Genomic DNA, 57,671 nt, shown 5'->3' on the forward strand with positions numbered 1-57,671 from the left:
AACCACTTGATATCACTCTGAGAGAAGATAGTGAACAATTAAATGAGGTTGTTGTGATTGGTTATCAGGCTATGAAACGGAGAGACCTGACAGGTTCGGTAGCATCTTTAAGTGCTAAAAATATTTCATCCGTGCCTGTCGCTAATGCGGCACAAGCTTTACAAGGAAAGCTACCCGGAGTAAATGTTGTATCCCAAGATGGACGACCTGACGCATCAGTTGCTATCCGTGTGCGTGGAGGAAGTTCCATTTCGCAAAACAATGACCCTTTAATCCTGATTGATGGTGTCAGCGGTACATTAAGCGATATTCCTATAGACCAGATAGAAAGCATAGATGTGCTATTTGTTGCAACCCTTACCTGACGCCTCAAATAATTCATGCAATAAGCGCTTATTGCAATAAGTATTTGCCGCAAAGGAATAATAAAAGCTAAACTATTGGAAATAAAATGGTTGTACTGTCTATCTACGTCATCATACGTCACCGCTTGTCATAGCCCGATGCCTTTTCCCGTGCATGAATGGGGGGTAATTTTGTCTGTCATTTCAAATAATCTTAATAAGCAATTCCTATGGACACAGCAAAAACTGATAAAACGTACAAACGATGGGGCACGGTAATCCGCAATGAGCGGATTCTGTTATCACGAGATAACAGCAAGTTGTATTTTGAGCTGCCCGGAATAAATCCGGCTGCCTAAAACAACTTGCCCCGTCCGCTGGCCGGGGGCGGCTCCCTCCAAAATCGGGAGCCCGTGATGATACCAGATAACAAACCGCCAAGTGTGCAATTATATCAGCTAGATTAAGAATCTCATTTTACTTCCGAATACGGATTATTATCACTTAAGCTTTAATAAAAAAACAGCCTGGAAAAATTATATCTGTACGAAAATAATTTACCTTTGCTTAGCCTTAATAGTCTGAAGATTATATGAAATAAAGTATATATGAACTTTAAAATAACACTGCATAGTACTGAGCCAAATCCATGTATACCGGTCAATTACCAGTATCCAATGTCTGCCGCATTGTACCGTGTCATTGCCAAAGGAGATGCCCGTTACGCCGCTTTTTTACATGGAACCGGTTATGGTAAAGGGTTTAAGTTTTTTACATTCAGTCAAATCGATTGTCCTTTTAATATAAATAGGGAAGAAAAGTACATAAAATTGCGAGGTAATGAACTTTCATTCAGTATATCATTCCACTTGCCGGAAGCCATGGAGAGTTTTATTAAAGGCTTATTTCAGTCTGAAAGAATAGATATAGCCGATAAGAAGTTTCGGGCAAGTTTTGTGGTTAAATCGGTTGAACGCCTCCCTGATCCATTACAAACCCGCAAAGAAAACGAAATCGTCAGTGTCATACTGAAACCGAATTCAATGATTGTGGCAGGAATACCGGCGGAAAATGGAAAATATGAGTACCTCTCGCCGGATGATCAGCGCTATAGGGAAAGCCTGGTTTATAACTGGCGCAGTAAAATCGCAACCTGCTATGATGAAAATACAGCGCAATCAGCAATTTTACTTCTGGAGATTTTACCCATAAAGCTAGCTTTTAAACCGCGTTTAATTACTATTAAGGCAGGCACTCCGAATGAGTCGCAAGTCAGAGGATGGCTAAATTTTGAATTAAAAGTCACTGCGGAAAAACGGTTTGTAGAGTTGCTGCTGAACGCAGGAGTGGGTTTGTATAATCCGATGGGATGCGGGAGTGGGGAGATAAAATTGCTTAAAAATAGCATTAACAATATATGAAACAGATCTATAATTCAATTAATTATGTGTGGTTAACAAAACCTACAGGAGATCCCTTTGTAGATATAGGCGGGTTTGTGATAGAATATTTACAAGAAAAAAGTCCTGATAAATCTATTATGGGTTTGATTGAAGAAGTAACCCATATTTACGTAAATAAATGGGATAATAATTTACATTCGTTTTTTCTCAATTCAACAATAACGCATAATAAAAGTAAAGGACAAGAAGGAATTAAAAAGACACTTGCTTTTTATAAGAGATTGATTGAAGAAGAAAATGCGACGGATGGTTTTTGCCGGATAACTGGACAAAAAGGGAAAGTATTTTCTGCCGGAAGAGATAATCATATTATGTCTGGTTCGGGAACTTTGATTAATTTCCACCACGGCTTTGAAGGCGGGATTATGCTGTCGAAAGAAGCCTTGATTAGAATGTTGTTTGTTCCACTGGGAGTTGAACAGTTAGGTGATAAAGTAGCCATTGTATTTAGTAACAATCAATATGTTAGCCATTATTTTGTACAAAAGAATCTGAAACAGAATTTAAGAGATATTTCTGCGGGAATTTCAAAATCAATCTTAAAATCCGATTTTTCTAATCCTGCGAATGCTTTGTTCGATTATGCGAATCAATGTATCGAAAATGTAAAATCTGCAACTATTAATGAGGAAACAGGGCGTAGTAATACGAAAGGAATAACCTTGAATTTATTTCACTTTACTAATTTCGGTGCAAAACCAACCATTGATTTATACACGTTGCCGGCTGTTTTATTTTCGTTTTATGCGGAATGTATGCTCAAATACAGAAATGAATGGCAAAATTTTGTATTTCGTTATTACAGCAGTTCCAAATTCAAAAATGTCGAATATGATGCCAATTCAAAAAGTTGGACAAATTCCAAAGAAACAGTCGATTATCAAACATATAAAATGTGGAATAACAGGGTTTATAATTCTTTGTTAAACGAAAAATCTTTACTTTCGCTATTTTTGCAACATAGTAAATCCCATATATTTAACTTTAAAATAATAGAATTGTATCAAATAAAAATTAAAAATATGAATACAAAAACATTAGACAAAATCAAAGAATTAGCCAATTTCATTGTTGATAATAGAAGCGATGATGAAATTAAGAAGTTTATGACTCGACTAAATGGTGCAAAAAATATTAATAATTTGCGCAACTTTTTTATCAGGCTATTAGACGAAAATTATAAAGAAGGAAAACAAGAACCTTTATTTTCTTTGGATGAATATGTTGAGTATTTATTTCCGGATGGAAGTTGTTGGAGTGAAATACGCGACCTTTTACTGATAGCCATATATCAAAAATTGCACGAAACAGATAAGCGTGTTGCATTGGAATTGGCAGAAGATGAACAAATTGGAGATAATAATTAACATTAAAAATTAAAGATATGAACTTAAAAACACAAGGATTTGTCCTGTTAGATGTCGATGTAGTGGCACTAAACAATGCAGGCAAAAGTAGCACGAGTAATTTTGACAATGCTGTGGCTACGAAAAAAATCGTAAAAAATGGTCGTGGATACACCTATGTGTCCGGACAAGCGTGGCGTTATTGGTGGCGCGAAACGCTGAAACTAAATCATAAATGGGAGTTGTCACCTGTAACTCGCGATAATAAAATTGCTTTTACCGAAGCCGACCCATTTACGTACGCCGATGATGATGTATTCGGCTATATGAAGGCTGCCAAAGAAGTTGTACTTGACGAGGAAGGAAAGCCTGTTTTAGATAAAAAGGGTAAAGAAACCAGAGAAAATGTTACCGTAACTCGAATTTCGCCTTTGAAAAATTCGGCTATCATTTCAGTCCCCGCTGTCAGACCGGAGGAAAATTGGTCAAGTATGGCGCGTCAAGATGGTGATAGTGTGCCATATAGCAAAGAAGAATATTCTGCAGTTATGAAGGGAATGTTTTCGATTGACCTTTTTCAAATAGGTACATTTGCCTCGTATAACAAAACAGGTTTCAAAAACCTGACAGAAAAAGCAAAAGAAGAAGCCTATAAAAAAGGCGTAACAAAAATTGACGACCCATTTGTAAAAGATAAAAACGGTACACAACAGTTGATTCAATTGCCTAAATCCAGTCGTGAACAAAGAATAGTTGATACAATTTCGGCATTGAAAACTATTTCCGGCGGTGCGATGCAAACTAATAATATGGCTGATGTTACACCTAAATTTATTGTTTTGGCAACAATGAGTTCCGGAAATCACCCCTTTTCTCATATTGTAAAAAGTGAAATTGTCAGTAGTAAAAATGAAAAGGCGGTACTCAACATAGAAGGTCTTAAAGAAGTTTTAAACGATTATAAAGATCAATTTAAAGGCATAATTTTTATTGGAAAACGCAGCGGATTTTTGGACGAATACAATAGCGAGCTAAAGCAATTGGAAACGGAGTTTTCCAATGTCAAAGTTCTAACGATTAATCAGGCGATAGATCAATATTGCGAGCAAGTAAAAACTCAAATACCATAAGGTATGGAAGTGTACAAAATAGATATAACAAGTTGGACAGCTAGTTTTCGTTATCCGAACCTGATAAGCGGTATGCAGCCAACATTGGAAGTACCACCTATCAGTACGATACTTGGATTGATAAATGCGGCCGCCGGTTTTTATATTGAACATAAAAATCTATGTGTTGCATATTATTTTGAATACGAAATGGAAGGGGAAGATTTGGAAACTATTTATCAAATCAGCGGAAAAGATGGAAAACCAACAAATGAAGCCAAATCGAATGTAATAACCCGTAAATTTCTATTTAATAATTTTTTGCGCATATATACGCCTGACAAAAAAATTGCCGGTTATTTTGCTAATCCATATTATCCTGTTTTATTGGGTCGTATGAATGATTTGGCAACAATCGTAAAGGTGTCCGAAAAAGATTGCTTGGCAAAAATGAATGTCGCAGAGAAGATATCCGGACAAATTATTCCGTTTGATTATTATTTGCCGGGACAAATACAAGCCTTACCTCAGTATTTCTCGAATGAATTTCCGCGAAAAAATTTAGGAACGAGACCCTTTTCTATCATTAACCACAAGATAAATGTTGGTGGAAATATAGAGGTTTATCGTGATAAACTTCCAAGCGGCAAGGAGGTCGATGTATATTTTCATAAAATAAATATGGATAATTAATGGCATTGTTAGCCAAATCAAGCGATATTGAACGGAATATTCCTGCAAGAACACTTCGGGAACATATTGACGATTGTATGTTGATTTGGAGTTTTCTGCAAAAAGCGTATCCCTGTGCAGCCGAAGTTTCTGCATTGGGAAATCGTTTTTGGGAACTATTGCGATTTTGTGTGATTTGCCACGATTTAGGAAAAGCACATAATGAATTTCAGAAACTGTTAAGCGGTGTTACTAATCAGTGGAATAATCAACGACACGAATTTTTTTCTGTTCCATTTGTTGATACTTTGCCTCAAATAGATAAAAATACGCTAAAATTACTTCGTTTGGCTGTCGTCGGACACCACAAAGATTTAGAGCAACTTCGCAATTATTTGAACATATATGACGATGGTAACGATTTTGGACAATTAGCGGGTAGCGAAAAAATAAGTTTTGAAGATGCTTTTCTGCAAAATATAGAAATTCAGGAAATTAAAGATTTGCTTAATGGTTATAATTATCCTGTTAATCAGGTAGTTCCAACTTCTATTTATGGATTGATACATAGTTATAATAACACGCCTAATCAACTGTCTCATTCCGATTATTTTGCCTTAATGATGCTGTTTGGCGGATTGAAATGGTGCGACCATTTAGGCTCTGCCCAAATTACAAATATAAATTTGATTGAAAATAAAGATTTTGATTTTTTGCAGAAGCAACGAATGGCTTTACAGGCAGAAGGGTATGATTTTTATGAACACCAGGAAATCTGCGCCAAAACCAAAGGGAATGTAATATTATCAGCGCCAACAGGTGCAGGCAAAACGGAGAGTGCTTTTCTGTGGCTAAAATCACAAATGGAAAATACCGAAAATCAGGGTAGAGTTTTTTATGTGCTTCCATTTACCGCTTCTATCAATGCTATGTATGAAAGATTGAACAAGGTAATTGGCATAGAATCAGAGAAAGTTGGAATGTTGCACGGAAAACTGAACGACTATTTGAACAATTATTTTGAAAATTTACAATATGATGTTGATGTGAAAAAACTCAAAATTCACGAATTACAGGAAAAATATAAAAGTATTATCACACCAATTAAAATTACTACGCCGTTTCAGTTGCTTAAACATTTGTTTGGCTTAAAAGGATATGAGCAGGGCATTTTTGAAATGAGTGGCTGTTATTTGATATTTGACGAAATACACGCTTATAGCCCTGATGTCTTTGCTCAAATTAAAGTATTACTTGAATTTGCGACACGACATTTGAAAGCCAAAGTGATGATTATGACAGCAACAATGCCAAAATTCTTACGCAAAGAATTGGAAGAAGGTTTGGGCATTTACGTGCCGGTTAAGGCGACACAGGAATTATACGACCAATTTCGCCGTCACTGTGTTGTCTTGCACGATGGACTTTTAAGTGAATCGTATGATGCAATAAAAGCCTCATTAAAAGATGGCAAAAAAGTTTTGGTGGTCTGTAATACTGTTAAATCTGCACAACAAGCATTTTTGCGATTAAAAGATTGTGTTGAAAACGAAAATGCAGTTTTATTGCATGGCTCTTTTACGGGCAAAGACCGAGCAATCAAAGAAAAAGAATTGATGCAAGATAATGTTTGTTTGCTAGTTGGTACACAAGCCATTGAAGTAAGTTTGGATATTGATTATGACATTATATACACCGAACCTGCACCGATTGATGCTCTGATTCAGCGTTTTGGCCGTGTAAATAGAAAGCGTAAGAAAGGAATTTGTAAATGTGTTGTTTTTCGCAAAAGTAATGAAAATGACAAATATATTTATCTCTCTCAAACAGTCGAAAAAACAATACAGGCATTTGAAAAAATTATAAAGGATCATAAAGGGGTAATAGATGAATCGTTATTGCAAAATGCGATTGATTATGTGTATGACGATTGGACAGAAAAAGAAAGAGAAGAATTTGAGCGAAAGTATAATTATTTGAGTGAAGCATTACAATTATTATCGCCTATGTTTGACAATAAATATACTGAAGAAGATTTTTATCGTCAATTTGATGGCATAAAGATATTACCGCAGTCAGAAAAATCGAAATTTGAGCAATATCTAGACAAAGGAGATTTTATTACTTCCGAAAGTTTGCAAGTACAAATTAATAAAGGCAGGTTTGTCAGGTGGTTAAAAAGCCAAAATCTCAGAAAAGAAATATATGCGTTTCAAAACAAACAAAAATTAATGCAAATCCCATATTTTATGACAAACAAGAAATATAGCTCTGAATTAGGATTGTTAGTTGATGATGAAGAACCTTGGAAAACATCCGAAATTTTGTGAAAGATGAATATTACAGCCACCTTAATCAATCTTTACCATGTATGCAAGCGTGAATGCTGGCTACATGCCAACGGCATCAATATGGAACATACCAGCGACATTGTGTATGACGGGAAATTGCTTCACGAAACCAGTTATACCGACCGGGCAAGAAAGTATAATGAAATTGACATTGCTGCAAAATTTAAGGACATTGATTTGTTTGGCAAGATCGATTTCTATGATGCCAGGGAAAAAGTTATCCATGAAACCAAACGTAGCGATAAGATGGAAACTGCACACGAATGGCAAGTGAAATTTTATATGTGGCTGTTACTCCTGAACGGAGCCGGAGGCGTGAGTGCAATTCTCGAATACCCACAACTGAGGCAGACAACCCAAATCGAATTAACAGAATCTGATATTAAAGCATTAGAAAATATGGTAACAGAAATCATATCCTTAAAAAACGACGGGAATTGCCCTCCGGTTATTCACAAACCCATCTGTAAAAGCTGTTCCTATTACGAACTCTGTTATATCGACGAAGAATGAAAAAGACTTATTATCTCTTCAATCCCGGCCGTCTGAGCCGCAAAGACAATACCCTGAAATTTACGCCTGTCGATGAGAATGGTGTGGAAGGTTCTCCAAAATATATTCCTATAGAGGGTGTTTCTGACTTTTTCTGCTTTGGTAGTCTGGATGCCAATAGCGCATTATACAATTTCCTGGGAAAAGCTGGAATCTCTGTTCATTTTTTTGATTATTACGAGCACTACACAGGTTCATTCGCACCGAAGGAATATCTGCTGGCGGGTAAAATGCAGATTGAACAGACCAAACGTTATATCGACCGGAAGAAACGTCTCGAAATAGCAAAAAAGTTTATATCCGGAGCCGCCTTTAATATGACCAAGAATCTGCGTTATTACATTAACCGGGACAAAGACCTTACTCCAGTTTTAGAGACTATAGAGCAATATGCCCAACATATAGACAATACTTCAGCTATCGATGAACTGATGGGAATCGAGGGAAATATCCGCCAAGCATATTATACAGCTTTTGACGGTATTATTTCAACAGGCTTTCAAATGGAAAACCGGAGTAAGCGACCGCCGCAAAACGAAATTAACGCAATGATCTCGTTCGGAAATATGCTTTGTTATACACTCTGTCTGAGCCAGATTTACCATACCCAACTGAATCCTACTATCAGTTTTTTGCATGAGCCGGGCTACCGAAGGTATTCATTGGCACTGGATATTGCTGAGATTTTCAAGCCAGTACTGGTAGACCGCCTTATTTTTCGTTTACTTAACAAGAAGGAGATTCAGGCCAGGGATTTCGATCATCAGGTAAACAGTTGCCTGCTGAAGGAACCGGGCCGGAAAATATTTGTTAAAGCATGGGAGGAACGCATCAATGAAACATTCAGGCATCCTGTACTAAAGCGCCATGTGAGCTATAAACACTTGGTAAAGCTGGAATGTTACAAGTTAACAAAGCACATATTAGGAATGGAAGAGTATAAACCGTTTAAAGCACGTTGGTAGTCAGGCTATGTATGTGATTCTGGTATATGATATTGGAGAAAAACGGGTAGGTAAAATGTTAAAGCTTTGCCGTAAATATCTTCATTGGATACAGAACTCGGTATTCGAAGGGGAAATTACGGAAGTGAAATTGAAAGAACTCCTGTCTAAAGCCCGGACAATTATGAAACTGGAGGAAGACAGCGTACTGGTATTTAAAAGTCGGGATGAAAAATGGCTCGAAAAGGAGATTGTAGGACAAGAAAGAAATACCCTGGATAACTTTATCTGAATGTACTATTTGTTGTCGGTCTGTGCGAAAAATGAGTTCTTTGACATTTTGGTGAACATATAAATAAGGAAATAAACTGATAATTAGCAGGATACCTTGTTAGTCGGTCTCCCGTATTTTTCGGGTTATTGGCGACCGACTAATTTAGTCAAAAAATTCGGCATAAAAATCCTCGTTTTAACTACTTAAAATGTATATTTGTATGCCGTTTTAGTACGGCTTTTAATTGAACTTTAGTAGTATTGAAATAAGATACAATGATAGTGCAACACTTCGCGAGCATTCCTTTTAATTGAACTTTAGTAGTATTGAAATTGTTTAACGACTTTGTAAGTGACACCTTTTATAGGTACTTTTAATTGAACTTTAGTAGTATTGAAATGGAAGTAATCATAGTTACCTTGATGAATGGCCAACTTTTAATTGAACTTTAGTAGTATTGAAATATCCAAGTATGCTTTGCGGATGTTTCCTTGCATCCCTCTTTTAATTGAACTTTAGTAGTATTGAAATGACCTGATGAAACGGCATTTAATGCTGAGAAAGGACTTTTAATTGAACTTTAGTAGTATTGAAATATCAAGGTGTTAGGAGTGTTGAAATATACACTCCCTCTTTTAATTGAACTTTAGTAGTATTGAAATAAGATGCAATGATAGTGCAGCACTTCGCGAGCATTCCTTTTAATTGAACTTTAGTAGTATTGAAATACAGAATGAGCACCAGTACTATAACCAGAATTATCATCTTTTAATTGAACTTTAGTAGTATTGAAATGTATTAAGCACAGGCGTAGAGATGGGATTAGTGCCCTTTTAATTGAACTTTAGTAGTATTGAAATCGGTAATATTCATTGTAGACCAGGTCTAATGCGAGCTTTTAATTGAACTTTAGTAGTATTGAAATCAGCCTTCGTCGGAGGGATCGTATTCGTCATAGAACTTTTAATTGAACTTTAGTAGTATTGAAATACGCCAGTACCCGATGTCTGGAGAACCTCCGAGATACTTTTAATTGAACTTTAGTAGTATTGAAATTAACATACTCTGGACGGTTGTATTCTGCAGGCAAAACTTTTAATTGAACTTTAGTAGTATTGAAATAATGTTGCGGGCCCATGGTAGCAGCAAGGGCCAAAGCTTTTAATTGAACTTTAGTAGTATTGAAATATAGAATGAGCACCAGTACTATAACCAGAATTATCACTTTTAATTGAACTTTAGTAGTATTGAAATGGCCTATGCTTGGTTTTGTCCTGTTTCGAAGAGCGTCTTTTAATTGAACTTTAGTAGTATTGAAATAATGGGTAGAGAAGTTATTTTAGATAATTCAATTTTCTTTTAATTGAACTTTAGTAGTATTGAAATTAGATAGTTATGTTTTTACTATTTATTCAAATGAAGCTTTTAATTGAACTTTAGTAGTATTGAAATCGGATGAATATAAGACAGACACTGCAAGGCTTCACACTTTTAATTGAACTTTAGTAGTATTGAAATTTTAAAGCCTCCGGCTAGTCCTCTGTTGCCTCTTTCCTTTTAATTGAACTTTAGTAGTATTGAAATGAAAACTTTTTTCCTCCATTATTTCACCTTTTCTTACTTTTAATTGAACTTTAGTAGTATTGAAATGGTTTGAACAAATCGGACGCAGGAATAGACTGCAAGCTTTTAATTGAACTTTAGTAGTATTGAAATGTAGAAGAACCATAAGGATCAAAAGACCAATAATCTTTTAATTGAACTTTAGTAGTATTGAAATGCGTAGAACCTGTTAATTACTTTCAGGGGCTCGCATCCTTTTAATTGAACTTTAGTAGTATTGAAATGCGGATCTCTCTCGCCTTTTATCTCTCAAATCTCGCCTTTTAATTGAACTTTAGTAGTATTGAAATAGGATCGAGGGGATGGTACATTTTTTTCGGTCTCTAACTTTTAATTGAACTTTAGTAGTATTGAAATTTGGCAACGCTTCGATAAGTTGGACTACGCATGGCCCTTTTAATTGAACTTTAGTAGTATTGAAATGCCCCTTGACGTAGTAGATTGTCAGTTTTTCGCCGCTTTTAATTGAACTTTAGTAGTATTGAAATAGTCTTGATGTCTAGCCATGAATTGAGAATCGGACTTTTAATTGAACTTTAGTAGTATTGAAATTGGGTCTTCCTTACCCTAATGTTAATTTTCTTAACTTTTAATTGAACTTTAGTAGTATTGAAATGTAAATTCCCAATCTACTTCTTTATCGGCACGTTGCTTTTAATTGAACTTTAGTAGTATTGAAATTCTGTTCCTTCTTTTGCTTATATCTTGGACTTAAACTTTTAATTGAACTTTAGTAGTATTGAAATAAATCTATTGCTGTAAAGTTTACGTTTTCCATAATTCTTTTAATTGAACTTTAGTAGTATTGAAATATATTAAGAAGCGTTATACCCGCTGAGCGGATTATCTTTTAATTGAACTTTGGTAGTATTGAAGTTCTGATTAAAAATTAGATGCGTTTGCCCTGGGGAGGGAACAGACGCGATATATCGAATAGAAAATTTAAGAAATCTGGTCTTATAATTCACTGCGTTAGCCCTAGCTAAATATAACAATTATTAAAAAAATAAAAACCATAACGCATTAGTGTTATTATTTATGAAAATAATATTAATATTGTAAAATAGTAGGTTTGCCTTAAACAAAATACTTTTGATACAATGAATTTAGCGGTTCAGATATATATAAAACGCACAGCACGGGAAGAATTGCTTCTGTCTGAACATTTGGAATTTAGCAATATTTTGTTAGAGAGAGCTATAAAATTAAACTTTCTATTATTTTCTGTAAATCATGCAAGATTTACAGAAAATTTATATTGTCCTTTTGTGAACAATATAAGTCTACAGATAAAATCCAATATTTTGATTGTCTAATATAAAATATAAATGCGTATGAAAAGATTAACCACCATCTTCTTTTTTTTCATCCTGGGCATAGGTATAATCCTGGCTCAGACACGGAATATCGAAGGTACTGTAGTTGATGAAACGAATGAACCCCTTCCGGGTGTCACTGTTTTTGTCAAAGGAACAACCGTTGCCACAATTACCGATACCGAAGGTAAATTTGTTATTAAAGTAGCACAAAATGTGAAAAACCTTAGTTTCAGCTATGTAGGTTACGATTCACAGGAAGTATCTGTGGCCGATAACATGAAAGTTACAATGAAGCCTTCAGCCGCAAGCCAATTGGAAGAGGTTGTGGTGACAGGTATGACCCGTACCGATAAACGTATGTTTAGTGGTGCAGCCGATCGTTTGGATGCAGAAAAGATGATGCTGAGTGGGGTTTCTGATATTAGCCGCTCGCTGGAAGGACGTTCGGCGGGTGTTTCAGTCCAAAATGTCTCGGGTACTTTTGGTACAGCTCCGAAAATCCGTATACGCGGAGCTACTTCTATCTACGGTAATTCCAAACCTCTTTGGGTGGTTGACGGCGTGATTATTGAAGATGTAACAGACATTTCTGCCGATCAACTTTCATCCGGCGATGCCGTAACATTATTGGGTAATGCTATTGCCGGATTGAATGCGGATGATATTGAATCGTTCGACATATTAAAAGACGGTTCGGCTACTTCTATATATGGAGCGCGGGCCATGTCGGGTGTTATTGTTATTACCACTAAACGGGGAAGGGCCGGAACATCCAGTATCAACTACACCGCTGAACTGACTTCCAGGATGAAACCCAGCTACCGGAATTTCAATATTATGAATTCGCAGGACCAGATGGGCATTTACAAAGAACTGGAAGCTAAAGGATGGCTTAATTTTTCTGATGTATTGCGCAGGTCAAAGAGCGGTGTTTATGGTCAGATGTACAGGTTGATCGATACCTATGACCGGACGAGTGGTGTTTTTGGACTGGAAAATACACCGGAAGCTCGAAACAGATTCCTCACAGATGCTGAAATGCGTAATACAGACTGGTTTGACGAATTATTTTCCAATAACATAATGATGAACCATTCGTTGAGTATTTCATCGGGTACGGAAAAATCCTCTTCATATGTTTCCATGAGTTTCATGGAAGACCCGGGATGGCATAAGCAAAGCAATGTAACCCGTTATACTCTGAATGCCAATACTCAGTATAACATTCTGAACAACCTTGCCATTTCTCTTTTAGGCTCAGGCTCATACCGTAAGCAACACGCGCCGGGTACACTATCTCAGAGGGATGATGCAGTAAGCGGAAGAGTTTCCAGGGATTTTGACCTCAACCCGTACAGCTATGCGTTAAACACGTCCCGCACAATGGGTACGGAGGATACCTTTATCAGAAACTATACCGGTTTTAATATCTTTCAGGAGTTAGACCAGAATTACCTTGAACTGGACATGATCGACGCAAAATTCCAGGCCGATATAAAATGGACTGTGATAAAAGGATTGGTTTTATCGGCATTGGGTGCCGTCAAGTATCAGACTTCATCGCAACAGCATCATATCAAGGACAATTCGAACTACGCCCGCGCATTTCGTGAAATGTCGGATGCTACTATCCGCGAAAGTAATCCATGGCTCTATGACGACCCCGACCTTACCAATTCATTGCCTATTACTATTCTCGATGTGGGCGGTTTCTACGAAAAACGCGAGTATAAGATGCTGAATTACGACTTCCGTACGTCTGCTAAATATAGTAAGATGTTCGCCGAAAAACATATGATTGATTTCTATGGCGGTATGGAAGTAAATGTGGTGAAGCGTACCAGTGACTGGTTCAGAGGCGTAGGTATGCAATATGAAAATGGAGAATTTCCATTTTTTAACTATCTGGCTTTTAAGAAATACAGGGAAGACAATACCAACTATTATATGCTTAATAATACAATAGGCAAAAACGCTGCTTTTTTCGGCAATTTGAACTACTCCTATCAGGGACGTTACAATGCTTCCGGAACTATCCGTTACGAAGGTTCTAACCGTCTTGGCAAATCGCGTAGTGCCCGCTGGCTGCCTACATGGAATATTTCGGGGGCATGGAATATGCACGAAGAGAGTTTCTTTAAATCCCTGGAACCGGCACTTTCACATTTGAAGGTAAGGACATCCTATAGTTTAACAGCAGAAGCCGGTCCGTTATCGGTGGCTAATTCAGAGGTCATTATTTCCAGTTTCACACCTTGGAGGCCGGGAGCATCGAGCAGTCAACCGGGGCTTACTATATCGGAACTTGAAAATAGTGAGTTGACATACGAAAAGAAACATGAATTCGATTTAGGTATCGATGTCGGTTTCCTGAATAACCGTGTCAATCTGGTATTCGATTATTACAAGCGTAATATGTTTGACCTGATTGGTTATGTTACCACACAAGGTGTGGGTGGTGTGATAAACAAACTGGCGAATACGGCCGAAATGAAATCACATGGCGTAGAGTTTACCCTTTCTACTAAAAATATTAAGACGCCTGATTTCTCATGGACTACAGACCTCACATTTTCTTATAACAAGACTACCATTACCTCGCTGAAAACCCAAGGTTTCCTTTTGGGTATGTTAATAGGTGAAGGGTATCCACGCGAAGGGTATGATCATCGCTCCTTGTATTCTATTCCTTTCACGGGGCTGGACGATGAAGGATTTCCTACCTTCACGTTTACCGATGGCAAGAAAATAACGAAAGCGAACTATGGCGACCTGAACTTTCAGGAACGCGACAATTTGGATTTTCTCAAATATGAGGGCCCTACCGAAGCTCCTTATACCGGTGGATTTGGTAATATATTCCAATATAAGCAATGGACGCTTAATATCTTTATGACTTATGCCTTTGGTAATAAAATCCGCCTCGACCCTGTATTCGCATCCAGTTATACCGACATGGATGCCATTCCTAAAGACTTTATTAACAGATGGATGTCGGCGGGTGACGAAAATATAACTACGATTCCGGTTATCGCATCTGCCCGGCAAAACCGGCAATACAGCCGCCTATATCTTGGTTACAATGCATACAATTATAGTACCGAAAGGATTGCTAAAGGCGACTTTATCCGAATGAAGGAAATTTCATTAACTTATGATTTTCCTACCAAGCTTATCCGTAACTGGAAAATCAGGAAATTATCGCTTAAACTACAGTCTACTAATCCTTTCCTGATCTACTCCGATTCTAAGCTGAATGGACAGGATCCTGAATTTTTCCGTTCGGGCGGGGTAGCCATACCTATGGCACAGCAATTCACATTTACCCTGAGAGCCGGTTTTTAATCACCTTTAAAAAGAAAGATATGAAAAGAAATAATATAGTAATCCTCCTATTGTCCGTATTCACACTGATATCGTGCGATGATTTCCTCGATACATTGCCGGATAAACGTGCCGAATTGAACAATCCGCAAAAGATCGCCCAGATACTGGTTTCGGCTTATCCTTCCGAAATGCCTACGCTGATGTATGAAATGATGTCGGACAATATCACCGATAACGGGCCCCTTTATGGTGTGTCTTATTCAGAACAGACAGTTATTCAATCTTACAAATACCAGGATGTTACCGATCCTGACTGGGATGTTCCGCAACGTGTATGGGGCGTAACCTATAAAGCCATTGCCTCGGCCAATCAGGCGTTGGCGGCAATAGAACAGTTAGGCAATCTCGAAGAGACCGACGGATCGAAAGCTGAAGCCTTGTTATGCCGCGCTTTCGGTCATTTTATACTGGCAAATACATTTTGTATCGCTTACAATCCGGTAAGCAGCAATACCGATCTTGGGATTCCATATATGGAGGCTCCCGAAACGACGGTTAATCCTAAATATGAACGCGGAACCGTGGCAAAAGTATATGAACTTATCAACAGGGATATCGAAGCTGCGCTTCCTATACTCGACGACAATTTTTCACAACCGGCTTATCATTTCAATTCGAAAGCAGCCTATGCCTTTGCTGCCCGGTTCAACCTTTTCTATGGCAAATGGGATAAAGCGGTAGAATATGCGACTAAAGCCATAGGTGAAAATCCTACATCACGATTCAGGAATGTGGTTTACATGAACTCTTTTTCACAACCCATTGATCGTACCTATGCATATATAAATAAGGATGAACCTGCCAATTTGATGATTGTGCCACAACGTAGCTTATGGGGACGGGTGTATAACCGTGCCGCTGCGGGAGCAAGATATGCGCATGCAAGAAGTCTGGCCAATTACACTTTCTGGCAATATTTCCCTTGGAATAATATAGCCAATGGTTATAGCAGCATGTTTGGTTCTACGCAAAATGTGTATTTTCCGAAGTGTAATGAAATTTTCGAGATCACCAATGCCACTGCCCAAACAGGACAGCCTCATACTGTGATAATTCCTTTCACTGTGGAAGAAACGTTGATGTGCCGCGCAGAGGCTAACATTATGCTGAATAAATATGAAGATGCCGTACGTGATTTGAATTACTGGTATGCCTACAATTCTCCGGCGCATACGACTTATTCGGCGCAACAAATCTCGGCATGGTATGAGATTGCTCGCGAAAGGACGCCTCGTTATCCGATGGATTCACGATTGTACGATACCGGCGATGAGATGAAAGACAATCTGGTGCGGGCAGTTCTGGCAATCCGCCGGATAGATGGCGTTCACGTGGGACTTCGCTGGCTGGATATCAGGCGGCACGGTATTACGGTTAATCATCCGGTATATAAAACAACAACCGAATACGATATGATTACACTGAAAGCTTATGACAAACGCACTGCCATACAGTTGCCACAAGATGTGACTGTTGCCGATATGCCTGCCAATCCAAGAGATAATGATGGTGGTGAAAGTAACGTAGTATATTCGGAATAACAACCGTAAGTATAAATATATAAACAAAAATACAATGAAAAGGAATATTTTATATATGACCATACTCTTTGCCGGGATTATTCTTTTTAGTTCCTGCGAAAGCGATGATCCCGACCAGTCTAACAGCATCTTTAATGAAAAAGTGGAACGAAATTCATTTGATAACTGGCTGGAAATCAACTATCGTCAGTCTTACAACATCCGTGTCGCGTATAATCTGGAAGATGTGGAAACAGATTTTAGTTATAATGTGGTTCCGGCCGATATAAAGAAATCGAAACAGATGGCCATCTTACTCAAGCATCTCTGGTTGGAGGCCTATACAGAGGTAGCAGCCGACGGTGTACATTTCATCCGGCAGACAGCGCCTAAACTTTTTCACTTCATTGGGTCTGCTGAGCACGATCCCGGGGCAAATACCATCAGACTGGGTGTAGCCGAAGGCGGAAAAAAGATTACTATTACGGAGGTTAACAAGCTACAACCTTATAATATTGTCAATCAGAATTATTTTAATACTGTTCACCATGAATTCGGGCATATCCTGCATCAGACCAAGAACTATCCGACTGAATTCTGGTCTATATCCTCCGCCGACTATGCACCTACGACATGGCAAAACCGAAACGATTCACAAGCTGCCCAGCTGGGATTTGTATCGCCATATGCAAGTAAATTACCCGATGAGGATTTTGTGGAAGTACTGGCACGCTATATTACCCGTGATGCGGCAGCCTGGGAGGCAACACTGACATTGGCCGGAGAGAACGGGAAAACAAAAATTCTTAATAAGCTGGAGATTGTAAGAACATATATGAGGACGGTATGGGGAGTTGATCTTGACCAACTCAAATCTGTAGTTCAACGCCGTGCAAATGAGATTCAGTATATGGATTTCGATAATCTTGACTTTTAAAACGAAGAGAATATGAAGAAATTTTATTATTCAATTATAGTGCTTGTGATAATGCTATTACAAGCATGTACAAACGAAACGGAGTTGATTTTTGATGAATCGGCTTCGGCAAGGATGGCCAATACTTTAAAAGAATATGAGCAGTTACTGGTCTCCAGCCCCAATGGTTGGTTGGTAGATTACTATCCGCAGGCCAGCCGCGATTATGGAGGGTATCAGCTATTCTTCCGGTTTGCAGAAGGGAAAGCAACTGTAAAGAGCGAAGTAAAGTCTTCTTTACTGACCGTTGACGAATCTACCAGCTCCTATTCGCTGGGAGAAGATATGGGACCTACTCTCAACTTCGACACCTACAACGAAACCCTTAACTTCTTCTCAGATCCGGCATTGAATGTAGGTGGAGGCGCCGGATTCGGCTATGAGGGTGATTATGAGTTTGTCTTTATATCCGGCGATGCCTCGGAGATCATTCTGCGCGGAAAAAAGACTAAAAACACAATTCGTCTCACGCCTTTCCCCGCTACTACTACCTGGCAAGAATACTGCGATGGTGTACAGGATATAAAAGATGCGTTTTCGGCGCCTTCTTACAGTATGACTGTGAACGGAAAAGCTGTGACGTCAATTACAAAACCGTCGGCTGCATATAACCGTTTTGTCATCTCTTACGAAGAAGACAAGGAAGCTGTTTCCTCGAAAATGGCTTATGTGGTCTCCCCTACCGGAATTCGTTTCTACGAGCCGCTGACTATCGATGGGGTAACCATGCAGGAATTTACATTCAATAAGACCTCTGAGCAGATGGTGTCGGCTGATGGAAAAGTTGTTATCAGTCTTGTATTCTCTGTAGAGGATATTTTTGTGAACAGCCTTTCTTCTTCCCGTTGGTATCTTTCTTCGACAAAAATGGGCAGTGGATTCTCTACCTCTTTTGCAACAGTGAAATCTCAGATTGCGTCGAATATTGGAGAACAACTGGCTTATTCGTGGATCGGGGCTTCTATTTCTACCAGTACGCCAAGTTTCTCTTTTGGAAGCTACGATGGCAGTCAAGTATGGTATGGTAGTATTTTGTTCGATGTTACCGAAGTAGAAGGACAGGAAAGCCAAATAGAGATCGTTGTCAAAGGTACATCAGAAGTAAATGGAAGTTGGTATATTTCCAACGGTGCGCCGGCATTGGGTACGTTCATTAATTCCTTGGGTGGGAAATATAATGTAACTACTACTGATTCTCCTCGTAATATTTCGAGCGTAACGCTTGCTGATCCTGCTAATTCGAACCGCTGGTTAACTTTGACGCTGGACGAGGTAGTGTTTCCTTAAATGTTTTAGATAAATAACGAAATTATAAAGCAAATGAAACGAATTATATATTTCTTGATGGTCCTGGTTATTATGACCGGATGCAGTCAGTATGAATATAATCTGTCGGACCCCGGCTTGAAGATTAAAGAATCGCAACTCGACTTCAGTGCAAAAGGAGGGAATGGTTATATTTTAGTAGAGAGCGATATGCCCATATCGGCAAAGAGTAATGCAGATTGGTGTCAAATTAAGGTAGTCGACAAAAAGATAGAGGTTACTGTCGCGTCTTATAGTGATATTGAGAATCGTACAGCGATTGTTACGGTGACAACAGACAACGGCATACCTGTCAATGTGCCGGTAACACAGTCTGCTTCACTGTTTATTATTGAAACCCTTGTCTTCGATACAGATTTTGTGGAAACGACTTTGAAAACTCATGTGATCTCGGACAAGGTGGTTACTGTTTCATCCGCCGATACATGGATTGATGCCAAATATGAGAATGACTCTGTCTATATCTCAGTATTATTCAATAATAATCCGACAATACGCAGTGGAACAGTCGAAGTAACATCCGGTGCTGTTACTCAGGTTATAAAAATTTCTCAGGCGGCAAAATCTTTATTGTTCAGTGACATGTTAGGTGAATGGGAGATGTCCTATAATCCGGGCAATACCTCTACTGTTGTGAATAAAAAGAATATTATTTTCAGTAAATCGGCTACAGCCAATCAGTATAATGTAACCGGATTAGACTTAAATGCAACAATGAAGGTGGTGTTCAATAGTGCGAATAAAACACTTGAGATATATCCATCGCAAGATATGGGACCGTATCCGGGCGATACCAGCAGAAGGCTTTCAATACTGGTATGGACTGCGGACAGTTACATATCATGGGCATCAACTTATTATTATAAAGGAGTCTGGAACAACAGTTTTGATAATATGAGTTTCACTTTTACCGATAGTGGAACCTATACGGGTAAGACTATCGTTGGTTTGTATGGTGTTCACACTTCTGTTATACCTGTTGTTAGTGGGAGTTACACAGCTATATCATCTATCAGGTACTGTAATATTTCCATGACAAAGAAATGATTTATGAAAAGTAACTATGTGATATAGTAATACTACTCTTTTACGAGAGATTACAAACACTACTTTAAGAAACTCCCTTGTATATGAATATGGGGGAGTTTCTTGTGTCTCTCTTATAAGTTGCATGATATATGTAAATTACGTAGAGGATAGAAAATAGGTTTATCAGCCTTTCGCTATTACCTTATCAGTATCAGGATAAACTGATTACATTTTTTTCAAAATAAAAGTAGCCGTTTTGTAGAAGACATGTCTGATTTTCCTACTAAACAAACGTATGTTGATGCTACAGATTCTACTCTAAGAGCAATAAAAGGATGCCGTTTTGATAAAGCTAAAGTGTTTATTTCCAAAGAAAAAAGTAATGAATTCTTTCAGGCGACAGATGATGTCGTAATTTTATCAACAGGGTTAAACATCGATTGCTAAAGCCTTGCAGGAGAATATCTATTTTATGTGGCTTTCGGGCAATAGTACACCTGATTCCGTACTAATCGCCGTACTGTAAAAATAAAAATCTCTGTAAATCAATCGGTTACAGAGATTTTCGTTGTCTCACTAGGATTCGAACCTAGACAGGCAGATCCAGAAACTGCAGTGCTACCATTACACCATGAGACAATATTACTTTTGCGAGTACAAAAGTAATAATTATTTTATTTAGCAATCAATAAGAAGTAATTTTTCTTCCCTTTTTGTGCTATAATATACTTTCCGGCAATCAGATTAGATGTATTGATTGTATCGTCAAAATTTTCCAATTTTTCCTTATTAACCATCACTCCACCGGCTTGAACAGTCTTTCTCATCTCTCCTTTTGAAGGAAAGACCTGAGCTTTGTCCGTAAGTAAATCCACAGCCTTTATCCCGCCGGCTAATTCGTCTTTGGAAATTTCAAAAGAAGGAACTCCCTCAAATACTTGCAGAAATGTTTCTTCGTCAAGCTTCTTCAACGCGTCGGCAGTAGCATTGCCAAACAAAATATTAGATGCTTCCACAGCCTGTTCATAGTCTTCTTCAGAGTGAACCATTACGGTAACTTCTTTAGCCAGACGTTTCTGCAACGCACGCAAATGCGGAGCCGCTTTTTGTTCTGTAACCAAAGTCTCTATTTCCTCTTTGCTCAGAGCGGTGAATATTTTGATATACTTTTCAGCATCATCATCACTCACATTCAGCCAGAACTGATAAAATTTGTAAGGAGATGTATATTTCCTTTCGAGCCAGACATTACCCGATTCTGTCTTTCCGAACTTAGTACCGTCTGCTTTAGTTATCAATGGACATACCAGAGCAAAAGCCTCGCCTGCTGCCTTGCGGCGGATTAGTTCAGTACCGGTAGTTATATTTCCCCACTGATCCGATCCTCCCATTTGTATCCTACAACCTAACGATTGATATAAGTGAAGATAGTCATAACCCTGCATCAATTGATAAGAGAACTCGGTAAACGACATCCCTTCCGAAGCCTCGCCACTAAGGCGTTTCTTTACCGAATCCTTAGCCATCATATAGTTCACTGTTATGTGTTTGCCTATATCACGGATAAAGTTAAGAAAAGAGAAATCCTTCATCCAGTCGTAGTTGTTTACCAATATTGCTGCATTTGGTTTGTCAGACTCGAAATCAAGAAATTTAGCAAGTTGCTTCTTTATCGATTCCTGATTGTGACGAAGTGTAGGTTCGTCTAACAGATTGCGCTCGGCCGATTTCATCGAAGGATCGCCAATCATACCTGTTGCTCCACCAATGAGGGCGATCGGACGATGTCCTGCCCGTTGAAAATGCTTCAATATCATCACACTTACAAGATGTCCGATATGCAACGAATCGGCAGTAGGATCGATACCTACATAGCCTGAAGTCAATTCTTTTTGCAGTTGCTCCTCTGTCCCCGGCATAATCTCCTGTATCATGCCTCTCCATCTTAGTTCTTCAACAAAATTCATCGAATTGGTTGTTTATTAATAATGTAACTTTTTTTAGTTAGGACTGCAAAAGTACGACCTTTTTTCGGAAAGAAAAAACAGAAACTTCTTTCCTTTTAACTAAAAAGTAACAAACTTCTACAGTTAGCAGTAGTCAGTAGTTAGTAGTTAGTAGTCAGCAGTCAGTCAACAGCCAACAACTCGTATCTCGTATCTCGTCTACTCGTAACTTTTTAACTAAAAAGTAACAAACTTCTACACTCAATTAGCCGTTAGCTCCTTGCTTGCGCGGCTACCCTCTTTGTCATCCTGACCGCAGGGAAGGATCCCGATCCCCGAGAGACAGGAGATGCTTCCTGTCGTCAGCATGACAAACCGGAATTTAACTAAAAAGTAACAAACTACTACAGTCATCAGTTATCAGTCATCAGTCAACAACTTGTACCTCGTATCTCGTCTACTCGTAACTTTTAACTAAAATGTAACAAACTCCCATAGTACATGACAAAAAATATTTTACATACATTTAAAAGACTTATTATGTTGCCCTTACAGGGCACGATTCCCTAGTCTGTCATCTCACCGGGGTGTTACCCCCGGGCTGGAATATATCAGGCTTTCAGCCTGTTTCTTTCCTTGATGCCCTGAAGGGGCTACATAATATAGCCCAATGGCAACGCCTTGGGTGGGAAAACGAAATCCCCTGAAACCGCGCCCTGTAAGGGCAATATAAGATTTTGTAATATTTTTTGTCATGTACTATGCAAACTCCACACTCATTTTCACATTTTAACTACACTTCGTTCCGTTGAACGTTGTTTCAAATTTGCTAATTTTCAAATTAAAAATTTATTCCCGATAAGCAGGTTGACTATAAAAAATCCGTAGGATTTTCATATCAATAGAAAATCGTATTCCTCTTTTCTACCCGAACGCCGTAGGTGTTCAACCCCTAAGGGGTTGCGATACCGGGCGGTTTACCTCTTCTATTGATATGAATGCCCTGACGGGCAAAAATTACACCCAATTCTACAGTTATCAGTCAACAGTCAACAACTCGTATCTCGTATCTCGTATCTCGTATCTCGTCTACTCGTATCTTTTTAACTAAAATGTAACAAACTTCTACAGTCAATTAGCCATTAGCCGATAGCTTTTAGCCGTTAGCCGTTAGCCCTTTGCTTGCGCGGCTACCCTCTTTGTCATCCTGACCGCAGGGAAGGATCCCGATCCCCGAGAGACAGGAGATGCTTCCTGTCGTCAGCATGACAAACCGGAATTTAACTAAAATGTAACAAACTTCTACAGTTATCAGCCAACAGCCAACAACTCGTACCTCGTATCTCGTCTACTCGTAACTGTTTAACTAAAATGTAACAAACTTCTACAGTCAATTAGCCATTAGCCGATAGCTTATAGCCTTTGCCGCTTCGCGCCATTTGCTAATTTGCTAATTTTCAAATTAAAAATTATCGCTGTATCTATAGATAAAACTAACGCCGGACAATGTTTCACTTCTCACATGGGTTGCTTCGGACTATCACCCTTGCAATGACGTGCAACAGTAAACAATTAGTTACAAGTTACCGTCGCTTCGCGCCATTTGCTAATCTGCTAATTTGCTAATTATCAAATTATCACTACATCTAATATTTAATTCAGTTTCGACTGTAATTTTTGATTGATCGCGTCAAGAAAATCTTCGGTGTTCAGATAATCTGTTCTCTGCAAATTATCCCCATGAACAAGCAAAGCTAAATCTTTAGTCATCTTTCCTGTCTCTACAACTTCGATACAGGTTTCTTCCAATCTAACGGCAAAGTCTACCAGAGGAGTATTTCCATCCAGTTTCCCGCGATGAGCCAATCCTCGTGTCCATGCAAAAATAGATGCTATCGGATTGGTAGAAGTCTCTTTACCTTGTTGATACTGACGGTAGTGGCGTGTCACCGTACCGTGGGCTGCTTCAGCCTCCATAACCTGCCCGTCGGGAGTAAGTAAAACGGAAGTCATCAAGCCCAATGATCCGAAACCCTGAGCGACCGTATCAGATTGTACATCGCCATCATAATTCTTGCAAGCCCATATAAAGCCACCATTCCATTTGAGGGCCGAAGCCACCATATCGTCTATCAAACGATGCTCGTAGGTGATACCCGCTTTCAGAAACTCCGTTTTATATTCATTGTCGTATACTTCCTGAAAAATATCTTTGAATCGTCCGTCGTAGGCTTTCAATATTGTATTCTTAGTTGACAAGTACAACGGATATTTCTTTTGTAAAGCTAACCGGAAGCAAGAATGGGCAAACCCATAAATAGACTCATCGGTATTATACATCCCCATCGCCACTCCATCTCCATCGAAATTATAAACAGTGTGCGACTGAGGTTCACCATTTTCAGGAGTAAAAGTAATAGTCAGTGTTCCTTTTCCCTTCGTTACAAAGTCTGTTGCTTTATACTGGTCGGCATTGGCATGACGCCCTATGATAATCGGCTGAGTCCATGTATTTACCAAGCGGGGAATATTGCTGATAATGATCGGCTCGCGGAAAACAGTTCCTCCGATTATGTTGCGGATTGTACCATTCGGGGATTTCCACATTTTTTTCAATCCGAATTCTTCAACACGAGCTTCATCCGGCGTAATGGTCGCGCACTTAACGGCCACTTTATACTTCCTGGCAGCCTCAGCACTGTCTATAGTTACCTGATCATTGGTGGCATCCCGGTTTTGGATACTCAGGTCATAATATTTCAGATCTACGTCTACATAAGGAAGAATAAGTTTATCTTTTATATATTGCCAGATTATACGGGTCATTTCGTCCCCGTCCATTTCAACAACAGGGTTTGCTACTTTTATCTTTTGCATACGCTTTCTTTTAAAATTCCTATTATTATTTGTTTCCCATGTCTTTCAGCCACATTTGTAATAATGTAAGCATTTGCGCATGATATTTGAAGTTTTCACGCATACCCCAGCCATGCCCTCCTTCGGGGAATATATACATCGTGGCAGGCACATTGTTATTCTTCAGCGCTTCATAATAACCGATGCTATTGGCAGGCTGCACACTTCCATCATCATCACTTAATAACAGTATTGCCGGAGGAGTGTTCACATTTACCTGTTTTTCGTTTGAAAAAGTATGGATATCTATAGCTGAAGGTTTGTCTCCTAACAGATTGCTCCTCGATCCGCCATGTGTCGGCACTCCCATCGTTACAACAGGATAAAAAAGGATGGAAAAATCGGGGCGTGTACTTGTTCCGGTTGAAGCAAAATGAGTAGAAGCCGTAGCTGCAAGATGCCCTCCTGCCGAGAATCCGGCAATTCCTATTTTATTCTCTTTTATCCCAAGCTCTTTCGCATGCTCACGCACATACCGCATAGCTTGTCGAGCATCATCCAAAGGGACTTCTTTATGTTTGTTTGGCATGCGATATTTAAGAATAATACCGGCAACACCCTGCTTATTGAGCCACTCTGCGAACTGTACACCTTCGTGCCCTATAGCCAATCCCGCATATCCCCCACCGGGACATATTATTACTGCCACACCTGTATTGACAGCCTCGTCCGGAAGATAAATACTGATTTCGGGGACTGTTACATTTGTTACCCATCCACCGTCTCTTTCATACCTTTCCGGCTCACTTATCTCATTATTCGTAGGAGGATTTCCTTCCCATAGTTTCACCACTTTCTGCGCATTCATATTTATAGTCATAAGCGAAAGCAAAAGGCACACTGATATTTTTCTTGCGTCTATCATTTTCATTCGATTAGATTAATTTAAAAAACTGATTCATCAAAGGTAGATATTTTAGGATTTAAATCAAAACCACAATAAGGTAGAAGTAAAGACTGTTTTGTGGAAATTTGACTATCTTTGTGACTTAAAAAAGAAAAAATACGTTAATATGGAAACAGTATTAAGCGGGATACGCTCTACAGGAAAATTGCACTTGGGTAACTATTTTGGCGCGTTAAGAAATTTCACAAGAATGCAAAATGAAAATAAATGCTTCTTTTTCATTGCAGATTACCACTCTTTGACAACGCATCCCGATCCGAAACTATTACATTCAAATGTAAAAAATGTACTGGTAGAATACCTCGCCGCGGGTATTGATCCGGAAATATCGACTGTGTATATACAAAGCGACGTACAGGAGGTGTGCGAACTGTATTTGTTACTAAACATGCACGCTTATCTGGGAGAATTGTCGAAGACGGTTTCTTTTAAAGAAAAAGCGAGAAAACATAAAGACAATGTCAATGCCGGCTTATTGACCTACCCTACCCTGATGGCTGCCGACATATTGATGCATAATGCAAACAAAGTACCTGTGGGCAAAGATCAGGAACAACACCTGGAAATGACACGCAAATTCGCCCGTCGTTTCAATAATATGTACGGTGTAGAATACTTTAAAGAACCTGTAGCATATAATTTTGGACAGGATTTAATAAAAATACCGGGGCTTGACGGAAGCGGGAAAATGGGAAAATCGGAAGGCAATTGCATATACCTGGATGAAGATCCTAAAAGCATAGAGAAAAAAGTAAAACGCGCATTAACTGATGAAGGCCCGAAGGCTCCAAACTCAGAAAAACCGGACTATATAGAAAATCTTTTTACCATATTGAAGGTTGTATCAACTGAAGAAGTAGTACAACACTTTGAAGATAAATGGAATACTTGCGAAATACGCTATGGGGATTTGAAAAAACAGCTCGCCGAAGATATTATCAAAATTACAACGCCTATGCGTGAACGTATTCTGGAAATACAGAATGATGATGCTTACCTACATAGAGTGGCAACCGAAGGGGCTGCCAAAGCACGTGAAAGCGCAAGCAAAGTATTAGCCGATGTTCGTGAGATAATGGGATTCAAAAGATTCTGATATTCAGAATTCTATTATTTAACACATAAGTAAAAGGAAATAAAACAGACATTTGCCCGTATTATATAGAGGAACTACTTATAATGCATATATTTGTAGACTAATATCAGAATAAAAGCGATATGTTTAAATTTCTAGGATTATTACTGCTTATTGTAATCTTTGCATTTCTCATTCTGGGTGTATTCCTGGGAAGGGTTATCAGGACGTTTGGGCCAACGAATAAAACAAAAAGCAGCAATCATAAAAATAATAATTACACGCCTGATCCTCCTCAAAAAAAATTCTCGAAAAAAGAAGGAGAATATGTCAGTTACGAGGAAATAAAAGACGACGAATAATTAAATTTTATGATACAAAGTCATTTAGAGCCCTTTCACAACTGGGAAAAAAACAGGACACCGTATTTTTTTAATAAAATTATTGTATAATACGCGTGTGCGCGTAAATATATAGGCGGGGTAGTCTCTCTAAGAAAATACAGCTAACTGCCAAATTTTCAGGGAGAAAAATAGTTAAAAAAGTGGTATTTTTTTCTCGTATTTTTTGTCTTATTTCAGACATATACCGTAACTTTTGTTATTGAATAATACGTAAATTTAAACCTTTTTTATAGAATAGCAAAGTTTGGTTGTAAAAGATTTTTAAAGTAGTAGTGAGTAGTCAGTAGTGAATGCTCAGAACTTACCACTCACTACTTATTACTCCCCCGCTCGCGCATTCGTTCCGCAGGCGGGGAACCTCACGGTAGGGCGCGGCAGTAATGATCTAAAGAATAAAAGATATTACTAAGAACCTGCATAGTACATGACAAAAAATATTACAAAATCTTATATTGCCCTTACAGGGTGCGGTTTCAGGAGATTTCGTTTTCCCACCCAAGGCGTTGCCATTGGGCTATATTATGTAGCCCCTTCAGGGCATCAAGGAAAGAAACAGGCTGAAAGCCTGATATATTCCAGCCCGGGGTAACACCCCGGTGAGATGACAGACTAGGGAACCGTGCCCTGTAAGGGCAACATAATAAGCCTTTTAAATATATATAAAATATTTTTTGTCATGTACTATGAAGAACCTGTCTAAATTTTATTCGTTCAAATTCTCAGGCTCTTATTATTTATTCAGATTCTATTTGTAAATCCGGATCTTCTTCCTCATCGTCGTCTTCCTTTGGCGGTGCAGGCCTGACCATAAACCGGCTCAGTTCGAATAGCATATAAAGAGGCAAAAATACTACCGATAAGGTGAATGGGTCTCCCGACGGAGTTATTATGGCTGAAAGAACTAATAATCCTACAATCGCATGTCTCCTGAATTTTTTAAAGAAAGAGCGGTTTAACAAACCCAGCTTCGATAGCAACCACGACAATAATGGAAGCTCGAAGACAATTCCCATAATAAATATCAGCATCAGGAAATTGTCCATATATGAATCGAGTGATATCTGATTCACAATAACCTCACTCAACTGATAAGTAGCCAAAAAGCGAAAAGTCATAGGAAAAACCAAACAATAACCGACCAAACATCCAAGAAAGAACATTACAGTTCCGAACATAAAGGCCCAACGAATACTTCTCTTTTCATTTTCATATAATGCCGGACTAACAAATCTCCAGATCTCAAATACCAAATATGGAAAGGTGAGTATAAGAGCCAGCCAAAAAGAGGTAGTCATATGTCTGAAAAACTGTGATGCCAGATTGATATTTATAATGTCAACGTGGAAAGTATCGTCACAAAAATCGGGAAAGAACGGCACCGCAGATGTAGCCGCACATAAATATCTATACAAAACAAAGTCGGCACGCGTAGGTCCCATTATGATGCTGTCATAAATATATGGCATCAAAACAAACCCTATAATAGCAAAAACGAAAAGCGCTACAATAGATCTTATAATAGTCCACCTGAGATCCTCTAAATGATCCCAAAAAGACATTTCATTGCTCTCTTCCATAAAAAGAATTATCTCAGTCTTTTTTAGGCGTATCGTTTCCTTCTATCTCGTCTTCTATTCCTTTTACCCCTTCTTTAAAGTTTTTAATCCCTTTTCCAAGGCCTTTCATCAGTTCAGGAATTTTTTTGCCTCCGAAAAGAAGTAATACGATAACTGCGATAATAATAATTTCGCCTGTCCCTATATTTCCTAAAAATAACAGTGTATTCATGATTGTAGAATTATTGTTGCACAAATTAACTTCAACGAACAAAATAACATAAATAATATCTAAACAGGGAACTTCTCATCATGTTTTTTCAATTTTCATATGTAAAAGAATATTAAACATCCTCATATCCCTATTTCTAATGAAAATATTCAGGCAAATTCATCATTTTTTGCGATTGTCAGATAAATCAATTAGTAGGACCTTTGCCACCGATAATTTTCATTTATTAACAGACAGACAAAATATATACTAACCATGAGAAAGATTTATTTCTTATTATTACTATTAATTTTAAACATCTCATTTATTGTTGCGCAAACAATAAAGGGGAGAATATTAGACGAAAAAGGTGACCCATTAGCTGCTGCAACAGTGGTTATAAAAGAACTGCAAAAAGGAGTCTCTACAGATAATGATGGTCGGTTCAGACTTACTCATTTGCCAAACAAGGTACTTACATTGGAAGTAAGTTTTATTGGATATGCCAATAATACCCAAAAAGTAGATTTGTCTAAATCAGACAATGTAATTGTCAACATAAAATTAGAACTTGCGAACGATCTAAACACAGTCGAAGTATTTGGAGAGAGATACAAACAACCTGAGAAACTGGATGCAATCACACGTATGCCCCTCCGCCCCAGTGAGCAGATACAAAGCATATCTGTGATTTCGGACAAGGTAATTGCCGAGCAAGGAGCTTTAACGATTACAGACGCTGTAAGAAATGTTCCCGGAGTTACGCTATTCGGTAGCTATGGCGGTGTTCGCGAAAGTATGTCGACTCGTGGTTATCGAGGAGTTCCTGTGTTAAAAAATGGCGTTCGAATCGATTCAGATTTCCGTACAGGAGCAATAACATCTGATATGCAGGGAGTTGAAAGCATACAAGTAATAAAAGGTTCGGCTGCTATTACTCAGGGTGTCGGGAACGATTTAGGAAGCCCCGGAGGTATTATCAATGTTGTAACCAAAACACCTAAATTCGTTAATGGTGGAGAAGTTAGCGCGCGTGCCGGTAGCTGGGGGCAATTCCGTCCTACATTTGATGTACAAAGCGTACTGAATAAAGACAAAACTATTGCTTTCCGTCTGAATGGGGCATACGAACGCGCGGACAGTTACAAAAAACATGTTTCTACCAATAGGGTTTACATAAATCCATCGTTAGAATGGAGACCTGATGAAAAAACAACGGTTACTCTGGAATTGGACTATTTGAACGAAAATAAAACTCCGGATCCGGGTACTGTAAATCTAAATGGCGACAGTATAGAAGCATTATACAAGATGCCTAACGATAAATTCTTAGGCTTCAGCACAGACAATGTCGAAAATAAAACGTTGACCTATGCAGCTCGTATAACTCGCCAAATAGCAGACAAGATAAGTGTTAGAGCAGCATACTTCAATGCTTCGTATAATGTTGATAATACAGGGGCAAATGTAAATACACGAACATATTCGAAAAAACCGAATATGGACAATATCAGAACTCGCAGTTTAGGCAGATCATTGCGAGATGACAAAAACTCGACATTCCAGTTGGATTTAATAGGACGAGATATCTATACTTCTTCTATTAAGCATACATTTCAGGTAGGATTCGATTATAAAAAAACAGATCTTTCCACAACTGCTTATAATTCCATTACAATTGATACAATAGACGTATTGGGAACTATTTCAAATAAATTACCAAAAAACTTAAAAATGACTGCCGTAGATCCTGTTACGTCTCAATCGTCAAGCTATGGTATAATGGCACAGGAAGTAATGACGATTAACGAATATGTAAAAGCCATACTTGGTCTTCGTTACAGTTACCAGACTAGTATCAGCGATACAGGTACAGGCAAAACCATAGGTGACGCATGGAATCCAATGTTCGGACTAATGGTTACACCAATCAAAAGTGTGAACTTGTTCGGTTCTTATACCACTACTACAGACCTTCGTTCTGCTGCCAATCTGAAAGAAGACGGAACAGCTATCGGTTCCTCAAATTCGAAACAATTGGAATTCGGAGTAAAATCCGACTGGTTAGATAACCGCCTACGTTTCAATCTGACATATTTCCATATATTGAATAGCAATACATCATATGCAGTATATGACACAAGTGGAAAAACTATTTTATATTATGACAATGCAGGAGACTTGATGCGTCAAGGTATAGAAACTGAATTATCGGGACGTATTCTACCAAATTTACAAGTAATGTTAGGTTATGCTTATTTAGACGCACAATACAGAGAAAGCCCCGCGTATGTTGAAGGATCGGCACCGATGAACGCACCTAAGCACACTGCAAACGGTTGGATATATTATACACTGGATAGTAGTCCGCTTAAAGGATTGTCTATCGGAGTAGGAACATATTATGTAGGTAAGCGTCCTGTAAACGAATTTACCAAAAAAGTTATTATTCATAATACCGATCCCGGAGTGAAACCTTTCGACATGCCTGCATACACAACAGTAAATGCTCAATTGGCTTATACTTATAAGAAAGTTACAACCCGTGTGTTTTTCAACAATATATTTGATGAATTAGGATACAATTCATATTATCGTGGGGGCTATATCAATCAGATCGATCCACGTAATTTTGCTGCGACTGTATCGTATAGATTCTAAAGCTATCACTATTTATTGTTACACACCGGCAAAAATATCATCATTTATTGGGATTGTGCAGATATAAAAGAATAACGATCTTTGCATTGATGATAGTTGATTGAATCTGACCTTTTACGGAAAGATGCAGATTAAAAAATTACTTAACTTTGATGATAGTTTAATTCCGGTATTTTAATATTAAAACACCGGAGTTTTTCTTTAAATATATCTTTTAAATATGCGAATCTTTTTAAAGAAGCTCCACAAATGGCTCTCAATTCCGGTCGGAATTATCATTACAATCGTATGTCTTACCGGTGCTATATTAGTATTTCAGGACGAAATACAGGAACTGGCAAATCCCGAACGTTATTTTGTTCCGGAAGTAAAAAACAATCCTATTCCCTTAGGGGAACTGATACCCATAGTAAATGCCCAACTGGATAGTAACACTGTCGCCGATGTAAAGATCTCTCATGACCCCGGACGAACCTATGCAATGACGCTTGCCAAGGGATTCAGAATATCGGCATTTGTAGATCAGTATACCGGAAAAGTTACGGGAATATATGAGTTTCAAAAGAGCCCGTTTTATACGATGATGACTCTTCACCGCTGGCTGATGGATGGTAGCCGTACTTGGGGAAAATATACAGTCGGCATTTCCACCTTAATATTCGTATTCATTCTGATTAGCGGTTTTATCGTATGGATGCCCCGACGGCTGAATAAAAGCCGGTTTAAGATCCAACTCAAAAAAGGAAAGAAACGCCTGTTTTACGACTTGCATAATGTACTTGGGGCATATGCCTGCCTGATATTGCTTATCTGTGCGCTCACAGGAATGATGTGGTCCTTTGAATGGTACCGGGATGGTGTATTTAAAATTTTTGGAGCAGAAGTTCAGCAGACCCAGCAAGGAGGACACAGCGGCGGTCGTGGAGACCGAAGTGATAGAGAAAAGAAAGGAAAGCCCGAGATAAATTTTGCAAATTGGCAAAAAGTTTCCAATATACTTCAGGATTCTAATCCTGATTATGAATATATCCGTGTACAGGATGGCTCTGCATCTGTACATTTAAAATCTTCAATAACCTCACGTAATACAGACAGATATGATTTTGATAAACAGAGTGGAGACATTACCAAAACTACTTTGTTCAAAGATCAGGAAGGGACAACCAAAGTCTGGGCATGGATATACACCTTACATGTAGGTAATTACTGGGGTATATGGTCAAAGATATTTACTTGTATCTTCGCTCTGACAGGAGCAAGCCTGCCTATTACAGGGTATTATATGTTCTTTGTAAAAAGGAAGAAAAAACCACGGCGAGCAGCCGAATAATAGAAAGAAGGCATGTCAGAAATTAGCAGATATGCCAATGTGAAAATGTGCCAATGACGCGAAACGGAAAAAGCTATAAGCTAATAGCTAACGGCTCAACTGCTTGTAACTTGTAACTGCCCGAAGGGCGAAGTAACTCGTAACTAATTGTTCACTGTTGACTGTTATTGTCGCTTTGCGCCATTGGCACATTTTCAAATTAGCTAATTGGCTAATTATTCTCCTCTACTATAATTTGGAGCTTCGCTGGTAATAGTTACATTATGCGGATGGCTTTCGGCAACCCCGGCATTTGTAATACGCGTAAATTTAGCATTATGCAGTTCACCAATATTGTTAGCGCCGCAGTAACCCATCCCTGCCCGAAGACCTCCTGTCATCTGGTAAACAACCTCGTATAGAGAGCCTTTATATGGGACACGGGCAGCAATACCTTCCGGAACAAGTTTCTTTATATCAGCTTCCATGTCTTGGAAATAACGGTCCTTAGAACCTTTCTCCATCGCTTCCAACGATCCCATACCTCTGTACGACTTAAATTTACGTCCGTTGAAGATAATAGTTTCGCCCGGTGATTCTTCTACTCCGGCAAGCAATGAGCCCATCATAACCGAGTTTCCTCCGGCTGCCAAAGCCTTTACAATGTCTCCCGAATAACGCAAACCTCCATCTGCGATCAGAGGGACGCCTGTGCCTTTCAATGCTTTAGCTACATCGTAGATAGCCGATAACTGAGGAACACCTATCCCTGCGACCACACGCGTAGTACAAATAGAACCCGGTCCTATACCAACTTTTACGGCATCAGCTCCTGCATCAACCAAATATTTGGCAGCATCGCCTGTCGCTATATTACCTACAACAATATCGATATTAGTATAAGCGGCTTTTACCTTTTTCAGCATTTCAACTACACCTTTCGAGTGTCCGTGCGCTGTATCTATAACGATTGCATCTGCTCCCGCTTCTACCAAAGCGGCAACACGCTCCATCGTATCATGGGTCACACCTACTCCGGCAGCAACACGTAGGCGTCCGTTTTCATCCTTACAGGCAAACGGCTTATCCTTCGCTTTAGTTATATCCTTATAGGTTATCAATCCTATCAGCTTATTATCAGCATCCACCACAGGTAGCTTTTCTATCTTATGTTGTTGAAGGATATCTGCTGCTGCTTCAAGGTCTGTAGACTGGCGAGTGGTGATAATATTTTTCTTTGTCATAACATCATCGATCAACTCACTCATATCTCTGCGAAAACGTAAATCACGATTCGTAACAATTCCAACCAAACGGTTGCTTGTATCTACAACCGGTATTCCGCCTATTTTATACTCAGCCATCATAGCCAGGGCCTGTCCCACTGTTTTATCACGCAAGATACTTACCGGATTTGAAATCATCCCGTTTTCAGCACGTTTCACAAATTTTACTTGCTGTGCCTGTGCTTCGATAGACATATTTTTGTGGATAACTCCAATACCGCCTTCGCGGGCAATAGCAATAGCCAACTTAGCCTCTGTGACCGTGTCCATAGCTGCCGAAACGAAAGGAATATTTAATTTGATATTGCGTGAGAAATTTGTCGATAGATCGACTTCGCGGGGGAGTACTTCTGAATAAGCGGGGATCAACAATACATCATCGAATGTCAATCCATCCATTAAAACTTTATCTGCAATAAAAGACATATATAAAAGAGCTTTTGAAATTTATTGCGTGCAAATATACGCATTTTTGACGAATCGTATATTATAACCGGATAAAAAAAACCAATTTATACTTATATTTTCTGAAATTGATTAGGGATCTTCATTAAATTTAAATAGACTCTATTATATTGAATTCACATTAATTCAACATATTATCTCTCTATGAATAAGAAAAACAACTACCTTTCGACAGTTGTTTTTCTTATACCTCTATACAAGTGTTCTCTTACTACCGTGTGTAGGTATAGTGAATTAATACTTTGGTCATGCCGGTGTAATCTTGCGTAATATCTTCTGTTAATATGAGTGTATTACCGGATAGGCTGAATATGTACGGCACGTTATCAAACAGGGTTATGTTACTTCCATTGATGCTATATGAGCTCTCCTCTTCAAAAGTATCGGTCATTTTTCCATTAACAAAGAATGTTAATTTATAAATATCATCTTCATTATCAGGATCGTGAACCCAATCATCTTTTATTTCCTGCTGCTGAGCTGCTGTACCTCCCGTAATATCAGCAGAAGTAGCAGTCCATACCCATGTACCAATAATACTGTCTTTATCTTCCCCGTCATCGTTATTTGAACAGGAACTAAATACCAATGGTAATGCCAAAAATAGCGCACATAAGAATGTTGTTGATTTCATTCTGGTTTTCATAATGTAGTTTTAGTTTGTAAAAAGTATTCATTAATAAAAAAATTGACGATCAAGGTATATAGTGTTATTTTTGTTTTGTGAAAATAGGAATTACACTCTACAGCCTTAATTATCTAAGTACAAAGATAAAAAGAAACGGCAATAAACCGTGGAAAAACAGAATCATTTTTCCGTATAATCTTTAACAGGCAATTACCTGTTAAAGAGATGTGTACAGTTTTTTATAAAACATTAAGCTGGATTGCTTCGGGACAAGCCCTCGCAATGACGTGCAAAAGACCTTTTGACACACCCTTTTTATTACTTTCTATTCATAAATCTTATAATCTCCCCTATCCAAAGAACGACAGATGTTCCTCCTATTATTATACCCCAATCCTGTAATGTAAGCGGTATAGTGCGGAATACATCACCGCCGAATGTCACTATCAGTATTTGACCTATCAGAATAATCAGAGCTACAATTTCAAATCCGGCGCTTTTACCCAATCCGGCAAAAGCAGACTTCCCTGTTTGATAGGCCTTCGCATTAAACATATTCCAAAACTGTAACAAAACAAATACAGTAAAGAAATAAGAGAGGAAATAACGCCCTCTATCCTCTTCCTGAATATAGCCGAAGAATGAATTTAAATGCTCAGTACCGGAAAAATAATACATCATACCCAAAAGCAGGACAACAAAAATAAAGCCTGTTATAAGTATGTGGCGGGTAATAGAAGGAGTTACAATAAAGTCGCTATTCTTCCTTGGTTTACTATTCATCACATTGGGGTCGGGTGGCAGAGATGCCAATGCTCCCGCGGCGAATGTATCCATAATCAGATTTACCCAAAGCATCTGGGTTACAGTCAAAGGCAATTCCTGTCCAAAGATAGAACCTAAGAATACAATCAGAAGGGCTGCCACATTAATCGTAAGCTGAAACAGCATAAACCGCTGAATGTTTTTATACAGCGAGCGTCCCCACATAACGGCCGTGGCAATACTGCTGAACGAGTCGTCGAGCAACGTAATGTCGCTGGCTTCTTTTGCCACCGATGTCCCCGAACCCATCGAAAGACCTACGTCGGCATAATTCAAGGCAGGAGCATCGTTTGTTCCGTCTCCGGTAACAGCAACAATTTCTTCTTTCTGCTTCAACAAATGTACAAGACGTTGCTTGTCGGTAGGACGGGCACGGCACATTATCTTTAAGCTTTGTACTCGTTCCAACGCTTCTTCGTCCGACAGATTTTCAAAATCTATGCCTCCTATAATATTTTCGTCAGTATCTACCTCATCATTCCAAATACCTATCTGGCGACCGATCTCCTTTGCCGTTCCGTAAGTGTCTCCGGTAACAATCTTCACCCCGACTCCGGCATTCAAACACCGTTTAACAGCATCGGGCACATCCGGACGTACAGGATCGGAAATTCCGGCCACACCTAAAAATATAAGATCATCGCCACTCGAAGCCAGTTCTTCAACAGACCTCCGGTCATCTTCACTCACATACTTATATGCAAATCCGAGCGTGCGCATAGCCTGATTCTGATATTGAAGCAATTGTTTATCAACAACCTCTTTATACTCATTAACTAATGCCAGCCCATCCGTAGTAGTTACTTCTTTACTCTTGCCCAGCACTACTTCGGGTGCTCCTTTTACATATAATACTCTCTTTCTCAGCTTTGGCGAATTAACAAGAGTCGCCATATATTTCCGTTCGGTAGAGAATGGCAGTTGATCCTGTATCTCTTCCTTATTTCGTATATTGCTATATAATATTTTACTTCTATTGAGCCAAAGAAGTAATGCTCCTTCGGTAGGATTACCTAGCGCAGAGGGTTTTGAAGGGTTAGAAAAATCAATAAACGCTGTTGAGTTTACAGATATATTCCCTATGATAAGCCGGCTTACCTCGCTGTCTGTCAATACCTGATTTTCTATGCCGTAAAAATTGGTATTGGATACCTGCATCTGGTTCTGCGTAAGAGTTCCTGTTTTATCGGTACAGATAACAGTAGTAGCGCCCATTGTTTCCACAGCATGCATCTTGCGCACGAGATTGTTCATTTTAAGCATGCGGCGCATACTCAAAGCTAAGCTAAGAGTTACGCTCATCGGTAGTCCCTCGGGAACAGCTACAACCACCAGCGTAACAGCCACCATAAACGCCTGCAATATTTCAGCGGCGGTATCTATGCTTACCCACGAATTACTATCTAAAGGATTGACACCGAAAAGATAGCCTAAACCGGCAATAGCAACCGTAACCACAGCCCCTGTTGCCAACCATCTGAGCCAACCGCCATCTTTTACAGATTTAGGAAGATGCATTTTCCTTCCCGTCAGTTCCAGCCCATCATATATTATTGGCATCCAAACCTTTATCATTGCTATAACAACACCCAATATGGCAGCGCCAAGCAAAGATAACTGCCCTAACGATACAGGAACAGCGGGATCGAGAAGTATATCTTTTACAACTAATACGGAGAACGTAAGCGCTGCAAGTAATAACCCTATAACACCTATAAATTTTGCCAGAGAATCCAATTGGCGGTTCAATGGAGTTTGTCCTTCTACTTTTTCTGTTGCTTTTACAGCAACTTTTCCAAACTCAGTAGCATCCCCTACCCTCTTCACTTCAAATACGCCATGCCCGTTGATAACTTTCGTACCACGAAGCGCCCAATTTGAAGGATAGGTTACTCCTTCCTCGAAATGTTCAGGATCGGTAGTCTTATCTATACTCAATTCTCCCGTCAAACAAGATTCGTCTATCTGCATAGATACAGCTTCGAATAGTTCTCCATCGGCAGGAACTTCGTTTCCTATCTCAAGCAATACAATGTCACCCACAACAATATCCTTCTTGGCCACCTGTCCTACATTACTATTACGCATTACCATCAGCATATCCTCATCGTTCACTTGATTGAGGACATCAAACTTTTTACTGGCATCCATTTCGAACCAAAAAGAAACTCCTGTGGCAAGAAGAATCGCACAGAAGATGCCGATCGTTTCTATGTATTCATTATGTATAATAGATATACCCAAAGATAAAAATGCGGCAATGAGCAAAATCCGGATTATCGGGTCTTCAAATTTTTTCAGAAATAATTTCCAAAGCGGTTCTTTCTTGGGAGGAGTAAGGATATTCGCTCCATACTTTGCTCTATTCTCTTTAACTTGTTTGTCTGTAAGGCCTGAATATTGTTGTTTTCCTTCCATTATTTCGTTTTTTATTTAAACGCTTGTTAATATGTTATTGTTGATATTAACCGATAAAGTTAGTTCTATCATATAAAATATAACATATCCGTTTGTTAATTTTTTTGATACAATAATTTATGGCTACATTTGTATCCATGCAAAACTTATCTTAAAAACATTACCTATGAAAAAACTAATTTGGGTTACTGGTATATTGCTGATTTTTATATCTCCCTGCGGATATAGCCAAATATTTGAAGAGCTTGCAGACCCTCCCGGAAATTGGGAAAAAGTACCTGAGGGGTTAAATGCATCAATAACAAGTATAGACAAAAGATATGCGAAAAATGATGTTCCTTTTGTAAAACAAAAATCATCATGTGAGGTTACAGGCTGGAAAGGAGAAAAACTATCCGCTCAATTATTATTATGGAGTGCTAATAATATAGAACAGGTGGAATGTATAATCTCTGATTTCACATCTTCAGATCATACTCTTCCTGCAAACATCGCACAAGCTCGTTTCGTCAGATATGTGATGACCGATGAGTTTGGGCCGGGATGCGGATACCGCAAACCTGAGGACTTTCCGGCGTCATTATCTGCCGATATGCTTGACAATATTAAAAGCTTCAATATTCCGGCAAAAACCGTACGTCCTGTATGGCTTACAATAGATATTCCTCAGGATGCAAAGGCAGGAACATACAAGAGTAAAGTAAAAGTCGCGGCTAAAGGGAAAAATCCACAGGAATTTGGCATCACATTGAATGTACAAAATAAGACTTTACCTCTCGCAAAAGAATGGACATATCATCTGGACTTGTGGCAGCATCCTTCGGCAGTTGCCCGCGCACAAAACCTGAAACTGTGGAGTGAAGAGCATTTTGAAGCATTGAAACCGCTTATGAAAATGCTGGCGGATGCCGGACAGAAAGTGATTACAACGAATGTGAATAAAGATCCGTGGAACGTTCAGACCTTCGATCCTTATGCCGATATGATACTATGGACAAAGGACAAAAATGGGAAATGGTCGTACGATTATACTATTTTCGACAAATGGGTAACGTTTATGATGAATTTGGGTATCGATAAAATGATTAATTGCTATTCTTTAGTTCCTTGGAATAACGAATTGCATTACAAAGATGCCAAAGGGAATATTGTAACCATAAAAGCCGATCCGGGAACAAAAGAGTTTGAAGAAATGTGGGGACCTTTCCTTACTGATTTCACAAAACATTTGAGAGAAAAGGGCTGGTTAGAGAAAACGAATATTGCGATGGACGAGCGGGGACCAAAAGAAATGGAAGCGACAATAGAGTTTCTTCAAAAAACAGCGCCGGAATTGGGAATCTCCCTTGCGGATAACCACAATAGCTATAAGAAATATCCGTTCATCAAAGAAATATCGGTATCTGCCGACGCCAAAGTTGATTCCGCCGATATTGCCCTGCGTAGAGAGAAAGGTCTGATAACAACTTACTACGTATGTTGCTCGGATAAGTTCCCGAATGTATTTACATTTTCCGATCCTGCCGAAGCTGTTTACAGTGCTTGGTACGCTCTTGCGGCAGACTATGACGGCTATCTTCGATGGGCATATAATTCGTGGGTAGAAAATCCTCTCACAGATTCACGTTTCAGAACCTGGCCGGCCGGTGACACTTACATTGTTTATCCTGATGCCAGAAGCTCTATCCGTTTCGAAAGACTGGTGGAAGGTATTCAGGATGTAGAGAAAATCCGTATTCTACGAAAAGAATTAAAAGAATTGAACACAAAAGAATCGCTGAAGAAACTGGCAAAACTAAATAGAGAAGTCGCACGTTTCAATACGATTAGTCCTCTCAAATCTCCGGATATAATGCTATACAGCGCAAAGGCAGTGATAAACGAAGTATCCAAATAAAGAAAGGGGCTGAAATTTGATTTTCAGCCCTCTGTTTTTATTCCTTATTTGCTCAGATTGGCAATACTTTCTTTTATTGTCTTTATCTTGCTTTCGGCGTCAGCCTGTTTCTTCCGCTCGTTGTCGACAATCTCAGGTTTGGCATTGGCAACAAACTTCTCATTACCTAGCTTAGCGGAAACTGATTTAAGAAAACCTTCAAGATATTTCAATTCTTCATTTAGTTTCTTCAATTCGGCTTCTACATCGATATTGCTTCCGAGAGGAACGGAAAACTCAGTCGTTCCCACTAAGAATGACGCAGCGGTAGGGTCTTTTTCTGTAACCGATGCGATAGAAGATAAGTTACACATTTTAGATATAACACTATCATATGCTGTATCATAACCACCTGCTACTTCGAGCGATAACTCTTCCTTATTCGGAATATTCTTTTGTAGACGAATAGTGCGTACTCCTGCGATAGTCTCCTTTATTTTTTCAAAGGTATCAATGAAAGCAGCATCGAAAGTAACTTCTTTTGGCATAGCCGACACCATAATGCTTTCACCTTCCTTACGTTCACTTAACGCCTGCCACAATTCTTCCGTGATAAACGGCATAAACGGGTGAAGAAGACGAAGTAGCGAATCGAAGAATCCTAAAGTAGCCTCATAAGTATTTTTGTCTATCGGCTGCTGATAAGCAGGTTTAACCATTTCGAGATACCACGAAGAGAACTCGTCCCAAAATAGTTTATAAACAGCCATCAATGCCTCTGACAAACGGTATTTACCAAAAGAGTCATCCAATTCGGCTACGGTTTTACTCAATATATTTTCGAACCATTGGATAGCAATCTTAGAAGATTCGGGTTGCTCTATACTATCGCTTACCTCCCACCCTTTCACCAGACGGAAAGCATTCCATATCTTATTATTGAAATTACGCCCTTGTTCGCACAAACTTTCATCGAATGGTAAATCGTTTCCGGCAGGGGAAGTCAGCAACATACCCATGCGCACACCATCAGCGCCGTATTTCTCCATCAGTTCGATAGGGTCAGGCGAGTTACCAAGCGATTTAGACATTTTACGTCCTTGTTTGTCCCGAACAATCCCTGTAAAGTAAACATTCCTAAAACATGGTTGATCTTTGTATTCATATCCCGCCATAATCATACGCGCCACCCAGAAGAATATAATCTCAGGAGCTGTAACAAGGTCATTGGTAGGATAATAGTATTTTATATCTTCGTTATCAGGATTATTAATACCATCAAAAACAGAAATAGGCCATAACCATGATGAGAACCAAGTATCAAGGCAATCCTCATCCTGACGCAAATCTTCCATTTTCAGGTTTGGATTTTGTTTTTGCGCTTCAGCCAATGCCTTTTCAGGAGTTTCACCTACTACAAAGCCTCCTTCGGGTAAGTAGTATGCCGGAATCTGATGACCCCACCACAGTTGGCGGCTGATATTCCAATCCTTTATGTTTTCCATCCAGTGCCGATACGTATTTTTAAACTTAGCGGGATGGAATTTGATTGTATCGTTTTCTACAGCTTCCAATGCAGGTTTAGCCAAATGCTCCATTTTAAGGAACCATTGCATAGAGAACTTAGGTTCTATTACAACATCTGTACGTTCCGAGTAACCTACCTTATTTGTATAGTCCTCAACTTTAAATAATAATCCTGCTTCCTCCAAGTCCTTTACTATCTTTTTACGGACGTCAAAACGATCCATACCAACATAGGATTTAACAATCTCTAGTTCTGGTATATTATATAGATCATCATCTATATAACTATTATTTACAGTACCATCATCATTAAATATGTCAATTATATTCAGATGATATTTTTGTCCTAATTTATAATCATTTTCATCATGGGCTGGGGTTACTTTCAGGCATCCTGTTCCAAAATCCATGTCTACATAATCATCCATTATCACATCAACAGGCCTGTCTATTAAAGGAACTATAACTTGTTTACCCTTTAAGTATGTATAACGAGGATCATTCGGGTTTACACAAACGGCTGTATCTCCTAGAATTGTTTCAGGACGTGTTGTAGCGATTACAATATATTTATCTTCACTATCAAATTGTATTTTATATTTGAGGTAATATAATTTGCTTTGCTCTTCTTTATATATTACCTCCTCATCTGATACTGTAGTTTTCGCCTTTGGATCCCAATGAACTATCCTTGTATCACGATAAATAATCCCTTTATTATAAAGATCGACAAATACTTTTATTACACTTTCGGAACGTTTTTCGTCCATAGTGAAACAAGTCCTGTCCCAATCACATGAAGCCCCCAGTTTTTTCAACTGTTCGAGGATGATTCCTCCATGCTTGTGAGTCCATTCCCAAGCATGTTCAAGGAACGCTTCACGGCTTAAGTCCGTTTTCTTGATACCTTCGGATGCAAGTTTTCCAACCACCTTTGCTTCCGTAGCAATAGACGCATGGTCGGTACCTGGTACCCAGCACGCATTCTTGCCCATCATGCGGGCACGGCGCACAAGTATATCCTGTATTGTATTGTTCAGCATATGCCCCATGTGAAGGACACCTGTAACGTTTGGCGGAGGAATAACAATCGTATAAGGTTCGCGACTATCCGGTTCGGAATGAAAGAACTTATTCTCTAACCAGTATTTATACCATTTATCCTCTACTTCGGCAGGATTATATTTACTTGCAATTTCCATATTATGTGGTTAATATATATTTTGAGGTACAAAAATACAAAATAAAGTTTCAGTTTTTTCATAATGTTTATGTTTAAGATATTCTGAAAAACTTTCTAATTTAGCTGCATCGTGTACCTATTTTGCTTCTGTATATGTAATATTCAATGTAACGGTATGGCCTTTTGCTCCGACAATTCTGCTGAGTACAGAAACAGGATAACCTTCATCATTATATGAATAGCTATAATCCACTCCATTTGAGGAAGAACTTGCCCTCCAGCTCTTAACACTACTATAATAACTGACTGATATATTAAATAAGTATGTTAATAACCAATCAGGGGCATTTATATGAGATAGGGCATTTATATGTTTCTCTTTCGGATAAACGCATTTTACGAAACCTGATATATCTGTTTCTGAATAAAAATCTGCTACCTTCACTAATCTTCCTTTCTCATCATATTCAAACTTCTGTCCTGCTACCATATTATCAAAAACTGCCTTGTTTTCAGATAACTGATTTTTATCATTGATAACAAAATATTCCGGCATCGATTCATCCATATTTGATATAACATTTATTGAATTGTTGGTGCAATACATGATTCTGGAATACTCTTTCTCCGATCCTTCCTTTCTTTTGTATTTTATAACAAAAGAATCTTTTTTATAAATGATTTCATTGGTAATAACCAACAGACCAGGGGATTTTTCTATTACCTTAAAGAAGGTAATCCTGTTCTTATCATCATATGAGATTTCCGTTTTGGCTGAATTACGATCATTTTCTATCAAAACAGGCAATAATCTTACAGTTGTGCCATTATCCTGTTTATCGCTTTTTGGGCGACAAGAACAGAATGTATAACTACACAAGAACAATAACAAAATAATTCTGACTTTCATACTTACTCCTCCTCTATTAAATTCCAACCTTGCGCCTTCAATTCTATCTCTGTACCATCACGGGTTTCAAGAACAGACCCGTTGCCTTCCTTCGTGATATGACCTATTACCCGGACACCTTTTATCTTGGAAACCTGGTCGTGCATATACAACGGAACAGTAAACAGCAGTTCGTAATCCTCTCCCCCATTCAGAGCCACAGTAGTAACGTTCATATTAAACTGCTCTGCCATCATCGCCGTCTGATAATCGATTGGAAGCCGCTCTTCGTAGATATGGCACCCTATCCTACTTTGCTTGCAGATATGCTTCAACTCGGAAGACAAGCCATCCGAAATATCGATCATAGAAGTGGGAACGATTCCCTCTTCAGCTAAAGCTTTGATAATATCTTTTCGTGCCTCCGGTTTTAATTGGCGTTCAAGCAAGTATTCTTTTCCTGTAAAATCAGGCAGAAAATCTGTTTTTCCGTCATAAACAGCTTTTTCGCGCTCAAGCAATTGAAGCCCCATAAAGGCAGCGCCCAAGTCGCCCGATACACAGATCAGATCGGTTTCCTTAGCTCCGTTACGATAAACGATCTTACCGTCTTCACCTTCACCGATACAGGTAATACTGATAGCCAAACCGGTAAGCGAAGCCGATGTATCTCCACCGACAATATCGACTCCATATTCCTGACATGCAAGGGACAACCCCTCATAAAACAGCTCTAAATCCTCAACGGAGAAACGCTTCGATATACCCAGCGAAACGGTTATTTGCTTCGGTTGCCCGTTCATGGCATAAATATCCGAGAAGTTGACGATAGCCGATTTGTATCCCAGATGTTTCAGAGGAACGTACATCAGATCGAAATGAATACCTTCCAGTAATAAGTCGGTAGTAACCAGCGTTTTCTTATTTTCATAAGATAAAACGGCAGCATCGTCCCCTACTCCCTTTTGAGTACTCGAGTTTTTCAACTCTATACTTTCTGTCAGATGGTCGATCAGACCAAATTCTCCTAAACTGGCAATTTCTGTTCTTTTCATTGTTTCAAATTTGAAAGACACAAAGTTAATTAATTTTAATGATATTTCATTTTTTGATACTAATCACAATTCCTACCTTTATGTTCCGAAACTGACCAAACAGAAATTATGAGGATACTTGTACAACGTGTTACGAAAGCGTCTGTTACAATAGATAACAATATAAAATCGAAGATAGGCAAAGGAATACTTATCTTTGTGGGAATAGAAGAGGCTGACAATAAGGAAGATATAGAGTGGCTCACAAATAAAATCGTAAATCTGCGTATATTTGACGACGAAAACGGAGTGATGAATAAACCGGCAATAGAAATAAATGCCGAAATATTAGTAGTATCGCAATTTACACTGCACGCCTCTACAAAAAAAGGAAATCGCCCTTCATACATCAAGGCAGCTAAACCCGATATTTCTATTCCGCTTTACGAGGAATTTTGTCATACATTGAGTTATAAAATGGGAAAACCGGTACAAACCGGAGAGTTCGGAGCCGATATGAAAGTAGAGCTTATAAACGACGGGCCTGTTACCATTTGGATAGACTCGAAAGTAAAAGAATAAAAAAATATGACTATACAAGAAGCACAAAATGAGGTAGATAGTTGGATAAAAACAATCGGAGTCCGCTATTTCAGCGAGCTTACCAATATGACCATCCTCACCGAAGAGGTTGGTGAGCTTGCCCGAATCATGGCTCGCACGTATGGAGATCAATCATTTAAGAAATCCGATCTTGACAAAAATCTGGGAGACGAAATGGCTGATGTGCTTTGGGTTCTGATATGCCTGGCAAACCAAACAGGAGTAGATTTGACCGAAGCATTTAAGAAAAATCTGGAAAAGAAAACAAACAGAGATAAAGACAGACACATAAATAACGAAAAATTGAAATAAAATGGCTGAGACAAATAAATACGTCGATACACTGAAAAAGTACAAGACAAACCTGAATGATGCTGATATAACCAAGAAGGTAAACGAAATAATCAGTAAAAAATTTGACCGTAACAACAATAGCGAAGTATACAAGCGCATATACTCATGCATAGACCTGACTTCGCTGAACACAACAGATACCCGCGAAGCAATCTGGAAGTTTACAGAGAAAGTAAACGATATGGATGGAATATTGGATGTCCCGAATGTGGCAGCTATATGCGTTTTCCCGAACTTCGTAGAAACCGTGAAAGAAGCTCTTACCGCCGATGTTAAAATTGCTGCTGTTGCAGCAGGATTTCCTTCTTCGCAAACATTTCTTGAAGTGAAGGTAGCGGAAACTGCCCTTGCCGTGGCCAATGGCGCAAACGAGATAGATATCGTGCTTAATCTGGGACTATTCTTCGAAGAAAGCTACGATGAATTGTGTGAAGAAATAGATGAAATCAAACACGCTTGCCGCGATTCACACTTGAAAGTCATTTTGGAAACGGGTGCGTTGAAAACGGCCGGCAATATAATGAAGGCGTCCATTCTATCTTTATATTCAGGAGCGGATTTCTTAAAAACTTCGACAGGAAAAGTGTATGAAGGCGCTTCTCTCGAAGCTGCTTATGTGATGTGTACCGCAATCAAAGAATATGAAGCGAAAACAGGACGTAAAGTTGGTTTTAAAGCATCCGGAGGTATTGTTACCACCGAGGATGCAGTCAAATATTACACAGTAGTAAAAGAGGTTCTGGGTGAAGAATATATGACTAACGAGTTCTTTCGTATAGGTGCAAGCCGGTTGGCGAACAATTTACTGGAAAGCATGAAATAAAAGGATATACAACATCAATATGAGGGTGTGCACAGATAGCCGATTCGATAAAATAGTTAAAGGTGCCATATAGAAAGCCTGTTTTGGCATTTTTCTACTAATAAATATTAATATTTATAAATTCAGCGAGAACCCGAATCATTAATTATCATTTTTCTATTTGAAATTATCTATAAAGAAAGCCTTTAAACAAAGTAAATATTCCTTAGCAATACTTACACTTAGCAGCATTTTTTTTAACGCGGTTTAACCGGTGTTAATTTAAAAACCGATATACATTTGTCGCGTATTTAAACATCAAGTTTAACTCTTTAATTAGGTAATAAAATTATGAAAAAGATTCTTCTATCAGGTATTATGGCAGTAGCATTAATCGCTTCTACCGGTGTTATGGCTCAAAAAGTAACAACTGCTCCGGTTAAGAAAGAAGCCAAAGCTGCAACAAAGGATGTTAAAAAAGAAGCTAAAGAAGTTAAGAAAGAAGCTAAAGCAAAAAAAGAATCAGCAAAAGCAGAAGCTAAAACAGCAAAGAAAGAAATAAAAAGTGAAGCTAAAGCAGCAGTGAAAAAATAACCCTGCAAGTAACAGCTGCTAAAGCAAAAAAGATCGATACGCCCAGCGTACCGACCTTTTCTTTTTTATACGAAAATTATTTATTTTCCTTTGCGTATTTCTGATCCAGCTTATCTGCTCTTTTTCCACTTTCGGGATGAGTAGAGAACAATTGCTTCATCTTACTCTTATCTGCGCCTGCATCATCCTGAAGTTTTTGAATAACGCGTAATGCCGAGGCCATAGCCTTAGCATCTTTTCCACATTTTTTCAGCAATTCATAACCATAATCATCTGCTGCATATTCTGCTTTTTGGGAAAACTGCGCACCTGCTAATGCTTCACCGAGCTCGCCAAGTTGAGAGTCAGTCAATGTTGCTGCTGTTCCACCAGTAGAGCCCACTGCATCTTTAAGTGCAGAGGTAAGTAATGCTTTCTTGAATGCATCTTTTGAGTCCTTATTTACAATATGCCCGATTTCGTGTCCGATAATACCTAGTATTTCGTCATCAGTCATCAACTCCATAAGTCCGGCAAAAACACGGATACTGCCGTTTGCACAAGCAAAAGCATTCTGATCTACAACAAAATAAGCTTTGATATCCAAGCCTTTTCTTTCGCTTTCGGGGATGCTTGCCACTATGTTAGCAAGACGGTCGGCAAAACCCTTTCTCTTTGGTCCTTCATCTGTCGTTTCACATACAGGATTATTTTTATCCGACCAGTCGATATACTCCTGACAATATTGTGCTATTTCCGCATCAGTCAAAGTAAAGGCTTTTGCTGTCTTTTTTGCGGCATCCAAGTGTTTAGCGTTAAGTTTTCCGAATTGCGCGTTTGCTGTTAAACCGAAAGCTAATGTTAAGGTAAATAATAAAAGTAGTTTCTTCATAATGTGATTGTTTGGTTAATATAAAAATAGTTAGCTTTTTTCTAAATGTAAAATCGGATATCCTTTGCCTTCCCCGTCATATTCGTCCCGGCCGGCTTCTTTGAATCCGAAATGATAATAGAATTTCAATGCTTGTGTGTTTTGCTCGTTTACATCTACTTTCCGGGCATTCAGCTTGTTTACAGCATGATCCAGCAATAGTTTACCGATACCCGTACCTCTGCTCTTGTTATCAACAAAAAGCATTTCGATACTATCGTCAGAAATACCAAGGAATCCTTTTGCTTCACCTTTGTCATCTCTGTAAACAAATAGTGAAACATGCTCGAAATAGATGTATATATGTTTTTTGTAAAATTCAAAATCTTCATCCGATAAGAAATCATGAGTAGCCTTTACTGCACTTTCCCAAATATCTATTAATATAGGATAATCTTTTTTTTCTCCCGGGGTAATCATCAAAATACTATTTAATTATTAGTCAATATTCAGACTTTTTCGATTTTCAAATGTATTAAATGAGATAATCTTTGAGAAATCGGATAAATCTACTTTCCCGTCTGCACGCATGATAAACTTCACAGGCACTTTTCCCGAAAACGAAGCCCACTGAGAGTATGAACTTGGAGGACCTATGATATAATCACATTTAGAAAGGGCATATAAATCCCGGGCTCCTGATGTATCCGGAATAGTGATACAGTCTAAACCATTGTAATTCCCAAGATTGACCTTTTCGTTTGAACAAAGCAAGAACTTTACTTTGTTGCCTTTTGTCTCAAATTGCTCTTCAATGTTTTTTAAAATACAAATATACTCATCATCGGTGTAATAATATACGCCATCGAGCCATTCTTTGTAATCTCCCCGCCGAATATGCACCCCTATGATGGTAAAACCATTATAATCAGCAAAAAACTGATCTACAAAATCAGTAATATCAGAATTAAAAGCAAATATTTTCCTGATGGCATCCGACTGTTTTTCAACCATTCCGGCATTTCCAAGCCTGTTAGACCAGCCTTCAACAAAGTTTAAATTAAACAACCTCTTGAAAATATTTGCTTTCCCGTTTTGTATATAGCCTCTCGACTTGAGAGACATTAGTATTCGTTTTATCCTTTTATACGAGGCAAATCGTATGAGTTTGTTGCTATTAAGATTTTCAAAATCAGCCGAATATTTACCAAGGTTTATGACTAAAACTTTCTCTCCATATTCCAATCCGTAAGCAATGGAAGGTACTAAAGACCATAGCCTGTTACACAGTTGTCCGGGAGAGTCATAGTTTATGATCATAATTTACACGTTGAATCTGAAATGCATTATATCACCGTCTTGAACGACATATTCCTTACCTTCCACGTTCATTTTTCCGGCCTCTTTCACAGCAGCCTCCGAACCAAGTGTTATAAAATCATTGTACTTGATAACTTCAGCACGGATAAATCCTTTTTCAAAATCGGTATGAATAACACCTGCGCATTGAGGAGCTTTCCATCCGGCAGTAAATGTCCATGCGCGAACCTCCTGGACGCCGGCAGTGAAGTATGTTTGCAAGCCTAATAGTTTGTATGCTGATTTGATAAGACGAGCAACACCCGATTCGTCAAGGCCTATTTCACTAAGAAACATTTCGCGTTCTTCGTATGATTCAAATTCGGCTATTTCCGATTCTATTTTTGCAGCTACAACAAGGATTTCAGCATCTTCATCCTTTACTGATTCACGAACCTGATCGACGTATTTATTACCAGATACAGCACTAGCCTCATCTACATTGCAAACATAGAGGACTGGTTTGTATGTAAGAAGATATACTTCGCGGGCTATTTTTTCGTCTTCTTTATTATCGAACTTAATAGTACGAGCCGATTTACCTTGTTCAAGAGCTTCCCTAAATTGAGTTAGAATATCATATGCCCGTTTGGCATCTTTATCTCCTCCTGTTTTAGCTTGCTTTTCAACTTTCTGAATACGAGCCTGAATGGTTTCCAGATCCTTCAGTTGAAGCTCTATATCTATAATTTCCTTATCACGTACCGGATTTATACTACCATCCACGTGTGTGATATTATCATCGTCGAAACAGCGTAAAACATGGATAATAGCATCCGTCTCGCGTATATTGGCAAGGAATTTATTCCCCAGGCCTTCTCCTTTGCTGGCGCCTTTCACTAGTCCGGCAATATCTACAATTTCCACAGTAGTGGGTACTATTCTGTTTGGTTTTACCAGTTCAGCCAGTTTATTCATACGTTCGTCCGGAACAGTGATAACACCAACATTGGGTTCAATTGTACAAAAAGGAAAGTTTGCCGATTGCGCCTTAGCGTTCGACAGACAGTTGAAAAGAGTAGATTTTCCGACATTAGGAAGGCCTACTATACCACATTGTAATGCCATTATTTTAGTTTTTTCTTATTATCAAATAAATAAGGTAGCTACATGCTACTTTTTTTGCGGTGCAAAGATAGTAATTAACTTCAAAATCTGTTATGTATCCCTTTATGCTTTAAAGGCAATCTGAAAGGAAAGCCTTACACGGCCACCGCCACTTTTTCAGAAACTGCCGCCGGTTTTCGGCTGTACCGGCTGAATATGATTGTTCCCATAGTTTATATTATTTAAGAATTTAAAGTTTAAAGATTTAAAGATTGTTGACTGTTCAAAGTTCTGGCTTACGCCGGTTTCCAATTGTGTAAATATATATTGTAAACTATATATTATATTTTTAAATCCTAAAATCCTGAATGAAATTCTGAAATTCTGAAATCAATTTTATCCTGCGACGTTTACTTTAATTCCTAATTTTTCTACCCTCTCCCCTATCCTCTTCAGATCTTCCAATGGAACTTTTTCGAGATTTTTCTCCGGCGTTTCCCTGTCAATAGTATATATCATCACCTCTTTAGGATTGGTTTCTTTGACTACTTCCAACCAAGCCGAAATCTCGTCTTCTGTCGTGTTATCTACAACCTTTCCATTATGACTCCCCTTAACAAACATGGTTTGCATAATAAAATCGCCTTCAAATTTTTTAAACAATTCGGTTTGCTTGTCTATAGTGTAAGACGGAGCATTAGGGCGGTCTATCAGCTTCACTGTATCCAAATTGGCCGAATCGAGCTTAAGGATATTATTATCCACTTTTTTCAATGCTTCGAAAACGGCTTTTTTCCCCGCATGCATAGCATTAGACAATACGCTTATTTTCGCATTTGGAAAGTACTTGTCACGCAACTCTATCGTATCGTCTATTATTTCTGCAAACTGAGGATGTAAAGTCGGTTCCCCATTTCCGGCAAAAGTAATAACATCGATAGACGTGTTTTCTTTTTGCAATTGTAATAGTTTATCTTCAAGAGCAGCCTTTACATTTTCACGTGCAGGAAGCTTTGTCTTTGTCCTGAAGTTTTCATTATATCCGCATTCGCAATAAATACAATCGAATGAACATAGCTTCCCATCGTAAGGAAGAAGGTTCATTCCCAGCGACGCGCCTAGCCGCCGACTGTGGATAGGCCCGAAAACTATTTCGTGAAACAATATGGTTGACATAATCTCTTTATTTACCGTTACTGATTTTTGTTTGTATCCTTCCCTTCCACCACACCGGCTCCTGAGGATTTGCGAGATCTTCGAAGGTGAAATCAAATTCCGCTTTCAAAATACCCTGATCGAACAAAGTCTTATCTATTTTCATTTTACCGCTTATCCCATTAAAATATTGTAATCCTGATGAAGAAACACCATTCAATTCTACTTGTGGAATACATATATCCTCAATAATATCTATCTGTAAACTTGAATGTGTCCCTACATTACAGCCAGTATAACATTTTATTGTATCATCCTTCCTGTACGCATAGGCAAAATCCGTGCCGGCCCATTCATAGCATTGCGCCTCGCTTTCAATGGTGCGATAGTGGTGAGCCGTATCGACCAACTGGTAATACCTGTGCAATGAGTCGGGGTATATCCTGCCATCCTCATCCAGCATGTTATATGAATTATCATCACACAAACCATCGCAAACAAGCTGTCCGTATTCATTGTAGCTAATGCCTTCATCGTAGCTCCACTTGTCTGTAAAAGAGAAATCGCCCTTCAATCCATCCGTCCACTCCACTTTTATGGAACCATCCTTTTTGCAAGATGATAAAATCAGGACAAGTAATATAGGAATAATATATTTCATCATATGATCCAGCTTACTCCGTACATAATCAGAACATAACGTATAAATTTACCTGAAAACATAGCAATATTCACAATATAAACATTTGCCCGCATATAGCCCAAAGCGAGTGCGATCAAATCGCCGACTACCGGCAGAAAGCTGAAAAAAGCCATCATGGCTCCCTTCCCTTCGAGCCAATACTGCATTTTATCTATTTTTTCCCTCTTTACTTTCAGGTACTTTTCTATCCATTCTATTTTTCCAAGATGACCTAAATAGTAATTAGTCATTCCTCCCAGCCAATTTCCTACAGAAGCTACTGCAACACATGCCCATCCATTGAGGCCGGCAGCCAATAATGCAACAAAAACAACCTCCGAGCCTAAGGGCAGAATAGTAGCAGCAAGAAAGGAGGCAAGAAAGAGTCCTATATAGCCATATTCGGCAAACCCGTCAAGCATCTTTCAGATTGAAATACATAAAAATACCAAAGGCAACAGCGAATATGCACAGCCCTATTCCCAGTTTTTTGATCCACGATTCTGTTTTCAGGCTTTCTTCATCATATTTAGCCTTTCTCATCATAGTACGGGGGCTATATATCATAACAAGGCCAAAAATCAGTAAAAAAGCAGGGTACATGAAATCTATATTAGAAAATTTCTGCATACGATAATCTAATTTAAGATTGTTTTCTTTTTTTCTGTACAAAAATATATATACATAATACAAAGATACTCACAATGGTAATATACCAACTCACTTTTTGAACTATTGTGCCTTTGTAATATACTTTAACCGATCCTGATTTATCGACAGGAATCTGCACAAGTCCATGGCTGCTTTCTTCCACAGATATACTTTTTGCATCGATAGTGGCCGCATAACCTTTATAATATATCAGTGGCAGTTCGATTGTCGTTTTCGAAGTCGTTACAACAGAGAAGCCGGTAACACCATTCATTCTATTTACTCCAGACAAACCAACCCCCTGCTGACCGGCAATCACTGTATCCCCTCTTTCGCGGATATATTCGATATCAGGAACTTTATCCGGTACATATTCAATTCCGCCCATATGATAGCGATCATCAACAGATGCATCTTCTGTTATCAACTTACCTGAGCGTATTTCTTTATACAACTTCGCATCATTAATCATAACAAATATCGTTGCTAAAACGATAACGCATCCCGCTACAAACAGACGTTTTTTAGATTTTATCGAATGAGAGAGATAATATCCTCCTGCAATAGCAAAAAAGAAACTGGAAAACTCTAATAATCGCCACGGAAGCTGTATGAAATTTAATTTATTAAATGGAAACAAAGACCAGGGGAATAAAGACCAGGTTGTAAAAATATATGCCAGTCCAAGAATAACAAGTATATCGATACTCCTGAGTTCTTTCGATTTTCCATATACAAACAATCGAAGTAAAATACCACAAGTTAATATTAACCCTGTGCCCGGTATAAATATTTGCTTTGCTTGGACAACCCCTGAAAATAAACCCCAAATTATCCAATTTATTTTAAATACTGAATCTTGTGCCCGAACCGTTAAATTGCGACTTTCATAATAAAAGACGTTTGACGTCATTTGTTCCAACAATGGAAAAATATAATAGCTTACTATTAAAAATGTTGCTACTCCCGAAAGCAGCAGATAGTAAAAGCGCTTAGGCTCATTAAACAGGGATTTGCAATAAATCAATAAGATGATAATTATGGTAATGAACATTAAAACCGACGAAATTAAGTGTGTAAATATCATCAGACTGAAACCAACGGTAAGTATATACCATTTTTTATAATCTCCTTTAATAATATGATATAATCCCAACAAGACAAGAGGAAGGAATGTAAATGTAATAGCTTCGCCTACGGCTGCCCGATGATATATATCTAAAAGCCTGTAAAAACAAAAGGTATATAATATTGCCGCGATGGAAGCCGTAAAGGAATTTTTATATATCTTATTTACAGTTATATATGTAAACAACCCACATAAAAAAGTCATTACAAATATCATCGATAAATAGGCGAACTCTATGTTCGTAAAATTACCTATCAAAGCAAAAGGAATAAGGGTTAAATCGGGATAAAAAGCTTTTGTAAAATAGCCATAACCATTCATTGTACCATAATCAAGATACATCAGATACGGACTTTTAATTCCGTCCATCAAAGCTTGCAAACGCCTGTAATGAAAAAAGAAATCCTGTCCGGGATGCAGAGGGTTGTAGAAATACATCATTAGCAATGAAAGAACCAATAATACAAACAGAAAGAGCCATATATGACTTTTTCTATTAGCTACAATAGAATCCAGCAAATTATCTACCCGTTTCATGTTCTCTTTTCTTTGACCAAATAATGAAGATTGAAAATGCTAAGATACTGATAATTGAAATATAAAAGCTAACCCATTGTGTTGTTGTTCCTTTATAATAAGCCTCTACCCTACCCGACTTGTCCGCAACGATCTGCACCAGTCCTGTCGGACTCTGTTGCACAGGCAGATCTATCCCATCCAGAGTAACGTGATAACCTTTGTAATAAAGTAACGGAAGCAACAGGCTGTCAGTAGCATGAACCTCTATATCGAAACTTGTCACATTTTTGTTTCGTTTAAGATTCGAAATCTGTGTGTCAGCATTTTTAAATTCAACTTTCTCTCCTCTTATATAAATATAGTCTATCGCGACTATCCGTGCAGGAAAATACTCTCCTCCTATCAGATGGTAATGGTTATAGAATGCCGGATTTTCATCTGAATTGCCTGCATATATCTGAAGAGCTTTTGCATAATACAGATATTTATAATTTTCACTGTGTATGTAGGTTGTAACCATCGTAGCCACTACGATCACAGCAAAAACAATTATCCTCGATTTGGTTTTTACAAATAACAGAGAAAGATAATATGCTCCCGCGACAGCAAAAAAGCAACTGGCAAATTCGTATAGACGCCACGGATATTGTATAAATCCTATCAGGGAAAAAGGAAAAGTCCCCCAAGGAAATATCCTTGACGAAGCGATAATAAAGCAAATGCCAATTATTACTCCTATATCCACACTTTTTAACCCATCCGATTTTTTACCTTTTATGAAAAATCGAAGTAAGATCAATAATATCAATATAATTCCAACACCGGACCAAATAGCTTTGCCGGGATAAAGAATACCACTTATAAGACCCCAGAAAACAAGATCGAAACCAACTTTACCATAACCGGCCTTTCCGCCCATACTGTACAGGAAAGTATTCGATGCCAATTGTTCGATGACGGGAAATAGATAATAAGCCGTTACAGCAATAGTAACCAAACCCGCCAAAAACAGATAACCAATACGTTTAGGTTCTTTCAATATAGGTTTATAACATACAACCAGTATAATCAGCAGCGTGATGAACGTCAGTACCGATGATATAACATGCGTAAATATGAGTAGGCTATACCCGATAGCAAGGATATACCATTTCTTGTAATCGCCTTTGATGATGTGATATAATCCCAAGAAAATCAGAGGAAGGAAAGTGAAAGAAAGCGCTTCTCCAAATGCTGCCCGCTGATATACATCGTAAAGACGATATATGGCAAATGTATAGAGAATACTCGTTAATAAAGCTACATATGAACTCTTGTATATGACTCTGACAGCGTGATATGTAAACACACCACAAAGTACTGTCATGGTAAATATCATCACATCGTAAGCAAAATAAGTACTTGTAAACAGACCTATAAGGGCAAAAGGGATGAGGATAGCATCGCAATAAAATCCTTTTGTAAAATAGCCATAGCCATCTACATTAGAGTAGTCTGTATAGTTAGGAAATAATCCCTGTTTAAGAGCATCTATAAGTACATCCAGCCGCCTGTAATGAAAATAAAAATCGTAACCCTGATAAGAAGATGACAGTCCGTTACACCACATCATAAATAATGTAAGAAATACCAGAATGGCAAAAAACAGCCAAAATTGGTATTTTTTGTTGTATTGAATATTGTGTAGCAAAGTATTAATAAGTTTCATCTTATTCGGCTATTTTAATGTGCCTCCAACCAATTTTTACCTTTTCCGCAATCAGCCTTTAACGGAACAGCCAGTTTATAAGCGTTTTCCATTTCTTCTATCACTATCTTTTGTACTTGCTGAAATTCGCTTTCAATAACATTGAAATTCAACTCGTCATGCACCTGAAGAATCATTTTCGACTCGATATTTTCATCTGTAAACCGTTTGAAAATACGGTTCATGGCTACTTTAATAATATCCGCAGCACTACCTTGTATCGGTGCATTGATGGCATTCCGTTCGGCATATCCACGCACGGTAGCATTCCGTGAATTAATATCCGGAAGGAAACGTTTACGCCCGAATACCGTTTCCACATAGGTATGGTCACGGGCTGTAACTATGCTCTTATCCATATATTCCTTTACCTGTGGATAAGTATCAAAATAGCCATCTATAAGCTCTTTGGCTTCGCCGCGGGGAATTGTAAGACGTTCTGCCAAGCCAAATACAGATATTCCGTAAATGATACCGAAATTGGCTGTTTTAGCTTTACGCCTCATATCGCTTGTAACTTCGCTTATAGGCAATTTATATATTTTGGCAGCCGTAGCGGCATGAATATCTTCACCACTATTGAAAGCTTCTACCATGTTCGGATCCCGGCTAAGATGAGCCATAATACGAAGTTCGATCTGGGAATAGTCGGCAGAGAAAAATATGCACCCTTCATCTGCTATAAAAGCCTTGCGTATTCCTTTTCCCTGCTCGTCGCGAATAGGAATATTCTGAAGATTAGGATTGCTTGAACTCAATCGTCCTGTTGCCGTAACAGTCTGATTATATGATGTGTGAAGTTTATTATCCAAAGGACTAACAAGCAAA

Annotated in this window: 47 protein-coding genes, 1 tRNA gene, 1 pseudogene and 1 CRISPR repeat array (1 of these 50 running past the window's edge); of the genes and pseudogenes, 25 read left to right on the top strand and 24 right to left on the bottom strand. The window is 38.6% G+C overall.

Features of this window, described 5'->3' with window-relative positions; translation table 11 throughout:
* From ACYPZI_RS07700 to ACYPZI_RS07770, 15 genes and pseudogenes are all read left to right on the top strand, one after another.
* Positions 1–362 (top strand): annotated as a pseudogene (locus ACYPZI_RS07700) (TonB-dependent receptor plug domain-containing protein); the annotation flags it as partial.
* A 212-nt stretch (positions 363–574) separates the two neighbouring features.
* Positions 575–703: a hypothetical protein gene (locus ACYPZI_RS07705; protein WP_459600266.1), complete on the top strand. Its 129-nt coding sequence runs from the start codon at positions 575–577 to the stop codon at positions 701–703.
* A gap of 249 nt (positions 704–952) precedes the next feature.
* A complete protein-coding gene (cas6, locus tag ACYPZI_RS07710) occupies positions 953–1,765 on the top strand; it encodes a CRISPR-associated endoribonuclease Cas6 (protein WP_459600268.1) in 813 nt (270 codons plus the stop codon).
* Positions 1,762–3,174, top strand: a complete 1,413-nt coding sequence (locus ACYPZI_RS07715; protein WP_459600270.1) for a hypothetical protein — start codon at positions 1,762–1,764, stop codon at positions 3,172–3,174. The genes cas6 and ACYPZI_RS07715 overlap by 4 nt, the downstream gene beginning before the upstream one ends.
* Positions 3,175–3,191: 17 nt before the next feature.
* Positions 3,192–4,283 (top strand): type I-B CRISPR-associated protein Cas7/Cst2/DevR, encoded by a 1,092-nt coding sequence (cas7i, locus tag ACYPZI_RS07720; protein ID WP_459600272.1) that lies wholly within the window; start codon positions 3,192–3,194, stop codon positions 4,281–4,283.
* 3 nt (positions 4,284–4,286) lie between these two features.
* On the top strand, positions 4,287–4,955 hold the full coding sequence (gene cas5b, locus ACYPZI_RS07725) for a type I-B CRISPR-associated protein Cas5b (protein ID WP_459600274.1): 669 nt from the start codon (positions 4,287–4,289) through the stop codon (positions 4,953–4,955).
* A complete protein-coding gene (gene cas3, locus ACYPZI_RS07730) occupies positions 4,955–7,264 on the top strand; it encodes a CRISPR-associated helicase Cas3' (RefSeq protein ID WP_459600276.1) in 2,310 nt (769 codons plus the stop codon). The genes cas5b and cas3 overlap by 1 nt, the downstream gene beginning before the upstream one ends.
* 3 nt (positions 7,265–7,267) lie before the next feature.
* Complete coding sequence (gene cas4 / locus ACYPZI_RS07735) at positions 7,268–7,798, top strand: CRISPR-associated protein Cas4 (protein ID WP_459600278.1); 531 nt, start codon at positions 7,268–7,270, stop codon at positions 7,796–7,798.
* A complete protein-coding gene (cas1b, locus tag ACYPZI_RS07740) occupies positions 7,795–8,802 on the top strand; it encodes a type I-B CRISPR-associated endonuclease Cas1b (RefSeq protein WP_459600280.1) in 1,008 nt (335 codons plus the stop codon). The genes cas4 and cas1b overlap by 4 nt, the downstream gene beginning before the upstream one ends.
* 7 nt (positions 8,803–8,809) lie before the next feature.
* Positions 8,810–9,073, top strand: coding sequence for a CRISPR-associated endonuclease Cas2 (gene cas2 / locus ACYPZI_RS07745; protein WP_459600282.1), 264 nt, complete (start codon positions 8,810–8,812; stop codon positions 9,071–9,073).
* A 219-nt stretch (positions 9,074–9,292) separates the two neighbouring features.
* A CRISPR array of direct repeats spans positions 9,293–11,555; the repeat unit is 30 nt; unit sequence CTTTTAATTGAACTTTAGTAGTATTGAAAT.
* 457 nt (positions 11,556–12,012) lie between these two features.
* Positions 12,013–15,342: a SusC/RagA family TonB-linked outer membrane protein gene (locus ACYPZI_RS07750; protein WP_459600284.1), complete on the top strand. Its 3,330-nt coding sequence runs from the start codon at positions 12,013–12,015 to the stop codon at positions 15,340–15,342.
* 20 nt (positions 15,343–15,362) lie between these two features.
* Positions 15,363–16,925: a RagB/SusD family nutrient uptake outer membrane protein gene (locus ACYPZI_RS07755; protein WP_459600286.1), complete on the top strand. Its 1,563-nt coding sequence runs from the start codon at positions 15,363–15,365 to the stop codon at positions 16,923–16,925.
* A 34-nt stretch (positions 16,926–16,959) separates the two neighbouring features.
* Complete coding sequence (locus ACYPZI_RS07760; RefSeq protein WP_459600288.1) at positions 16,960–17,841, top strand: zinc-binding metallopeptidase; 882 nt, start codon at positions 16,960–16,962, stop codon at positions 17,839–17,841.
* Between the two features lie 12 nt (positions 17,842–17,853).
* Positions 17,854–19,167: a DUF4302 domain-containing protein gene (locus tag ACYPZI_RS07765; RefSeq protein ID WP_459600290.1), complete on the top strand. Its 1,314-nt coding sequence runs from the start codon at positions 17,854–17,856 to the stop codon at positions 19,165–19,167.
* Positions 19,168–19,200: 33 nt separating this feature from the next.
* Positions 19,201–20,253: a BACON domain-containing protein gene (locus tag ACYPZI_RS07770; RefSeq protein ID WP_459600292.1), complete on the top strand. Its 1,053-nt coding sequence runs from the start codon at positions 19,201–19,203 to the stop codon at positions 20,251–20,253.
* 550 nt (positions 20,254–20,803) lie between these two features.
* On the opposite strand, the gene ACYPZI_RS07775 is transcribed toward ACYPZI_RS07770, so the two are convergent.
* The 5 genes from ACYPZI_RS07775 to ACYPZI_RS07795 form a co-directional block, all read right to left on the bottom strand.
* A tRNA-Gln gene (locus ACYPZI_RS07775) sits at positions 20,804–20,874 on the bottom strand.
* A 35-nt stretch (positions 20,875–20,909) separates the two neighbouring features.
* Positions 20,910–22,202, bottom strand: coding sequence for a tyrosine--tRNA ligase (tyrS, locus tag ACYPZI_RS07780; RefSeq protein ID WP_459600294.1), 1,293 nt, complete (start codon positions 22,200–22,202; stop codon positions 20,910–20,912).
* Between the two features lie 558 nt (positions 22,203–22,760).
* Entirely contained in the window at positions 22,761–22,937 is a 177-nt protein-coding gene (locus ACYPZI_RS07785; protein WP_459597370.1) for a hypothetical protein, read from the bottom strand.
* An 897-nt stretch (positions 22,938–23,834) separates the two neighbouring features.
* A complete protein-coding gene (locus tag ACYPZI_RS07790; protein ID WP_459600296.1) occupies positions 23,835–25,058 on the bottom strand; it encodes an isocitrate dehydrogenase (NADP(+)) in 1,224 nt (407 codons plus the stop codon).
* A gap of 25 nt (positions 25,059–25,083) precedes the next feature.
* Positions 25,084–25,962 (bottom strand): alpha/beta hydrolase, encoded by an 879-nt coding sequence (locus tag ACYPZI_RS07795; protein ID WP_459600354.1) that lies wholly within the window; start codon positions 25,960–25,962, stop codon positions 25,084–25,086.
* A 148-nt stretch (positions 25,963–26,110) separates the two neighbouring features.
* Here ACYPZI_RS07795 and trpS point away from each other — a divergent pair, with 148 nt between their 5' ends.
* The 3 genes from trpS (at position 26,111) to ACYPZI_RS07810 (ending at position 28,072) form a co-directional block, all read left to right on the top strand.
* Positions 26,111–27,100, top strand: coding sequence for a tryptophan--tRNA ligase (trpS, locus tag ACYPZI_RS07800; RefSeq protein WP_459600298.1), 990 nt, complete (start codon positions 26,111–26,113; stop codon positions 27,098–27,100).
* A 122-nt stretch (positions 27,101–27,222) separates the two neighbouring features.
* On the top strand, positions 27,223–27,441 hold the full coding sequence (locus ACYPZI_RS07805; RefSeq protein WP_459600300.1) for a DUF4834 family protein: 219 nt from the start codon (positions 27,223–27,225) through the stop codon (positions 27,439–27,441).
* 466 nt (positions 27,442–27,907) lie between these two features.
* On the top strand, positions 27,908–28,072 hold the full coding sequence (locus ACYPZI_RS07810) for a hypothetical protein (protein WP_459600302.1): 165 nt from the start codon (positions 27,908–27,910) through the stop codon (positions 28,070–28,072).
* 145 nt (positions 28,073–28,217) lie between these two features.
* Here ACYPZI_RS07810 and tatC read toward each other — a convergent pair whose 3' ends face one another.
* Entirely contained in the window at positions 28,218–29,060 is an 843-nt protein-coding gene (gene tatC, locus ACYPZI_RS07815; protein ID WP_459600304.1) for a twin-arginine translocase subunit TatC, read from the bottom strand.
* Between the two features lie 13 nt (positions 29,061–29,073).
* A complete protein-coding gene (gene tatA / locus ACYPZI_RS07820; protein WP_459600306.1) occupies positions 29,074–29,271 on the bottom strand; it encodes a twin-arginine translocase TatA/TatE family subunit in 198 nt (65 codons plus the stop codon).
* Between the two features lie 255 nt (positions 29,272–29,526).
* Here tatA and ACYPZI_RS07825 point away from each other — a divergent pair, with 255 nt between their 5' ends.
* Together ACYPZI_RS07825 and ACYPZI_RS07830 are read left to right on the top strand one after the other, a co-directional pair.
* Positions 29,527–31,911, top strand: coding sequence for a TonB-dependent siderophore receptor (locus ACYPZI_RS07825; RefSeq protein ID WP_459600308.1), 2,385 nt, complete (start codon positions 29,527–29,529; stop codon positions 31,909–31,911).
* Between the two features lie 220 nt (positions 31,912–32,131).
* Positions 32,132–33,241, top strand: coding sequence for a PepSY-associated TM helix domain-containing protein (locus tag ACYPZI_RS07830; RefSeq protein ID WP_459600310.1), 1,110 nt, complete (start codon positions 32,132–32,134; stop codon positions 33,239–33,241).
* Positions 33,242–33,456: 215 nt separating this feature from the next.
* Here the strand turns inward: ACYPZI_RS07830 and guaB are convergent, their stop codons facing one another.
* From guaB to ACYPZI_RS07845, 3 genes are all read right to left on the bottom strand, one after another.
* Positions 33,457–34,932 (bottom strand): IMP dehydrogenase, encoded by a 1,476-nt coding sequence (gene guaB / locus ACYPZI_RS07835; RefSeq protein WP_459600312.1) that lies wholly within the window; start codon positions 34,930–34,932, stop codon positions 33,457–33,459.
* 250 nt (positions 34,933–35,182) lie between these two features.
* A complete protein-coding gene (locus ACYPZI_RS07840) occupies positions 35,183–35,617 on the bottom strand; it encodes a lipocalin family protein (protein WP_459600314.1) in 435 nt (144 codons plus the stop codon).
* A 300-nt stretch (positions 35,618–35,917) separates the two neighbouring features.
* The gene (locus tag ACYPZI_RS07845; RefSeq protein WP_459600315.1) at positions 35,918–38,842 is read right to left on the bottom strand and encodes a calcium-translocating P-type ATPase, PMCA-type; all 2,925 of its coding nucleotides are present in this window, start codon (positions 38,840–38,842) and stop codon (positions 35,918–35,920) included.
* Between the two features lie 166 nt (positions 38,843–39,008).
* Between ACYPZI_RS07845 and ACYPZI_RS07850 the strand changes: the two genes are divergently transcribed.
* Complete coding sequence (locus ACYPZI_RS07850; RefSeq protein WP_459600317.1) at positions 39,009–40,739, top strand: DUF4091 domain-containing protein; 1,731 nt, start codon at positions 39,009–39,011, stop codon at positions 40,737–40,739.
* Positions 40,740–40,783: 44 nt separating this feature from the next.
* Here ACYPZI_RS07850 and ACYPZI_RS07855 read toward each other — a convergent pair whose 3' ends face one another.
* The 3 genes from ACYPZI_RS07855 to thiL all read right to left on the bottom strand — a co-directional run bounded on the left by ACYPZI_RS07855 (position 40,784) and on the right by thiL (position 45,372).
* The gene (locus tag ACYPZI_RS07855) at positions 40,784–43,447 is read right to left on the bottom strand and encodes a valine--tRNA ligase (RefSeq protein ID WP_459600319.1); all 2,664 of its coding nucleotides are present in this window, start codon (positions 43,445–43,447) and stop codon (positions 40,784–40,786) included.
* Between the two features lie 117 nt (positions 43,448–43,564).
* The gene (locus ACYPZI_RS07860; protein WP_459600321.1) at positions 43,565–44,338 is read right to left on the bottom strand and encodes a hypothetical protein; all 774 of its coding nucleotides are present in this window, start codon (positions 44,336–44,338) and stop codon (positions 43,565–43,567) included.
* A gap of 2 nt (positions 44,339–44,340) precedes the next feature.
* Positions 44,341–45,372, bottom strand: coding sequence for a thiamine-phosphate kinase (gene thiL, locus ACYPZI_RS07865; protein ID WP_459600323.1), 1,032 nt, complete (start codon positions 45,370–45,372; stop codon positions 44,341–44,343).
* 108 nt (positions 45,373–45,480) lie between these two features.
* Between thiL and dtd the strand changes: the two genes are divergently transcribed.
* The 4 genes from dtd to ACYPZI_RS07885 all read left to right on the top strand — a co-directional run bounded on the left by dtd (position 45,481) and on the right by ACYPZI_RS07885 (position 47,704).
* The gene (dtd, locus tag ACYPZI_RS07870) at positions 45,481–45,933 is read left to right on the top strand and encodes a D-aminoacyl-tRNA deacylase (RefSeq protein ID WP_459600325.1); all 453 of its coding nucleotides are present in this window, start codon (positions 45,481–45,483) and stop codon (positions 45,931–45,933) included.
* Positions 45,934–45,939: 6 nt separating this feature from the next.
* Positions 45,940–46,266, top strand: coding sequence for a nucleotide pyrophosphohydrolase (locus ACYPZI_RS07875; RefSeq protein ID WP_459600327.1), 327 nt, complete (start codon positions 45,940–45,942; stop codon positions 46,264–46,266).
* Position 46,267: 1 nt separating this feature from the next.
* On the top strand, positions 46,268–47,131 hold the full coding sequence (deoC, locus tag ACYPZI_RS07880; RefSeq protein ID WP_459600328.1) for a deoxyribose-phosphate aldolase: 864 nt from the start codon (positions 46,268–46,270) through the stop codon (positions 47,129–47,131).
* Positions 47,132–47,461: 330 nt separating this feature from the next.
* A complete protein-coding gene (locus ACYPZI_RS07885) occupies positions 47,462–47,704 on the top strand; it encodes a hypothetical protein (protein WP_459600330.1) in 243 nt (80 codons plus the stop codon).
* A gap of 76 nt (positions 47,705–47,780) precedes the next feature.
* Here ACYPZI_RS07885 and ACYPZI_RS07890 read toward each other — a convergent pair whose 3' ends face one another.
* From ACYPZI_RS07890 to polA, 11 genes are all read right to left on the bottom strand, one after another.
* Positions 47,781–48,575 (bottom strand): M48 family metalloprotease, encoded by a 795-nt coding sequence (locus ACYPZI_RS07890; protein ID WP_459600332.1) that lies wholly within the window; start codon positions 48,573–48,575, stop codon positions 47,781–47,783.
* Positions 48,576–48,605: 30 nt separating this feature from the next.
* Positions 48,606–49,034, bottom strand: coding sequence for a GNAT family N-acetyltransferase (locus tag ACYPZI_RS07895; protein ID WP_459600334.1), 429 nt, complete (start codon positions 49,032–49,034; stop codon positions 48,606–48,608).
* An 18-nt stretch (positions 49,035–49,052) separates the two neighbouring features.
* A complete protein-coding gene (locus tag ACYPZI_RS07900) occupies positions 49,053–49,874 on the bottom strand; it encodes an alpha-1,2-fucosyltransferase (protein ID WP_459600336.1) in 822 nt (273 codons plus the stop codon).
* Positions 49,875–49,877: 3 nt separating this feature from the next.
* The gene (ychF, locus tag ACYPZI_RS07905) at positions 49,878–50,981 is read right to left on the bottom strand and encodes a redox-regulated ATPase YchF (protein ID WP_459600338.1); all 1,104 of its coding nucleotides are present in this window, start codon (positions 50,979–50,981) and stop codon (positions 49,878–49,880) included.
* Positions 50,982–51,356: 375 nt separating this feature from the next.
* Positions 51,357–52,136: a radical SAM protein gene (locus ACYPZI_RS07910; protein ID WP_459600340.1), complete on the bottom strand. Its 780-nt coding sequence runs from the start codon at positions 52,134–52,136 to the stop codon at positions 51,357–51,359.
* Between the two features lie 7 nt (positions 52,137–52,143).
* Positions 52,144–52,779 (bottom strand): hypothetical protein, encoded by a 636-nt coding sequence (locus tag ACYPZI_RS07915; protein ID WP_459600342.1) that lies wholly within the window; start codon positions 52,777–52,779, stop codon positions 52,144–52,146.
* Complete coding sequence (locus tag ACYPZI_RS07920) at positions 52,776–53,219, bottom strand: YqaA family protein (RefSeq protein WP_459600344.1); 444 nt, start codon at positions 53,217–53,219, stop codon at positions 52,776–52,778. Before ACYPZI_RS07920 ends, ACYPZI_RS07915 begins: the two co-directional genes overlap by 4 nt.
* Positions 53,212–53,427 carry a hypothetical protein gene (locus ACYPZI_RS07925; RefSeq protein ID WP_459600346.1) on the bottom strand — a complete coding sequence of 72 codons (216 nt, stop codon included), beginning with the start codon at positions 53,425–53,427 and terminating at the stop codon, positions 53,212–53,214. The genes ACYPZI_RS07920 and ACYPZI_RS07925 overlap by 8 nt, the downstream gene beginning before the upstream one ends.
* A 13-nt stretch (positions 53,428–53,440) precedes the next feature.
* Entirely contained in the window at positions 53,441–55,114 is a 1,674-nt protein-coding gene (locus ACYPZI_RS07930; protein ID WP_459600348.1) for a hypothetical protein, read from the bottom strand.
* The gene (locus ACYPZI_RS07935; protein ID WP_459600350.1) at positions 55,098–56,804 is read right to left on the bottom strand and encodes a hypothetical protein; all 1,707 of its coding nucleotides are present in this window, start codon (positions 56,802–56,804) and stop codon (positions 55,098–55,100) included. The genes ACYPZI_RS07930 and ACYPZI_RS07935 overlap by 17 nt, the downstream gene beginning before the upstream one ends.
* Before the next feature lie 14 nt (positions 56,805–56,818).
* Positions 56,819–57,671, bottom strand: partial view of a DNA polymerase I gene (gene polA, locus ACYPZI_RS07940; RefSeq protein ID WP_459600352.1) — the 3' end only. The gene runs 1,946 nt beyond the window's last position; 853 of the gene's 2,799 nt are visible here — the last part of the coding sequence; the start codon falls outside the window, past its right edge; it ends in the stop codon at positions 56,819–56,821.

It is taken from the genome of Dysgonomonas reticulitermitis (assembly GCF_054601275.1).

What these genes read in the sequence shown, in the direction of transcription:
- ACYPZI_RS07810 (WP_459600302.1), top strand. Translation starts at nt 27,908, where the DNA reads ATGACAAAAAATATTACAAAATCTTATATTGCCCTTACAGGGTGCGGT.
- ACYPZI_RS07760 (WP_459600288.1), top strand. Translation starts at nt 16,960, where the DNA reads ATGAAAAGGAATATTTTATATATGACCATACTCTTTGCCGGGATTATT.
- cas5b (WP_459600274.1), top strand. Translation starts at nt 4,287, where the DNA reads ATGGAAGTGTACAAAATAGATATAACAAGTTGGACAGCTAGTTTTCGT.
- cas4 (WP_459600278.1), top strand. Translation starts at nt 7,268, where the DNA reads ATGAATATTACAGCCACCTTAATCAATCTTTACCATGTATGCAAGCGT.
- cas6 (WP_459600268.1), top strand. Translation starts at nt 953, where the DNA reads ATGAACTTTAAAATAACACTGCATAGTACTGAGCCAAATCCATGTATA.
- ACYPZI_RS07860 (WP_459600321.1), bottom strand. Translation starts at nt 44,338, where the DNA reads ATGAAAGTCAGAATTATTTTGTTATTGTTCTTGTGTAGTTATACATTC.
- ychF (WP_459600338.1), bottom strand. Translation starts at nt 50,981, where the DNA reads ATGGCATTACAATGTGGTATAGTAGGCCTTCCTAATGTCGGAAAATCT.
- ACYPZI_RS07900 (WP_459600336.1), bottom strand. Translation starts at nt 49,874, where the DNA reads ATGATCATAAACTATGACTCTCCCGGACAACTGTGTAACAGGCTATGG.
- ACYPZI_RS07790 (WP_459600296.1), bottom strand. Translation starts at nt 25,058, where the DNA reads ATGCAAAAGATAAAAGTAGCAAACCCTGTTGTTGAAATGGACGGGGAC.
- ACYPZI_RS07910 (WP_459600340.1), bottom strand. Translation starts at nt 52,136, where the DNA reads ATGTCAACCATATTGTTTCACGAAATAGTTTTCGGGCCTATCCACAGT.
- ACYPZI_RS07875 (WP_459600327.1), top strand. Translation starts at nt 45,940, where the DNA reads ATGACTATACAAGAAGCACAAAATGAGGTAGATAGTTGGATAAAAACA.
- ACYPZI_RS07915 (WP_459600342.1), bottom strand. Translation starts at nt 52,779, where the DNA reads ATGATGAAATATATTATTCCTATATTACTTGTCCTGATTTTATCATCT.
- ACYPZI_RS07845 (WP_459600315.1), bottom strand. Translation starts at nt 38,842, where the DNA reads ATGGAAGGAAAACAACAATATTCAGGCCTTACAGACAAACAAGTTAAA.
- cas2 (WP_459600282.1), top strand. Translation starts at nt 8,810, where the DNA reads ATGTATGTGATTCTGGTATATGATATTGGAGAAAAACGGGTAGGTAAA.
- ACYPZI_RS07930 (WP_459600348.1), bottom strand. Translation starts at nt 55,114, where the DNA reads ATGAAACGGGTAGATAATTTGCTGGATTCTATTGTAGCTAATAGAAAA.
- ACYPZI_RS07750 (WP_459600284.1), top strand. Translation starts at nt 12,013, where the DNA reads ATGAAAAGATTAACCACCATCTTCTTTTTTTTCATCCTGGGCATAGGT.
- guaB (WP_459600312.1), bottom strand. Translation starts at nt 34,932, where the DNA reads ATGTCTTTTATTGCAGATAAAGTTTTAATGGATGGATTGACATTCGAT.
- trpS (WP_459600298.1), top strand. Translation starts at nt 26,111, where the DNA reads ATGGAAACAGTATTAAGCGGGATACGCTCTACAGGAAAATTGCACTTG.
- ACYPZI_RS07755 (WP_459600286.1), top strand. Translation starts at nt 15,363, where the DNA reads ATGAAAAGAAATAATATAGTAATCCTCCTATTGTCCGTATTCACACTG.
- ACYPZI_RS07795 (WP_459600354.1), bottom strand. Translation starts at nt 25,962, where the DNA reads ATGATAGACGCAAGAAAAATATCAGTGTGCCTTTTGCTTTCGCTTATG.
- cas3 (WP_459600276.1), top strand. Translation starts at nt 4,955, where the DNA reads ATGGCATTGTTAGCCAAATCAAGCGATATTGAACGGAATATTCCTGCA.
- tatA (WP_459600306.1), bottom strand. Translation starts at nt 29,271, where the DNA reads ATGAATACACTGTTATTTTTAGGAAATATAGGGACAGGCGAAATTATT.
- ACYPZI_RS07765 (WP_459600290.1), top strand. Translation starts at nt 17,854, where the DNA reads ATGAAGAAATTTTATTATTCAATTATAGTGCTTGTGATAATGCTATTA.
- ACYPZI_RS07920 (WP_459600344.1), bottom strand. Translation starts at nt 53,219, where the DNA reads ATGCTTGACGGGTTTGCCGAATATGGCTATATAGGACTCTTTCTTGCC.
- cas7i (WP_459600272.1), top strand. Translation starts at nt 3,192, where the DNA reads ATGAACTTAAAAACACAAGGATTTGTCCTGTTAGATGTCGATGTAGTG.
- ACYPZI_RS07850 (WP_459600317.1), top strand. Translation starts at nt 39,009, where the DNA reads ATGAAAAAACTAATTTGGGTTACTGGTATATTGCTGATTTTTATATCT.
- ACYPZI_RS07805 (WP_459600300.1), top strand. Translation starts at nt 27,223, where the DNA reads ATGTTTAAATTTCTAGGATTATTACTGCTTATTGTAATCTTTGCATTT.
- ACYPZI_RS07770 (WP_459600292.1), top strand. Translation starts at nt 19,201, where the DNA reads ATGAAACGAATTATATATTTCTTGATGGTCCTGGTTATTATGACCGGA.
- dtd (WP_459600325.1), top strand. Translation starts at nt 45,481, where the DNA reads ATGAGGATACTTGTACAACGTGTTACGAAAGCGTCTGTTACAATAGAT.
- ACYPZI_RS07825 (WP_459600308.1), top strand. Translation starts at nt 29,527, where the DNA reads ATGAGAAAGATTTATTTCTTATTATTACTATTAATTTTAAACATCTCA.
- ACYPZI_RS07840 (WP_459600314.1), bottom strand. Translation starts at nt 35,617, where the DNA reads ATGAAAACCAGAATGAAATCAACAACATTCTTATGTGCGCTATTTTTG.
- cas1b (WP_459600280.1), top strand. Translation starts at nt 7,795, where the DNA reads ATGAAAAAGACTTATTATCTCTTCAATCCCGGCCGTCTGAGCCGCAAA.
- ACYPZI_RS07925 (WP_459600346.1), bottom strand. Translation starts at nt 53,427, where the DNA reads ATGCAGAAATTTTCTAATATAGATTTCATGTACCCTGCTTTTTTACTG.
- ACYPZI_RS07785 (WP_459597370.1), bottom strand. Translation starts at nt 22,937, where the DNA reads ATGACAAAAAATATTACAAAATCTTATATTGCCCTTACAGGGCGCGGT.
- ACYPZI_RS07855 (WP_459600319.1), bottom strand. Translation starts at nt 43,447, where the DNA reads ATGGAAATTGCAAGTAAATATAATCCTGCCGAAGTAGAGGATAAATGG.
- ACYPZI_RS07715 (WP_459600270.1), top strand. Translation starts at nt 1,762, where the DNA reads ATGAAACAGATCTATAATTCAATTAATTATGTGTGGTTAACAAAACCT.
- ACYPZI_RS07705 (WP_459600266.1), top strand. Translation starts at nt 575, where the DNA reads ATGGACACAGCAAAAACTGATAAAACGTACAAACGATGGGGCACGGTA.
- ACYPZI_RS07935 (WP_459600350.1), bottom strand. Translation starts at nt 56,804, where the DNA reads ATGAAACTTATTAATACTTTGCTACACAATATTCAATACAACAAAAAA.
- thiL (WP_459600323.1), bottom strand. Translation starts at nt 45,372, where the DNA reads ATGAAAAGAACAGAAATTGCCAGTTTAGGAGAATTTGGTCTGATCGAC.
- ACYPZI_RS07885 (WP_459600330.1), top strand. Translation starts at nt 47,462, where the DNA reads ATGAAAAAGATTCTTCTATCAGGTATTATGGCAGTAGCATTAATCGCT.
- tyrS (WP_459600294.1), bottom strand. Translation starts at nt 22,202, where the DNA reads ATGAATTTTGTTGAAGAACTAAGATGGAGAGGCATGATACAGGAGATT.
- ACYPZI_RS07830 (WP_459600310.1), top strand. Translation starts at nt 32,132, where the DNA reads ATGCGAATCTTTTTAAAGAAGCTCCACAAATGGCTCTCAATTCCGGTC.
- tatC (WP_459600304.1), bottom strand. Translation starts at nt 29,060, where the DNA reads ATGGAAGAGAGCAATGAAATGTCTTTTTGGGATCATTTAGAGGATCTC.
- ACYPZI_RS07895 (WP_459600334.1), bottom strand. Translation starts at nt 49,034, where the DNA reads ATGATTACCCCGGGAGAAAAAAAAGATTATCCTATATTAATAGATATT.
- deoC (WP_459600328.1), top strand. Translation starts at nt 46,268, where the DNA reads ATGGCTGAGACAAATAAATACGTCGATACACTGAAAAAGTACAAGACA.
- ACYPZI_RS07890 (WP_459600332.1), bottom strand. Translation starts at nt 48,575, where the DNA reads ATGAAGAAACTACTTTTATTATTTACCTTAACATTAGCTTTCGGTTTA.